The sequence below is a fragment of the Pseudomonas sp. F007 genome (assembly GCF_057814275.1).
On record NZ_JBVATA010000010.1, the window covers coordinates 171,039 to 226,237 of the forward strand.

The following is a 55,199-nucleotide window of genomic DNA, read 5'->3' on the forward strand; positions in this document are numbered from 1 at the left end:
TTGCCAACGGCATCATGTCCGGTATGGACTGGTTCCCGACCCTTGTCGCGGCGGCCGGTAACCCGAACATCACTCAGGAACTGCTCAAAGGCAAACAACTGGGCGACCGAACCTACAAGGTGCATCTTGACGGCTACGACCAGACACCGATGATCACGGGCAAGGGGCCGTCGACCCGTAACGAAATTTTCTATTTTGGCGAGAGTGCGCTGGGTGCGGTGCGAATAGGCGACTACAAATATCGCTTTATTGACCAGCCAGGCGGCTGGATGGGCGCCAAGGTGGCGGTCGACGTGCCGATCCTGACCAACCTGCGCCTCGATCCCTTCGAACGTATGGGTTGGCCGGAGAATCAGGCCGCGCAAGGTTCGCAGCAGTATTTCGACTGGTTCAAGTACCAGTTCTGGCGCTTCGTGTTCGTCCAGCAGCAAGTCGCCAAGCTGGCGGAAACCGCTATCGAGTTCCCGCCGATGCAAAAAGGCGCGAGCTTCAACCTCGATTCGGTTAAAGCCAAGATCGCTGCGGCCCGAGCGGAGATGGCAAAGTAAGCAGTCGGGTAAACGGGTGGTCGGTGTTCGCCACCCGTATTCATATCGCCATTGTCCAGTGGCGCAGGGTTGAGCGTTGAAACCGCCTAGGTGAATGCCTTGAGGAAGCGTGGTTCACCGCTCCAGAGGAATCTCGATTGAGGTTGACTGAATTCTGCAGGGCGTGAAGTTGCGGGTCAGCAATGGCTGAAATTGGCCGAAGTTTGCCAATGGTGAAGGGCAGCAAATGGACGATTTCTGCCCTTGCTCAACGTCAATGATGAAAGCAGCCGTGTCAAAACAGCCCTCCCAACGCTGCAGGCTCCCAGTTCATAATCACCAGTTCACCACTGACCTCGGCCTTACCCTGCCGTTGGTTGCTGGTGGTATAGCGAATATCCAGCGTTTCAAAATGAAAGCCCTCAAACACCCGACGGATGTCCGGGTGGTCGTTGATGCTGACCATGACCCTGCCCTTGCAGCGACGCATGAAATCGGCCATGCGCTCATAGTTCTCGAACGGAAAATCGACCCCATACCCTGCAGTCTGCCAATACGGCGGGTCCATATAGTGGAAGGTATGGGCTCGGTCGTAGCGTTCGGCGCAGTCCAGCCAGGGCAGGTTTTCGACATAGGTGCCAGACAGGCGCTGCCAGGCGGCTGAAAGGTTTTCCTCGATCCGCAACAGGTTGATCGCCGGGCCAGTGGTCGCGGTGCCGAACGTCTGCCCCGTCACCTTGCCGGCGAAGGCATGGTGCTGCAGGTAGAAAAATCGCGCGGCACGTTGGATGTCGGTGAGGGTTTCAGGGCGGGTCATCTTCTGCCACTCGAACACCTGGCGTGAGCTCAGCGCCCATTTGAACTGGCGCACGAACTCCTCGAGGTGGTTCTGCACCACGCGGTACAACGTCACCAGGTCGCCGTTGATGTCGTTGAGGACTTCGACGGGGGCAGCCTGAGGCCGCATGAAGTAGAGCGCGGCGCCGCCGGCAAAGACTTCGACATAGCATTCGTGAGGGGGAAACAGCGGGATGAGGCGATCGGCCAGGCGGCGTTTGCCGCCCATCCAAGGGATGATGGGTGTAGACATGGATAGCAAGACCTTTACTGTATAAATAAACAGGTGCTAGGCTCTCTCCGCTTTGTGCACAGAGCGGGAGCCTTGACTGGACTTGCAGGGACAATCTGCGGGGACTGTGGCTAGGTTGGGTGTTGACGCATCCAACCTGGCCGCTCCTTTTTACTTTGACTTATGAAATTTCCAACTCGGTCCGATTCGCTTGCTCGAGCAATCAATACGGCACTTCAAGCACGACCTTCTGCGGTTTGCCGGAAGCCTTCGCCTTTCCCTCCTTGCCACCATTGCACTCCACCGACACCGTCCACCCGGACGGGGTGAAAGTGTGATCGACCGACTCCACCAGGTATTCACCGTCGAGCCCACGCTTGAAGCCTTGCGCCGCAATCATGATCTCGGCAAACAAGTCGGTGCGTCCGGGCATATCCAGGCGTACCAAGGCAGTGGACCGATTGAATGCCGCCAGGCGGGCCTTCGCCGCTTCATCAGCGGCCGTCCGGTCCGGGTAAAGATGGCGGTCGGTGTGCACCGGTGGTAGGCCCTCCGGCACGTTCGGGTTGTCCAGATGCGAAACCAACAATTCCCCGCTGGCCGGATCCTGGTACTGGGTGCTGACTCCCTCATGGGCGTTTCGGTCGCTCAAGCGAAAGTGCCAGCGAGTTACTTCACTGCGCTGCAGGGTAATGACCGCCAACGCCCGACCACTGGCGCTCTGCCCGCCCTGCCGTGGCAGAACCAGCAACTTGCCATCGGCTACCTTGGCCGTGCAGTCGTGCTTCTTCGCGACACGGGTGATGAAGTTGAAATCCGACTCATTGAGTTGATCCATACGGGGTACCCGCGCGTCTACCGGGCACGACGGCTGCCAACCATTGCGCGCAGCCACATCGCCGACGATCTGCGCCAGGCTGACGTCCTCCCAACTGCCGCTGCGTGTGGCTTTGCCACTGCCCCGCATATCGCTGGCCTTGCCGCTGATCACCAGCGTGTCCGGCGGGCCTGACACTGCTACTTCGTCAACGGTGTAGCGGCCCATTCGCGTCAGGTCGGCGCCGGCATAGCCCAGGTATACCTCGATACTCGCGCCACGCTCAGGTAACGCCACCGCACCGTCACGGTCATCAATGCGCAGCTCAAACGAGTCCGAAGCCATTCCGGGCCGGTCGGAGAGCTGCAACGAGACGAGCCGATCATTGATCAGGGCGGTGATGTCGGCACCATTGGCGACGATGCGAAACAACGGTTGCATGTCGGTACTCCAGAAAAGAATAAACCCGCATCTGGCGGGTCTGATAATGGGATTAATCCCACAAAGAAATGACGCTGTCCGGCTCCACCACCAGGTCCGGTAGCGTGATCAGCAAGCCTGCGCGGAACGGTTGTGGCTCGTCGGCCAGGCCCTGATTGGCGGCCAGCACCGCTTCGACGCAGCGGTTGAGGTGGCCGTAATAGTGGTGGCACAGGGTGTCGAGTAGATCCCCTTCAGCTGTTCTGCAAGTCATCGCCATAACGGACAAACTCCAATGAAAAACCCTGCTTGCGCGGGATCGCCCCCGGCAGCAAGGCGCTTTGCTCTTCCTCGATATTGGTCAAACACCAATTGCCCAGTACCTCGCCATACCCCGTGGTCAAATTCAGGGGCAGCAACTTGGCGCCAATGCTGCGCAGCGTGTCCAGCTGCTCCAGCCCGCCCTTGAAGCTCGGATAAATTGCACCTTTGAGGGTAATTTTCTCATCACCCAAGCCTACCGCCTGCTGTGCCGGACGCCGGCTCAGCCGTTCCTGTGCAGCCCAGCGAAACGCCGTCTGCCGGCGAAGTTCGTCGAAGGCTGCCGTATCCAGGTTGAAGTAATACGGGCGCTCATTGGCTTTCAGCGGATAGAGAATCAGCAGGTGCGGGAACGGCTTCACCGCGTCGGGAATCGGCGACATGTCGCCGGCGAACCATTGCGTGGGGAAGATGTTGCCCAACGCGACATTGGCCTTGCCGGCGACCTTGTTAAAAGCCGCACCAAAACGGCCAATCTGTTCGGTCAGCGCAGAAAAGTGCTCATCAAACTGCGCCAACGCACGCTGGGTTTGGTTGTAAAGACTGGCCACCTTGCCGATCTTGGCCTGCGCCGAGTTGATCGCGTCCTGCAGGCGCCGTGTCTTGTCGCTCAGATCCTCGCTGATAAAGGGCAACCCCTCCAACGCGTCGGCTGCCCCACTGATTTCATTGAGCGCGCCATTCATGGGCCCCGTCATGGATTCAATGTCGGTGCGGCCGGCCTCCCCCGCGTCGACCAGGTATTTCAATCCGCCCTGCAGGTGCTGCAGGTAGGTTTTTTTCTCCGCCATATCATTTCCTCAGCTCACATGGGGCGCATCAAACAACTGGCGATCGCGGGCTTGCCGGGCGAAGTCCTCGAATTGGCGGCGCAGGTACGGCATCAATTCCTGAGCCAGCTGCGCCGGATCTTTTACATCGCCTTGCACGGTAATAACCGGCGCCGGGGCGAAGGTGAATTGCTGATCAACCTTCGACGAGGCCAGCGGTGTCGCGGGTCCGCTCTGGGCCATCAACGCAGCCATGATCGGTGCCGCGGGGGCACTGTCCATTGAGCGCATAACTGCACCCAGCCCTTGGCTCGCGAGCGGTGAATTGGCCGGCGTGTCCGCACCACCAAACAGTGCCTTCCCAAACGTCGCTCCGATCTCGCTCCCGCCCCACGCACCGAGCATGCTGCCGATAATCCCGCCGATGGCGGTACCCACCACAGGGATGATCGAACCGATGGCTGCGCCGGCCGCTGCGCCCGCTAAACCGCCAGCCAGGCTGCCTGTCGCCTCGCCGTAACCTTCGGCCTTCTCATCGCGAGTGGTCGCGTTCTGGTAGGTGTCCAACGCCAGAACACCAGCACCGACTGCCGCCAGTGCCCCGCCTACTTTCATCACGCCTGCGCCCTTGCTCCCACGACCTCTAGCGCTTTTGCCCGGCCCGTCTTTGCCCGGATCCAGCCCGTCATCATCGTCGTCATCCGTGTTGGTGACGAACACCCGCTGCACGATGTTGGACCGATCGCCGGCCGCGCCTCGAACGATATTCGCCAGCCCCCGGCCGATCTTCAGCGCGGCCCAGGCTTTACCCAGCACCAACGCTCCGGCAGTCAGCGCCGCCAGGCCCAACACCGCTTTGGGCGCTTCCTCCGACAGCGCGGTCAACCCACGCGCTGCCGCGCCGATCCCGGTAGCCAGCGCATCGGTCGCCGGACGCAAGGCATCGCCGATCGCGCGCAATGAATCGTTGAACGCCTGCCCGGTTTCGGCCCAGCGTTGGGACGAGGCCTCGCGCCGTTCACTGAGATTCTTGTCGAGAATGTCCTTTCGCTGACCGTCGGGGTTTGAGGCGTCTTTTTTGAGATCCGCATACAGCTTTTTATTCTGGGTGTAGGCCATCAGGGCAGTTTTGACCTGCATGTCGGCGAACAGATCGCCGGTACGCAAGGTCGCGGCCAGGGCGTCGGCCATCGCCTGCGCCTTGGCTGGGTCGGTCTCCTGGCCGATCTGACTCAGGCCCTGCTGCAGCTGTTGGGCCATTTTCGGGTCGGTCTTTTCCACGTACCGGCGCGCCAGCTCAAAGCTGGCTTCAACGGTCGACAGGCCCTTGGCAATGGCTGCGTTCATCGAGGCCTGATAATCGATGCCAGCATCGGCATAACCTTTGACCGTTTCCCCAGAGCCTATTTTTGCAATCCAGTTTTTCAGATTGTTCGCCGCTTCATCGGCGCTGCCGGCGCTTTTGATCTGCACCTGCAGCATGGCGCCCAACTGGCTGACCGCCTCCTGGCCGGTGATGCCGCTGCTGGCCATCTGCGCTAACAGTTCGGGAAACCACTTGGCCATGTCGGCAGCCTCAAAGCTGCCTTGCTGGCCCAGCAGCGCGACCGATGCCAAGGCCTGTTCCATTTTCTTGGGATCGGTGATCTTGGCGTTGTTCTGCATGGCCAAAATCATCTTCGCCGTATCGGTGCCTGAAGCGCCCTGCCCGACCGCAAACTTCGCAGCCACCGGCGCATACTTCAATGCGTCGGTCAGATCCATGCCGCCACCCACCAGTTGGTTCACCAACTCCGCTACCTGGGTGTTGGCCATACCGGTGTCTTTCGAGGTTTGCACGATGTCGCGGGCAGTGTTCACTTCCTGCTGGGTATTGGCGGTTCCCGACTTAATCGCGATGTCACGAATGATTGCCTGAAAATCCGCACTGATTTTGGTCGGTACCGCCGCCAGCGTGGTGCCGGCCACTGCCGTGCCAATGCCACTGCGCAGACTTTCGCGCCCCTCTTCCACCTGCCCCAGGCCTTTGGCCTTGAACTCGGCGCTGCGCACCACCTTACCGAGCGCCAGGTACTCCTGACGCAAGCGACCGACCTCGACGCCCTGCTTGCGCAGGCTGTTGGTGTTGGTCTCCAACTTACGCAGCAAGGCGTCGGCATTGGCCGCGCCGCTGTCGTGGGCTTTTTTCCATTCGTCGCGCAGACGCATGGTCTCGCCGATGACTTTCTGCAGGCCTTTGGCCCGCGTGGTTTGCGCCCCCAGCTTTTTCATTTCGCTGCTGACGTTCTTGAAAGCGGCGCCAAGCGACGAATCGACGGCACCGCCGATCACCAACCCGAGCGAGAGTTTGTTCGTCATGCAGGATACCTGTGCTCAATGGTGGATGGGCTCAGTCCGTGAGCCACCAGACCATCTCGGAAAACGACAGCCCCTGAATTTCGGCCGCGGAAAAATTCAACTCCACCGCCAATCGTTTGGCCAGGGTCTTTTGCAGGCGTGGATTAAACCCCGTCGTCTGCTCCCAGACGAAAATAGGCGGTCTGCAGACGACGATAATCGCGCATCAGCAGCCCCTCCAGATCCGCACGGCCGATGCTCGCCAGGCTGCAAAACAGCGTCATTTCCTGCTCTTCTTCATTGCTGCCGCCGTGCAGCGTGGCCGCGCGCATTTCACGCACCGTCGGCTCACGCAAGGTCAGTTTGTCGACCTTGATGCCATTGGCCTCGCTCGCCTTGGATAACATGACGGTGGCAATGCCATCGCCCAGTTGCAGCCATTTAGGCAATGCGGCTTCTGCTTGGCTGTTGATCTTGTTGCTCATAATGTTGCTCCTTACATGCCCAGGGCGGATCGCACCGCGGCCAGTTGGTCGGTGCCATCGATGACGCGAATCGAGTTGAGGGGATCGATTTCAAACATCACGCTGCCGTCGATCTCCAGCTTGTAATAGGTCACGGCGACGGCGTACTTGAACTCGCCTTTTTCTCCGGGCTTCCACTCCCCCGGGTCGACTTCCTTGAGGCCGCCACGCAAGGTAGCGACCACCGATTTCACCGCGCCTTTCTGCCCCTTGAAGGCACCACGAAACGATGCGTTGAACGCCGTCAGGTCGGCCTGACCAAAAAACTTAAGCACCTCACGGCGCACACCGTGGGTGGTAAAGCTGGCCTCGAGCTTCTCGGTACCCATGTCGATTTCCACCGCCGCATCCATGCCGCCGGCTCGGTAATCGTCGGTCTTGAGCGTCAACTTGGGCAGGGTCAGGCTCGGCACATCGCCCTGCAGGCTGATACCGTCGACAAACAGATTGGTGTTGTAGAGCACTTCCGGAATCATAAAACGGCCTCCTTAGGCGGCGGTGTCGAGCACTTCAGTGATCCACTGATCGGTCACCTCCACGCGGAAATTGGGGTTTTCGGCCGGCGGCACGTCGGTGAAACGGATGTTCCAGTACACCTTGCCTTGGCTCAGCTCGCTGGAGGTGTTCAGCTCTTCGTCGGCATAGACTTCGAAGTTGATGATCGCGCCCTGATTTTTCAGGTCACGCATGAACGCCTGCAGGCCTTCAGTCACATCCTTGACGTAGGTCGAGGTGATCGAACGGTCGACCGCCCACTTATGGCCGTAGAGGATTGCGTCCATGACGATATCCAGGGTGCGCACGCGGGTGACAAACGCCCATTTCGGATCGCTGGACAGCGTGCGGTTACCCCACAGGCGATAGCCGTCATCCCGAATGATGGTGGTGATGTTGGCGTTGTTCAGCACGTTAGCTCGGCAGGACGGGTCACCGTCGAGAAATTCAATCGCCCGCGTGGTGCCGGTGACGCCAACAAACTCCTTGTTCGACGGTGACGCCCAAAATCCGTAGGTGGCGTCGGTCCAGGCGAACAGGCCGGCGGCCCAGGCCGAGGCCGGCGCATTGACGGTGGCACTGCTCCCGGTATCCCAGAACTGCACGCCAGGATCGACCAGATAGGCGTGCTTGCTGCCGAAGTGGGCGGCATAGGCGATCGCGGCCTCGTCGGTGGTGTTTGGCCCATCAATGAGCGCCATGGCGCGTAACTTATCGGCCAGCGCGATCAGTTCGGTGGCCACCGGAAGCGATGACGAATAACCCGGGGTAATCAACAGCCGCGGCTGGGCGTTGAACTTGCTCTTGCCATCAAGCAGCGCCTGCATGCCGGTGCGAGTGCCATCGGCCCACACGCCGCCAATGATCGCGGAAAGCTGCTCATCGGCGTCCTCCAGCTCGGGCGCGCCGACCGCGACGATGACCGCCTTGGCGCGTTTGAAGATGGCCCTGCAGTCTTGGGTGATGGCCGCATCCGCGCCCCAGGCGGCAACCGCCTCGCTTTCGCGGGTGATCAACAGCAACTGGTTGTACTTGGCGGACACGTCCGGACCTTCGCTGAAGGTATTGCACAGGCCGATGATCGAGGCGGACGGAGTTGCGATATGCCGCGCGCCGGTATCCACCAACGTCACGGTAACGCCGTGAAAGAAACTCATAGAGTGCTGCTCCGGATACAAAAAAGCCCCGCAAATGCGAGGCTGTAGGGATGTTCTTTGGAGACGTTAGGGGGTCATTGGCATTACCGGCCATTCAATGCCGCTCGGCCACCCAGGTTGATGTGGCACTTCACTGAGCTCGATTCGGTAGAACTTCCAGGCACTCAACTGCTCGACCTGCTCTTCGGTGGCCACACCCAGATCGAGCGAGTCCTGTAGCGGCGCTATGACCAAGCCAGCGTCCTGCATCAACCGCTTCAGCAGGGAGCGCGCGGCGGGCAACAAGGCGGCGTCCGTGGGTGGTTCATAGGCGGCGATTTCACCAAAGTCACCCGCGACCGCGCGCTGATAGATCTCGGGACCGTAGTCGGTCGAGTCGTCAGGGGTGGCCGTAAACGGCATAGCCGCAAGCGTCTCGGTTACCAGCTGCACGTTTATCGCGGAGTGCTCGGCGTTGGCCCATTGCGGACTAAGTGCATCGGAGTAATTCATCAAGCGACCCTCATGCAAATAACGGCAGAATCATCATCGGTACCATCAGCGTTTTGCAGGCCGCCCATCAACATCCAGGTGCCTCCCGGATTGCCATGGGACGATTGGGCTCCCGCATCGGTAAAGATCAAATTGCCGCCGGCCACCAAGGTGCCAGGGGCGGTGCCTGCACCATTCTGCACACGAAACATGGCATAGCTCCCGACCTCACCCACAACAAAGGCGACGACACAATTGCGCACCTTGCTGATGCCATAGTTATCGCACCAGACGTCGCCGAAATCGGAGCTGTCGACCTGCAGCCCGATGGTGCTCGGCGTGGCCTTGAAGCCGATGTGAATCTTGTTGGCCGCTTGATTAACGCCACCACCCTGCTGCACCGGAGTAAAACCCAGCGCGGACTGTGACGAATTCCAGGCCCCCCAGCCGACCATGTCGGCAATCATCCCCCGTGTATAGATCGTGCCGCTCTGGCTAGTGATGATCATTTGCGTGACGACGTCCTGGGCGACCATCACTAGCATAGGCGAGTATTGGCCACCCTCAGGAACATTGGGTCCTGTGTTCACCCGATAAACCCCAGCACTGAGAATCGTGTCGAGGTCAGTGCCGTCGGCAACGACGATACCGCCCTGGCCCCAGCCATAGGCGCCGGTCATCAGGTGCTTGCCCGGCGCGTCATCCGAGGGAGAGGCTTGGCTGCCTTGCTGCAGCCCGAATGGGGTGATAGCAATGGAGCGGTTGTCGCTGATGGTTTCAGCCGGTGTCGCAAAACGGGTAATACCAGAAACAGACTCAGTGGCCGGCGGCACCTCAAAATCAGCTGGATCAAGGTTGCTGGAGTCCCACACGTGCTGCCATTCGCTCCAAGTGCCGTTTGCGAAATCACCGGTGCGATACCGGTAGTAGGTCGCGCTGTTCGCCGCATGCACCTCCTGGTACGCCAAGTTCCCGTAAGAGCGCTCCATGTGGATGACCAAGCCATGGCTGGTTCCGTTGGCAACGTTGGGCCGATTCAGCGTGTCAGCTTCATAGGTGTAAATCCCGCCCACATGCGCAGCGTTGAAATCATCGCCCGGCAAGTTTGGCGCCGCGCCGCCCAGGCCGAAGGCGCCATTGAGTAGCACCCGGCCTGCCGTGGCGTCTGTGGAGTTCCCTTGTTTGACCAGCGAGCCGCTGTCCCACTGGGTTTTCCAAGCGGACCAGGTTGAACCGGAACCACTGCCACCGCGTGTGAATAACACCCCAGTGTTGAATTGCACGACCATCTGCAATGCCACGTCGCGACCAACGCCGACAATCATTACTGAGTTGGTGCCACCCGAAGGCCCGTTTACCGGCGCGCCTTCGAGGCGATAGAAACCCGCAGTGAGAATGGTGTTGAGGTCGGTACCGGCTTCCAGGCTGATGCCGGCGCCGCCCAAGCCAAAGGCGCCGACCTTCATCAGCGCATCCACCGTGGCGTCATCCAGATCGGTCTGCACATCCGCCGTCGCCGCGCTGCCCAGCCCCAGGTTGCCGCGTGCCTCGGCCGCATCCGTCAGATCGGCGAGGTTTTCATCTACAGCCAAGGCATCAGTGATGCCGTAGCCGTCCAGAGTGGTCGGGTTGGTGCCGGCGATCACGCGCCCGAGGGCGTCCACGGTGACACTGCGAAATGTGCCCACGCCCGCCCCGCTGCCTCCGGCAATCAGCTCGAACTGCAAGCCAGTGGTGCCCAGAGTAATCGGCGCGTCGGTGATCAACTGCCAGAGGCTCTCGCCATTGACGGTGCCCTGCTCGACATGAATAAACAGTCCCGGGGTCACTTCCAGGCTGTTGTCGGCATCCGCCGCGCGGATCCAGGCATCAGCGCTGGCCACGTAAATACCGTTTTCCTCGGCCGATGCCTGGGCGGCCACCAACACCCGGTCACCGGCGACCACGGCCACACCGTCAAGGGTTTGTACGCCACTTAGCGTGATGCCGTCTGTGGTGGCGACCCGGGCCGACTGCTTGCTATCGAGCTTGTTCAGCTCTTCCTGAATCTTTGAATCGACGTACTCGCGGGTGGCCAGCACCACCGAGGGATCGATCTTCAGCACGATGTTCGCCGAGCTGCTGACGATGAAATTCATCCGCACGACTTGGGTCTTCCCACTGCCTTGGTCGAGCAATGGTTTATAGCTCGGCGCACAGTTGGCCACCGCCACCAAATCGCCGTCGACATCGTACAGGCCGATCTCGCGAATCCACTCGCCGCCGACTTCAGGCGGAATGATCTGTTCGGTGATCACCGTGTTGGGGTTGGCCGGATCGACGCGGATCTGGTTGATCGGCGCGCGGCGCCATTCGTTGATAAGCTGAGTTTGCAGGCGGTCGGGGATCGGATCGGTGCCGTTGGCATCGCCCAGGCCCATCTCGGTGAACATCCAGTCCAGGCCCATAGCAATGGCATTGGCGTGTTTGGCTTCACCGACCGCGGTGAGGATGGCAAAAAACTGACTGCTCTTATCAATCATAGGGATAAACATCCAAGGTATCGGTTTCATCAACGCAGAGCGCTGGACCAAAGGTGCCGGTCACGTCGATGTCTTTCGGCGCCGGGGGATACACGTCAATCTCTTCGCCTTCTTGCACACACACGGCTATGCCCAATTGCCCGCTCGTCTGCAGGCTGAGCGCGAGGTTCGTCATATGCCGGCTGACCGGCCGGGCGTCGTCGATCAGCCACGTCAGCTCCTCGTAGCGTTCTTCGGTGATTCCGGCGTCATTCAGTCCGACCTCCAGGGCAAAGGTCCCGGGCACACCCTCCGGCACGGTGTCGAACCATTCCACGATGGCAATCAGGTAGCCCAAAGGCTCGACCACCCGGCGCAGCGAACCGATGGTGCCTTTGCGCGCATGCACGTCATACGCCGCACGTATCGCCGCGCGCTTGGCGTCCGATGTCCAGGCGTTGTTCCAGCGGTCCACCGACCAAGACCAGGCCAGATACGGCAGCAAATGTTCGGGACAGGTGTCGGCGTTGTACAAACTGCGCAGAGGAATCAGCGTGTTTTCGTAGTTGGCCGCCTCCAGGCCCAATTCCAGCGGCGTGCTGTTGAGCGGCAGCTGCGTGCTCATATCAGGCCCCCAGCGTCACGGTGTAGCCGGTGCAGTACGCCGCTTCGGCCTTGCTCGGCCTGATATCGGTCCAGTCCAGCAGCTCAACCCGGGAAATCCCGGGGATGTGCAGCTGGGCATCGATCCCCGAGCGCGCCACCTCCAACCCCAAGCGCCGCCGCGGGTTGATCCACTCGCTCAGACGCTTCTGGGCTTCAGCCAAGTAGGCCTCGTTTTCCGGCCCCGGGCTCTGCGGGTACAACACGGCTTCAATGGCGTAATCGATCACCACGGCACTCTGCACGGTGAGGCGATCACCCACCGGCCGCACATCCTCGTCATTCAGACCCAGGCGAACCTGCTCGAGCAGCTCCGGCGAAGCGGCGCCACTGCCCTCCAGACTGAGCACACTCACCACCACTTCGGCCGGTGACGGGCTTTCAGCGGTGGCATCAGCCACCAAGCCAGAGGCATTACGCGCATGCAGAATGTAGCTGTTACGTGGCCCCGCGGTGGTCAGCCCCTCATACGACAGCTGAATGCGCTCGCGCAGGGCCTCGTCGTCTTCGAGCACCTGCGGCGTCGGTGGCACTGTGCTCGGATCCCCCACCTGAATCACCAGGCGCTGCAGGTTGACGTTGGCGGCCAAGTGATCGAGGTCCCCGCGCACCGCATGCGCCAACAGCAAGGCCTTACCCGCATCGTTGACTCGCGCTCGGTTCTGCACCGCCCCGTACGCGGCCTGTTCGATCAGCTTGAGCACCGGATCGCTCTCCAGCGCCGCGTTCCAGTTGTCACCCATGCTCAGGCGGAAGGCTTCGAGCTTCTCCTGGTACACCACTTCGAAGTCGAGATCCTCAAGCACTTGCGGTGGCGGCAGGGCCGCCAGTTCCATGGTCATGCGGTCACCTCCAGCAATACGTCGCCACCCAGATATTGTCCGGTCAGCTCGAACGTAATCCGCCCATCGAGAATGGCCACGGCGCGCACCCGGCCCAACTTCAGGCGAGGCTCCCAACGGCCCAGGGTGCTGGCCACCTCGGCCTGCACCGCACTTTTCCAGCCATCATTAACCGGCAGGTCGACGAAACGCCGTAACTTGCTGCCGTATTCCGGGCGCATGCGCCGGCTGCCCAGCGGGGTGGAGAGAATGTCCTCGATGGACTGGCGCAGGTGATCGAGGCCGGAAATGAGCTGGCCGGTTCGGCGGTCCAGCCCGATCATCCCGATCATCAGATCAGCCCTCGACCGCGACGAAGTCCGGGCGGCCTTCCAGGTAATCGACGGCAACGGAATCGTTGGACGCCACCTTGATCTGCCCCTTGGCCACGCGCAACGTGCCGCCGCCCTGAGGGAGGATCAGCACCCTTGAGGTATAGAGCGTGTCGCGAAATACCCGGACTGCGTCCGAGGTGGCCGGTTTCGGTGGGTTGGCGTCAGGCTCTTCGGGCGACACGGCGGTGCCGTTGATTTTGGTCGTCATGATTTGCTCCAGGCATAAAAAAGCCCGCACGCGGCGGGCTACAGTTGAGTGATCAATGTGTGTGGTGATTGCTATTGCCGCCGGCGTCCATGATCGTGCCGGCGCCGGTGATGTCACCGGAGACAGTCAATGCGCCGTCGATGCTCACGGCCCCCGTCAGCGCGATCTCGGCTGCGCTCACACGGACGTGATCCGGGGTCACCTCAACCAGCGATCCACCGACGGCGATCGTGGCACGGGTGCCGCTGGGCAAATCGATGGTGTAGCTACCGGCATCCCAGTCATAGACCAGCGAACCGCCATCCTCGAAGTGCCAGGCCTCGACATGATCACGGTTGTCCGGTGGCGTCCCGGCGTTGCCATACAGCCCCGGAATAAAGGTGCCCATTGCCGGCTCGCCGCTGGGACTGAACAACACGCCTTGCTCATTCATACTCGGCACCCGCCAGTGACGGGCCTTTCCGGCGGCGAGGCTGTGCCAGCGCACCCAGGCACTGACCCAAGTGCCGGCCTTGACTCGAACCCGCCCGGCCTCAAGATTGACGCCGACCACCACACACGGCAACAGCATGGCGGCAATCATCCGGTCATGCTCAGCGCTGGGGTACCCCATTCTCGAGATCCTCCGGCCGAAAGTAGTGGTCTTCGTTGCCGGTACCGGTGCAGCCATCGACGTTCAGGTACAGGCTACCCGGCGGCTCCACAGGCCACAGCCATTCGACCTCGCCGAGGTAAATTTGCTGTGTCCACTCCACCGTCCACACGGTGTAACCATCGAGTTCCGGTTTGGTCCAGTCCTGACGCGACGCCACAAACTGCGCCTGTTCGACGCTGTCCAGACCCCAGGTCTGCGCCCGTAAAAGCATGGCCAGTTGTGCGGCCAACTGGGCGCCGAGTTGCTGATGACGGGGCAATTCCGGTGCGACAATGATCCGCGCTTCAAAGCGCTGGACCAACACGGTTTCACCGGTACCGATGTCTTGCCCGGGTTCGAACTCAACCGGCTCGAGAAACACCGCCGGCAACGCTATGCGGTCTTGAATATCCGGACAGGTCGCGACAAATCGCACCGTCGGCAACGCCTGGCGAATGTGGTCCTCGATCGCGGCGTACAAGGTATCCAGCGAAAAGGCAGGATCAGCCACGGGCACTCCCCTTCAGGTATTTATGCAGTTCAAAATTCATCTCTTGCCTGAACACGACCAGCAGACGTTCGTCGGCCCTGTTGGCCCAGGTGTAAAACGGACCTTCAACGTCTTCGAGTGAGACCTTGGCCTTGGCCAATGGAAAACGGTTGTCGTGTTCCGCGATCCAGCCCGAACTCGTCCCACCGCCGGCGGACACGCTGCTGCCGGGATAGTCCTCCGGGTTGAAATGTTTACTCGACGTGCGGATCCAGATGTCGGCCTTGTTGCCATACACACGTTTGTAAAAGGCGCCCTGATACCGCCGCCCCGCCACCGAGACGCCCGCCTTCGTCTGGCGCGCCTGCCCGGTTCGGCTGGCCTCCAAAGGGTTGGTGCCAAACCAAAGTTTGCCCAACTGCCCCTGACCTTGGATGGGGTAGCTGCGCAGGCGCTGACGCACCGCGCGGACGGCGATGCGCTCCTGCTTGCTGACATCGCGCGCCATGTGGGTGGCCAGCCAGCCCAACGTCTTGTTGATCGCCCGCCGTTGCGCCGCAGCTGCAGCCTTGGGCACCACCTTGGCCAGCTGTTTAAAAGCCTGCATATCGTCGGCAGACAATTGCAGCGACACCGGCACGGCGCTCATGCTTTTAACCTCAGCGACAAGGCCACCAGTCCATCACCCGCAGGCTCCAGATGGATCAGGGTGTACTCACCACCTCCGTCCAGGGCGGGTAGCTCGATGAGCACCGTCTGCGTTTTCTCGACGCCTGCGGCATCGGCCACTCGGATGTGAAAGCACGGCTCGCGCAATCCGGTGTTCAAGCGCCCGATCTTGGGTTGCAACCAGGGTGCCGAGAACATACCCAGCACTCGACGGCCATCGATGTAGCCCACATCGGCCAGGGTGTCGAACACCACGCTGTCGATCTCCGCGACCAGGTCTCGAAAGGCCATGATCAGAGGGTCAGCAGGATCTGCGCCCGCGGCCGCGTGCACAGGTGCAACGGATTGGACTGGGCTTCGCCGGCCATGCCTTTATTGAAGGGCAACGGCTCCAGCTTGCTGTAGTACGGCAGGCCCTGGGTGTTGGCGGTCTCCATGTAGTCCGCCGGGGCAAAGCAGGAGATGTACAGGTCCGGAACGCCTTCAGGGATCAGCAACGCCTTGTCATCATGGATGAAGTTCACACCGGCAATACGCCCGCGGTAGCGTTCCCAGGTGATACCCCCCAGCTCAAAACTTTCCCGCGCATCACCGCGCAACGCCGCAGCCTGGATGGTATTGAGGTAGGTTTCCTCGACCGATTTGTGCGTCACCAACTTGTTCCAGAAGTTTTTGCCGCACAGGGCTCGCGCGCCTGAACTGGTGACGCTGCCCAGTTCATCGTCCTGCATGTCCAGCGCTTCGGCGCACTTGACCCGGATTTTGGTCGCGGAGTCGTTCAGGCCCATGGACAGGCTTTGTTGTTCCACGCCAAAAGCTTGATAAATATTCAACAGGACGGTCGAGCCGTCGGCGTCCAGAATCAGACCATTGAGCGCGCCCATGCGCTGGAATTCATGGGTGGCATCCAGCTGTCGCCGGGCTTTGCTCAGGCGGGCATTGACCACGCCTTGCACCGCCTGCAACTCAGAGGCCTGACCAAAGGCACGAATACCCTGGATCTCGTCGGCCTTGATGGTGAAACGCTGCGGCAGGTGCACGGTGTTGAATGGGATCATCTGGCGTTTGCTGGCACCCACCACCAGACCCGAGGTGCCACGCTCACCCGCGGGTACCAGGGCCAGGGTGTCGCCGTCCTTTTCGATCTGCACGGTCAGGGTGGTGATCCCCTCTTCCTGAAACAGACCCAGGCTGCTGATGCGCCCCGGCAGGTATTCCTGATCGTTGATCGCGGCGGTCAACGACGATACGGAGAAGGCTTCATCGTTAAAAATTTGAATGTCGGCCATTTGGGCGCTCCAGAAATGCAAAACCCCGCTCAGGACGGGGTCGGATAAATAGGGATGTATTGCGCGCGGGCTTAACGAACAATCACAAACTGCGCGGCCAACGCTTCCTCTGCTGCGGCATCGAGGCCAGTCAGGTGCACGGTGCTGACCTCGGCCAGGCGCACAAGGGCACTGGCTCGGCGCTCTTCGGTCGATTCGCCCAGTGGCCCGTAAAGGATGCACGCCGCCACCTCGGTACCGTCGGTGGCGACGGGGTCGTACGGAGCAAATTCATTGGTCGCCGTGACCAGCCCCAGCACCTGACCCGCATTGAGTGCGGCACCGGCGGCCACCAGGATGGCTTCGCGAGAGATTTTGCCGGCCCCTTCGGAGAGCAGAAACTCACCGGCGTGCAGCGTTTCGTACTTAACGGTCATGCGCGTGCTCCTTTTGCAATTTTGGCTTGGCGGCTTGCCCAGATCGACGGGGCATCCGGCTGCTTGGCCTGCACTTTCGGCGCAGGCTCGGGATTGAGAGGCAGGCTGTTGTCGATTTCGAAGCCGTTGCCGCTACTGACGAGTTTGTCGAACAGCCGTGCACGCACTGCGGACTCATCGAGGCCGGCGCTCACAAACTCGGCGCAAAGCTCCGGCAGTCGAGCGGCAACACAGAGATCGTTGACAGCCTTTACATGGGTCAACGCGTCCTGGACGCTGGCTTCATCCTTCAACCCGGAGGACTGAATCAATGGCTCGATCAAGTGGCTGATGCCCGCCTGGGTGCAACCCTGTGTGATCATCACCGCCAACTGAGCAGCGTTGACTACCTGCTCTGGCTCCGGATCGGCTTCGCGGAGATCTTCGATCAGCGCGAGCACGTCAGCCGGGGTATTTTGGTAGCGCTGCATCGCCCCACCTTGACCAATACAAGCCTTCACTTGGATGCCATCACCCACTTCATCAGCCAAACCCAGGGCTACCGCCTCATTCGCGGTCAACCAGGTCTCAGCGGCGACCATGTCACGCAGGTCCGCTTCATCGATGTCCGGCGCTTTGGCCTTGTAAGCGGCAATGATCGCTTCCATGGTCTGATCGAGGACATCAGCTACCTTGCGAAAACTCTCGGCGTCGCCGGCCGCATAGGTCCACGGGTTGTGAATCATCAACATGGCGTTGGACGCGATCACAACCTTGTGTGCACCGCATACCGCGACACTGGCCGCGCTCGCGGCCAAGGCATCGACTCGCGCCGTGCAACGCTCGCCTAGCCGGGCCAGAGTGTTGTGCATGGCTAACCCGTCGAACAGATCGCCGCCGATGCTGTTGAATGCTGCGATCACCGGCGACACGCCGTCATCCACGGCGCGCAGATCCTGCATGAATTGACTGGCGGTGATCCCCCAGGTGCCGATTTCGCCATACACAAAAACCTCAATCACCCGCTCACTGGCTTCGCCACTGGCGTGCATGGCGTACCACGTCTTGTCCGGCACCTGGACCTGCTGGCCGGCCTTGTTATAAATGCGCGGCAGCGCGTGTTTGCTCATGCTTGCTCCTTGTCGTCGAATGCCTGCAGCAGTTCGACGAGCGTGCTGTAATTTAGGCCCTTGCCCCGTGCCCGATCGGCATCGGCGGCGTTTTCTTCGTCCACCGTTTCGGCGTCGTAACCGGTGCGCAGAACCATCTCGCTGCGCGAGGCAAACCCGGCATTGACCTCCATGGTGCGGGACTGCACGTCCTGCACCGGATGGATGTAGGCCCAGCCCTGCGGCACCCAGCGCGTGCGCAAGTAGTCACGGCGGCGCTGGGCATACTCCGGCAATACCACCGCGCCACTGAGCACGGCCATGTCCATCCATGCGGCTCGCACCGGACGACACAGCTGATGCACGTACACGCCAAACTGCAGTTGCTCCAGGCGCCGGCGGAACTCGGTCAGCACCACGCGCAGCGCACGATCGTTCACTTCACGCATGTCGCCGGTCAGAATCTCGTAAGGCATTCCAGTCCCTGCGGCGGCAGCCATCAGTTGCTGACGCATAAAGTCCGGATACTGGTTGCCCGCGTCCGGCGGCGAGGAAAATTCGACTTCCTCCCCCGGCAGCAGCTCCTGCATGGTTCCCGGCTCCAGAGCGACCATGGGCGTGAAGCCATCCGAGGCCAGGTTCAACGGCGCGCCGGTCACCGGGTCTACCGGGGTCTGGATGTCATCGGGCGATGGCTTTTTGATGAAGCCGGCAAACAGGTTGGCCACCTCCTGGCGAAACAACACCGCGTCATCGAAGTTATCGAGACTGCGCAGACGTTTGAGTACCGGAGACAAGCGCGGCAGGCCGCGTAGCTGACCCGGCTCGACCGGTTCGAAAACATGCAGTACCTGGCTGGCCGGTACCCGCACCAACTGGTTGTAGCCACTGTTCAACGAGGAGGCATCCCCGGGGTGCATGCGATACATCCAGTAGGCGACGCGGCGATTGTCCGGGCTGAACTCGATACCGGCGCGGATGGTGTTGCCGTTGCGCGCCGCCTCGAACTTGTCATGCGGCACAAACTCCGGAGCCAACACCTGTATCTGCAGTGGCACCGCCAGGCCTTCGTTGCGACTGCGCGGACGCAGGCGGACAAAACACTCACCGGACGTTTCCACAGTACGGGCGATCAATGCCTGTTGGCCGTAGAAGTCGGTCAAGCCATCGGCGTCAGACTCTTCGGCCCAGTCGGCCCATAGTTCCTGCAGCAATCGGCGCAACTGGTCATCCTGAACTTTCGGCCGCGGCGTGATGCCGGTGCCAATCAGGTTGCTAACCCGCTTGTCGATGAGGTTGAAGGCATACGGATCATTGCGCACTGCCGCCCGCGATCGGGCCCGCAGGTTGTTAAGCGCCGGAATCGCCAGGCTGTTGAAGCCTGCGGCGGGCGCTTCCCAACTCGCTGACCTCCGCCCTTCGGCCGCCCCTTCGTAACTGGCCCTGATGTTCGACGGCAGCAGGAAACCACCGCGACCCAGGGTAGGAAATGGATGCGCCATTACAGGCCCTTGCCTCCATGGTAAAGCCGCACGATGCGCGAGCGTGGTCCCGCTGCCGCGATGAGCGACGTGCGAATTTCGTCGCGCGCACGGAGCAGCTCATCTATGTCGCGGTATTCCACGTTGCGGTCAGCGTACCGCACGATTTTTTCGCCGCGCGCGATGGCTTTCTCGACGGCAGCGAGTTGCTCTTGGGTGAAGGCCATGGGATCGCTCTAAAAAATAAAACTGAGTGTTGTGAACTGTGACGTGCGCGGTGAGTCAGCGTCGTTTCTTGAGGTAACCACTGCTGGAGCTTCGGCGTTGCGGGAGAACTGCAGGTGCTGATGTGGGGCGTTGAGCTACCGCTGCAACAGGTAGTGAGGACATTGTCGGCTGGACCGGCTGTTGCTCAGGCACCGTGGCCACACGAACACGCTCGGCCGAAACGGACTTGTCACCGGGCGCGGCCTGCAGCAGCGCGTTCTTCACCTGCTCCCACTCATGCGCCTTGTAGCGATTAAGACCCAGGTAATGGGCCATGGCCAGGCTGTACACCATCAAGTCCAGAACCTCGTTGCGCTCGGCCTTGCCCTTGACCCATTCGATCTTTTTGAAGCCTTTGAGGTAGCGGGTGACCTTGCGCTCGGCGACGCACTGTTCGAAAAAATCGTCTGGCAGGTCGTTGGCAAAGTGCAAAGCACCAGGACCGTCTTCCACTGTGTAGCGGTTGTAGATCCAGTCCTTGGCGGTGTCGGTACCAATCATCCACAGCCCCACCCCTTTGCGTTCCGTGGTGCCTTTCCAAGTGACATCCACCATCGATGGCCGCTGGGCGATCACCGGTCGGCCGGGTTTGCTCGCCCCCTTGACTGCAAAGATATTGCGCCACCGGCGCAGCCGGCAGAACTGGTACACCTCATCAGTGTGGTGCCCGCCGGAGTCGATGCCGGCCGCTCGGATGGTGAGCTGCGCACCACACGGATGGGGATAACGCCCCTTGAGTTTGTCATCCAGCATCGCCCAAGTCCGCTCATCGGACGGGTCACCCCAGATCACCTGGTAGTCGATGATCCAACGCTCCATACCTGGGCCCCAGCCGACCACCAGAAACTCCAGGCGATTGTTTTGCACGTCCACCGACGCCGTGAGCATCAGCACGCCGAACGGCATCTCTCCCAAGCCATAAGTCTCCAACCGCGCACGCGCCATCAGGACATCGGCTTTGGTTTGCTCCTGGGCACTGTCCCAGACCTTGGCCAAACGGGTGTTGTAAAACACCTGCATAGGCTCCAGATCGCCGCGGGACATGGCCTTTTTAGCCTTCTCGAACTGCTTGGCCAGTGCGCCCCATCCGGTCCAGCCGGGTGGCGAGTACAGGGCATTGAGGTTGAACCCCACGGTTTCACCATCACCCTGGGCATGGGCGCGCCATTCGCCCTTGGTCAGCATTTCGCCCTTGTGGTGTTCCTCGATCAGCACGTCGCACTCAGGCCCGACGCATTGATAATGCACCAGCGTGTAATCCGCCGAGTAATGCAGGCGTTCCCACTCCAAAACCTGCATGTGCCCACAGTGCGGGCATGGCACGTAGTAAAAACGCTGGTCACTGGTCTCGAACAAATCAGCGATGCGCGACGCGCCGCGGATCGTCGGCGAGCTGGAGAAGTAGAATTTGGCGTTACGGCCAAAGGTACTGCCGCGGGTTTCCGCCAGCTCGATCGGATCACCCTCCTCGCCCACGTCCACCACCCAGCGATCTACTTCGTCACCATAGATGTAGCGTGCCGACAGCTCCGACAGGTTCGCCGCTGAGCCGGCGGTGGTGATGTATAGCGAGCCACCCTCGAACTCTTTGGTGTCCATGGTGTTGCGAGCATCACGCGAACGGTTGGCGGCCACCCGCTCGCGCAACTCCGGGGTCGCCTTGATGGTCTTGCCGATACGCGACGAGACCCGCTTGGCCAAGCCGAGGCTGGGCAGCAGGGTCAAGATGTTCGACGGCGCCATATGAATCAGACCGCCGATCCAGTTCAAGGCAATCTGGGTTTTCATCAACTGCGAGGCAACCATGGTCACCACGCGCTTACACGGGTGCGCCGGTGACAGGCAGCGCATCGGTTCACGTGCATATGGAGTCCGCGCCGTGCGGTATTTGCCAGGTTCGGCAGCGCCGGCATCGCGCGGAATGCGCATGTACTCATCAGCCCAGACATCGATCCACACGTCGGGTTCGGGCTTCAAGCCGCGGTAGAAATCCTGACAGTACACCTGTTCACCGTCAGGCATTTCCATTGACATGGTTTAACTCGCTGGTGTCAAAGCTTGTGTAAGGTCAGCCGAGGACATCCGCTCAGCATCTTCAAGGACGCGGCGCAATGCCGCCGTCAGATGGCGTTCAATTTCCCAGTGATCGCTCATGGCGGCCAGCTCGGGGGCCAACTGCGGGGGCATGCCCAGCAGCAAATCTCTCAAGGTGCGCCCGGTGGAATAGGCGGCCCTTTTCACTGCGGCCAGCTCCACGTGGGCACCGCGATCCTTGTAATACTCGCTTTCGGCGAGGCGGGAGTCGAAGTACTCGCGAAACGCCCGCGACTGCTGAAAGTCCGGAATGTCCTCACCCGATGGGTGATCCAGCGGTACTGCCGGGGTGGGCAGTTCAGAGCCGCGCTCAGCCCGCTCGCGCTCATGCCGCGCGGCGACATTGGTCTTGCTGGGATCCGCCGTGTCGAGCAGGCGCCGATCGGTCGCCTCGACTTCGACCATGCCGTCGGTGTCCAACACTAGCCGACCATTCTTGGCCAGCTTGGACACGTAGGCCTTGGACCAGCCTTGGCGTTGGGCGTATTCCGCCTTGGTAACTGTGGTCATTGTCTGGCCTTCGAAAGGTAAGCAGGCAGAAGCGTAGGCCGAGCTCAACCGTCGTCGTTCGGATGATCTGTCCTAGCCTGCTTATTCGTTTTGCCTCATAGCAGAAGCGAAAAACCCCGGCAGATGCCGAGGTTGGTTGAACTGAAAAAAAGCAAAAAAGCGCACGCGCGGGGAGTCGAATTTTGCGTTCAACGGCTCGAGTTTTTCGCAAAAGTGCTCGAGTTTTTCTCCAAAAGGCTCGAGTTTTTCATGGAAAGGCGCGACTTTTACCCGGAAATGCGCGAGTTTTTGCTCAATGAGTTAACCGAGTGATTTAGTCGGTTAACTAATCAGAGAGCCGCTCAATGCCCCGGCCCGTGCGGTCTGTAGGCCAATTTCGGGTGACGTAGGGAGTTAACCGAGTAAAACCGTCGGTTAACTCCTGAGTTAACTAAGCGCAAAGCCCCGGCCTGTCTGGCTTTGAGGCCAACTGGCAGTTAACCGAGCTAACCTGGTTAACTCCTCAGTTAACCGGGCTACAGGCCACGGACTGCAAAGGCTTCAGCCAAGTTACCCCCCGAGTTAACCAGTTAACTAACTTGTGAGCGCTGCCGCTAACATTTTCTCGCGAGTCTTATGCCCCGTGTTCGTTGGAAGCTGCCAGGGTCCCCGCCGTGTTGGGAAATCTCAGCGCGGACTGAATCAAGGCGTCACAGTCAACTGGCGGACGATCTCGTCATGGATGGTCTTGGCCGACCAGGTGCGGGCGACAAGGTCCGTGCCGGCTTCGAGGATACCGGCATCCCCCACGAGCGGAGCCGCAGGAATGACCGGCGTATCGGTCAGGTCGCTGTATCTGCCTGAGAAGTTTGAAGTCCCGCAGCCTGTTGCCGACCGAGCCGCGGCGGCGTCAACACTGACCAGCACTGCCTTGCCGACGTCCGACGCGTCGGTGATATCGTCCGAGGTAACTTCGCATGGTGCACTGCCGACATTACTCGATCCCTTCACCACCGCCTGAAGCACCTGAAAGCCTTCCGTGATAGAGACTGGGCTGCCGTAGGGCTGCCAGCCCTCGGTCATGGCTTGCGTCAGTTTGGCCACCAGCTCCGCGGGAGAATTGGCAACAACAGTGTCGTAATGGGTGTAGGCCATTTTCTGAATCTCAACATTGATTAGTGGGCGGCGAGTAGCTCCCAAGGGGGAGACTCAGCACAGGAATTCACTCGTCCCGCAGATCTTTTCGAAGTTCAGCCACGTCCTGGATGAGCTGACCGAGATCCTTGTCGCGCCGGGTCTCTGTCCATTTGAACCATGCACGAACCAATACCCAGGCCGGCAGGCCGCACAAAAAGACCACACCGCCGAGGGCGATCATACCCAGGTCGTCGTTGGCCCAATGCCCAATCTCAAGCCAACGGATAACAAACGCACCGCCGCAGAGGCTGGAGATGACGGTGCTGATCAAGGCCACGCTGAACTCACGAATGGTTTTTGGCAAGGTCATCGCCATCACAACCACAGCAGCGAGCGCGGAAACGCAGCCGAGCGCGCCTAGCTTATAAAGCGCGATGCCGCCCGCAGCGGTGAGTGGACCTGGCTCCGACATGGTGGTAACTCGCATGGGCACTCCCCGGCTCTCGCTGGCGGTGTCATTGATAGGTCGGCCCCAACAGCACTCCCAGCTTGGCGCGATGGGTGTGGCGGGGCCAAAAACGAAAAAGCCCCGCACGAGGCGAGGCTAGAAATTTGGTTCGTTCCAAGATGCGCGGAATCGGCGCCGATCCCGGATTTGCTGGCATCGGACACAAAAAAGCCCGACAGCATGGCCGGGCTTCAAATGGCGTCACGCTGCATTCACAGCAATTCACGCTGCTATAAAAACAGATCTATTCCGCGCGGAAAAGCTCTATTCGTAAGCACCGTCAAAAATTGAGAGTCGAAGCCCGTAATGGAATAGACCTAATCCTTGCACCATCAGCGGACGGTCTGCTGCAGTCGATTTTGGTCGACGACGCGGTCGTGGCAACGGGCAGCAAACGGCCAAAAGCGGACACTGAAGATCTTTAAAACAAAAGGTAGGTCAGAGCCCCACTCACATCCCTCCCATTGCACAGGGCCAGCTCAACTGCCTAAGTAGTAGAATGCTGTCCAATTAATAGTTGAAGCCACGTTTTCACCACCCCCACTTGAGGCGATCATATAAAGAAACTAACTTCTTAAAATAAGAGGCATAGGGGTGATTTTCAAATTTGTCTTCGTTAGCGACCAGAAATTCTCTGAGTTGATCAAGTTGGATCTGATCTTCAGGGAGAAATGGGATCAATGTTGCAGCACTTTCAGGTGGGCAAGTCTTGATTATTTCTTCCATTGTCTGACCCTGACGCTTAGTGAAGGCGGACTTGAAGGTTTTTAGGCGCAAATTGTCACGGTTATACTTCCCCCATTTATCCAGCTTAAACCCGCTGGCTTTGTAGCTTTCTTCATTAGTGATCCCTATTTCTCTCAGATATTTGTAGACAGGGACATAGGGGGTATTTCGCCCGGCCCGCGGAATTGTTGAGCTGAGAATCTGCGCGGGGTCGTAGTTACGATCTTCGAAAAGTGCATCATGGATCAAATCCCGAACTTCAAATGCATCATAGCCAACTTTGGCAATTTCGCTGGATTCGCCTGCCACTAGACCAACACCAACGATAAACTCTACGTCCTCTTTGTTCTCAATTTCATCTATGCCTACAACGCATAGCTTTTTTTCTGGCTCAAGAGATCGCACCAGCTCGTAGAGTTGCTCTTTACAGTAGCGGAGAACTCGTGCGGGGATCTTTCGCCGAGTTGCTGAAAGTGCTTTATAAACTTCCGAAAAATCGTCTGTCTTAACAAGGATCAGGGGTATTTGAACCTTATCTATCGTGAGGTATGTATCCGATATACCAGGGCTCTCGCTGCCTTTAGGACGCTGGACGAAAATGAGATTACTACGTAATTGCTCAATCTGATCCTCACCGATGCAAAGCGAAATAGCACGTAGCAAGCCTGTTATATTAGGATCTGACAGTGAATACCCCAAGAAAATTACAGGATGTTCAACGAATACAGTGATCAGTTTAGCGGCAAGGTAGGCATTGCGTTCGTTAAAGGTGGTGTAATCATCAGACGTAAGTACTAAGGATTGTGGCTCGGTGGCACACCCATGAATTTTATAGATCTCGCATATCTCTTGAGGATTGGAGAATAGCAACTCATTTTGCCCAATAAAGACTTTGTAGTCTGGAAAAAGCTCCTCTAAAAAAAGATCCCAGTTCGTAGTTATGATTCCGTCGACATTTAGGCTTGATAATAGCTCTACTTCTTCCCTGTAACCGTCATTGATAGCTGCACCCGGATCCAATCTGGCTAGATAGTTGCAGATTTCAATTCGCAATGCAGAGCTGCTATCTTTTATCTTGTCTTTATTTAGACTGACACTTTCGGAGTAGGTCGGCGAACCCCACCAATGATTATGGAAATCATATGCTAGAAGTTTGGCCGCGACAGGCGTATTGCCATCGGCACTTCCTCGGTAAAATTCATATGGCTTCCCCATTTCACAAAATCGGGATAGTAGGCCCTCCCAGCTTTCCAGTCCGATATACCGACGAGAAAAACCTGAGCCGATGAAAAGGAATGCTCCGGCTGCTCGGTCTTTTAGAATTTGGGTAAGGTGCTGCTCGATTGTCATGTGAGGTTAGCCTCGTATCCTTTAACGGACGTAGTCCATTTCTACCGAAAGAGTAGTCAAGAGGAGAATAGCCGTTGGGTCACAACTCCTCGACTCACTGCAATGTGAAACCATCTGAGATTGGTGAAGGGATTCTTTCCCTATGGGATCAGGGATATCGCGAGTTTCCGGTAATAATTTTCGAGCAATCTACGCTAGCATTCGAACGTTTCATGAGGAAAAACAATCGCTTACTCGACATCAACCAGTCAACCAGTCAACCAGTCAGCGAGAAGCTTGGCTGCTGCTTCGGCGCTATGCTCCTCAAGATTCACGACTCGATCAGCGATTTGCTCAAGGCTGCGTGAGGATCGCTCATTCGGATGATTGATAGCGTCCTCATATGACACGGCATCATCCGCTCGAGCGCGAGATTGGTAGCGCTGCTTCAAAAGAGGCTCGGAGCAAGTGAAGTGGACGTGCCTGATCGATTCCCCAAACTGATTTCGAAAAAGGACGACCTGCTCTGGTTTTCTGACCGCATCAAATACCCAGAGTGTCTGCTCTGGCACCGCATGGATTTGAGGCAGCGCTACTCTCGAAACTACCCAGCTGAACTGACTTTCCATATCTAGCCAATCTCCAAGCATTTGAAGATTGACCCTCTCTAAGGCGATTTCTTTCATCACAGCAAGCTCCTTGAGATAAGAGCTAGACTGTATCGCGACGTAACCGTGCTGTGCCGTTAGATTCTCGCGAACTGAGGTTTTTCCAACGGCCAGCGGCCCGCTTATGAGAAGAATGGTCAGCTCGGATTTCATAGGGCTAAATTCCCAAGCACATCTTGACCACGGATAGAGCGTACCTCCACGACGTAATCCCTGATATTGGGAATACTGTAGTCGGCAACCACTTCCACAACAGTTTTTGCCGGCGCTCCCGTACTCGGCTTTACTGGGTAATCTTCGATTCTCATGAAATCGCCGAGCCCGCGTGGGTGAGGCATGGGAAAAGTATTCCCAGAGTTCATACGACAAAGCATTATCTTAGCCGCGTAATCTCGAACCAGGGCCTCCGTATCAATTGTGAGTACATCGTGAGTAAGCTTCCTGTAGGCGCGCGCGTTAAGCAATGTGAATAGACGGTGCTCCTGTGCCCACATAAAAACTTTGGTATTAATGAGCTTGTACCATTGAGCTGGGACTGTGCCGTCGATTAGAGCTTCTTCCAGCCGTTTTGGCGGCATCGGGATCTGATCCCTCAGCACAATCGAATCGCCAGCTGCACCCACTGTCACTTTGCTGGGACGGTGCCCCTCCTCCAGCGCCATGCGTTCAGGTCCAATGACGCCGTATCGATCGAGCACTGCAAGCGTGCTTAGCAATCCGTGCGTTTTTATAGAGGGCCAAGTTCCCTCTTCGGCCATGTGATACAAACGCGGATAATGAGCAATGAACGTTGTTAGCTGCATGCTGGTCCTTAATTACCACATTCTTCGATCGATGATATTTCTTTCGTTGAAAGCGGTTGAGATCATTGATACCGGTATTCCACTCACTTTTTCAATCTCCTCGATGAAACGAAGAGTCTTATCTGAAAGCTGCTCATACCTGAACGCGCTTCTGTTGTTGATATCAATGTAGTCAGCGAACGTCAACGCGATATCTGTCGGGCCGTTCAAAAGTAATGATCTCCTTAGCTGAGCCCAGTCAAACTCTGCCACACGACGGGGCCGATGAGATACTGAACCAACCTCAGTGAGCAAAAACTCAGAGGCTGGAATCCCAGATCTTTTTGCGATTTCACTAAACTCTATCTGCTGACTCATGAAGCCTGAAGAATTTCCAGTTACTGAGTTCCCGACTCGAATTGGATAAGTTCTGCATACCATCATGACCTTACGTACATGCCGAGGCGAAAGGCCTGCTTCTGATAAACATGCAGCTGCGGTCGTAGCCCGGGAGGTCACGTGAGGATAAAAGCCGTGGTGAAGGCTAAGAGAAGTGCCTTGCGTCCCTTCAAGCATTATCTTTTTCCCGCCTGAAAGACAGTTTGCGAAGAATTCGACAGTGTCTCTAATGTAATGCTTAAGGCTAGGGATATTCTTCGCAAGACGGACCTTGCTCTCAGGAATTCTGTCGAGAATTTTTCTCGCGGTTGCTCTTCCGATACCTTGGGCGGTCGAGCCGATTGCCGCTTTGAGTGTATGCTCTTCCCAGTCTATGTCTTCTTGATCGATAATCATCGCTTGAGGATCGATAATTACCTTTTCGAACGTCAAGGCGAGCTCCGTGATTTCCCGAAGTAAGACTTCTAGACTAATCACAGCTCCTGCGCCTATCACCAAAGTGGCGTCTTTGTTTCCAAGTGCGCCAGACGGCAGCTGCCTAAAAGTGTACGGGTTATCATTAACCCTGAACACTTTATGACCCGCATTAGGTCCACCCACACGAACAAGTACGTCGTATTCATCAGCGAGATAATGAGCGATATTCCCTTTTCCTTCGCTCCCATACTGCCCCCCCACCAGCACATCAACTACAGGTAAAGCGATGATTGGTCGATTTTCCAGCCGTGCAATAACTCGCGCGTATACATCATCTTGATTGCAGCGATCGCTATCTATTACCACGTCAGCGATCTTGGCCAGCACGTTCGAATGACGCTCTGTAGAAAAGCCTGAAACCTCGCCATAGGCTACAGCGTCAGCGGTATTGTCACGGTCCTCGTAACGCTTGGTGAGCACTGGTTCAGTAGCTTGAAGATGGACGTGAGTCACCAGCCATCCACTGTTGCGCAGGGATTTGATCTGGTCAGCCGATCTGACAGCGTCGATCACGACTAAAGAAAGGTCCTTGTCGTTCATAAGACGCGCGTTGAGAGTCTGCGCGATCCATGTCCCTTGAGTTTCTCGATCAAGCCTGAGGCCGGCGTTGTGGAGTGCTCTCCGTGATGCGCCCGTACCAGGGAGAGCCAGCTTTATCAGCTCCTTGGTCTTGATCAGTTCTGCGCACGCATTCTTGACCAAAAGCATCGCCAACGTCGTTTTCCCCGCACAAACACGGCCCGATAACACGATAGCTTTAGGTTTCATCCGACTTCCTTGGCGGCAATTTCGAAGTGGTTAAGCTTAAGAGGGCAGTTGGTATACGGTTGTACGCACGCCCTTATCCACCAGCTCTTCGGATATAAGCTCTTTGATCACGTCCCAATTTGCTCCACCGTGTCCCGTGCCAACTCGTGGCATGTGGACGGATGCACCTATCTCGAGCGCCTTATCGCGAACTTGAGAAAGGCAGGTCGCGAAGGCTGCATAGCTGAGGCGCTGCCCTTTCGACGGGCCGTAACCTTTCTGAGCCACCATGTGGGCAAAGCTAATTCCGTTTCCGGGCGACCCGATATAAACCTGGCCCAAGGCCGGAACCCGATCAACCGCAGTCGTTTCTGATCGGTACTGATCCCATACGCCAGGGAAATTCTTTTTGACCTGGTGGGCAAATCCGCGACCGCCCCACTGAGCTGGGGTGTTAGGGACGATATGAGCTATTAGCTTCGGCCCTGTGCCTTGAGGTTTTAGCACATCACCGATGACTTCCGTCAGTAACGGCTGATTGAATTCAGTAGCTTGATTGGGACGTAGTATTCCCACTACCCGCGGCACAAGGTTTCCAGGATATGGCGCCAAACCCATACACTCGATCCAATAGCTGCTTCCTTGTACCTGCTCGTCACCGATGGAGGTGAAGCCGATGGCGCTTGCTTCCGAGACAACACCTTCGTTTCCAAACGATTGGCCAGGCCTGATTGGACAAGTCCAGCCGGGGGCCGAAATAATGTAGTCAACCCTGTAAACACCATCATCCTGATGGAAAGATGCGCAGAAGGCAGCGCTGGCTGAGGTTGCGAGCTTGATACTCCTGATAAGGCATGCTTCAACTGATACATCGAACGTTTTACGGATCTCCGCTACTTGCTGAATAGTTGGAACGCTACCAGCAAGCTGAGGAAAGCTGCCCAGTGGCATTAGCAGCTCCGCCGCACCAATATTGCAAAGAACTTCCAGCTGCCAGTTGTCAGATCGGCTCGCGGCTTCCCCATTTCGGTGCCGAACTTCCTCGTCGCAATCCGCAAACAATGAATGCGCTACTTCGTGCGCAATGGAGAAGCGCAGCCGCCCCCTAGGGCGCATGGGGTTGTACTCCAACACGAGTTGCCCTTCGCTAGACGGCCGCAGTCGAGCGTCAGGGATATCGCTGCGTGCTTCTGTATGTATCTTCAGCAGTGCGGCAAGGGCCAAAGGATCAAAGGGTGGACCACCCCACCCGTTATCCATTGCTTCAAGGACAAGTTGTCGCGCTCGATTCTCCATCGCTGTAACAGGATTTCCGCCCGCAGCAAAGCTTAGAACCGAGGGGTTGGTCCAATTGAATTTTTGGCTCATGAAGAATGACTTCCTAAGGCGGACTGCAGGAGTATCGACGTATCCATTGTCGCTTGCCTCCATGGCTGGGAGAAGGGCCTAAATGTACTGCTTGTCGCCTGATTGGTAGTAACGATTCCCATTTTCTGCGGAGACACCCATACGGTGTGGGCTGTCGAGCAAAAAAGATCGGCCGACTGACAATGCCAGATATTGCCACGTGCCGACAAGCGGTGACGTATGTCATATCCACTTAATCATCTGGAACGTGTGCGGTTCCTTGGTTCTGAAATTACTGCGGAATATACGTAGGGTGGAGCGGCCTATGCATGACGTTAATCGCCGTGTGTTGTGCCATAGCCCTGCATTCTTGCCGCCGTTGGCAGCACATAGGCTATTCCGCCCAGTCAAGTGTCGGGGCTGGAGCGAAAGTACTTCCACAATAAAGGGCTCGCGCGGATTAATTACTGGGTGCTGCGAGTTTAGCATCCATTTCTGACCGGAACCGTTCGCTTGCCAACGCCCGCTTGTGGCCGATTCCTGCCCGTTTCCACGGGCAGCTCAAGCTCATCATCGGCCGTGTGCCTAGGCAGTTATGAGGTGATCGGTGTGGGGACTAGAGGAGCGTCATGCAGCCTCCCTCATGCCTCCAACAGCGCAATCAATCCAGGCAACTCCGGCCCTGACCAGCTCCCTCGTTTTGCCCTCGCTGATCCCATATTCCTTTCCCACACGGACCATTGGCCACTTGGCGCCGTAGTAGAGCCAAATGATGTCGCCCATTTGCTGATCACGAAGAGAGAGCCTGGCCATAGCCTCATCGATAGCCAGCGCCCAGTCATCAGTAATGCAATAGCTGTTACTCGAAGCAGGCTGCGGCAGTGCCTGACGCATCAGTGCAAGCGTTGGAGAAACGTATCCAGGCACGCCTGTCCCATCCAGGCGCCACCACCCCCACTGCTCCAACAGATATTCCGTATCGCCCAAAGGTCGGCCTGCCGGCTTGCGAATCATCATGTGCTCAATCCCCAGTAAAATTTGTTCCGCCAGCGCCGCGGCGGTTGTTTGTTTGGTACTGCGTAGCCACGCCAGAAACCGGCGGCACACGTGTCAATGCGTCGATCTGCTGTTGGGCCTGCTGCAGCTTCAGGCTCAACTGAAAGACCAGATCCTCGAGCGGCAATGCTTCTCCAGTGTCGACCGACACCCAGCCGGAGACTCGGCACGTCATGCAAGGTCGTGGGCCGTAAAGCCCGCTCACCGTGGCCGCCCCTCGGCACTCGCTGCAGACCGCCATCGGAATTGGTCGGCGGGAGAACTCAGGGCGGAGAGTCTTTTTCATGCTTTTAAATCCTCTCCTATGGTTGTTTCTTGAAGGGACTCGCAGCCCCCGTTTTGTGCGGCCTCCAGAGGATTCTCGGAAACTCCGGATCTAACACCGGTCAACCCGTGAATCAGGGCAAAACCCTTCTGGTCTAGATGGCCGTGCCACTGCTCCAGAGCATCGAGCTTGCGGCTCATCACATCCGACTGGATGTACACCTTCACGTTGTGCCCCATGGCGTGGTTGATCAGCAGCTCGCCGATCAGGTGGTCAACGCCGATATCGGCCCAGCCGGTGCGGGCCACCTTGCGCAGGTCATGACTGGTCCACTCGCCCTGCCCTAACCGGGTGAAAACAGCACTCGCCTGCCCTTCACTGAGCGCCCTGCCATTGCGCGCCGGAAACAGAAACTGACCGTCGTACCTTTTGGCCTGCTGAATCTCGCGGTAGCGGATCAGAATCTCGCGCACCTGGTTAGTCAGCGGCAGGTGATGCTCGACGCCAGTCTTGGTGTGCTCGGCCGGGATGTACCACTCGCGCTCAGCCAAGCTGATATGCGACCAGCGTGTCTGCCGGGTTTCGCCGATGCGCGTGCCGTGACAGAGCATCATCAGCGCCAACATGGCGTCAGCCGGAGCCGTCAACATGACGAGTGACAGTTGCCCCAGCAGCTCCGGTAGCTGAACGCCGCGCAGCCGTGAAGGCTTGGCGCCGAGCTTAGACTGGGAGAAGTCGCTGAACTTGATCCCCGCCATTGAGTTGGCCGTGATCAGACCGAGTTTGAACGCTTGACGCATCGCCTGGACGAGAAGTTTGAACACCAGCTGCACAAAGCCATTGGAATAGCGCTCCTGCAACGGCCACATCAGTTGGCTGTCGAGAGTGGCCTTGTTGATATCCCTGAGCGGCAGATCACCCAGACGCGGCACCAAGTGACGTTTGATCGCGGATGCGGCGGTGCTCTTGCGCTTGATGGAAAGGCTGCGATCGCGAGCCATGCGCTCGGCGTACCACTCCAACAGTTCGCGGGTCGCAACCCATTTAGACAGCACTGAACCTTCGTTGGCAGCCACCCGTAGACGCACTGCGGGCAGTGCAGTGACTACCTGCCTGGTGCTCAGATCGGGAAAGCCACCGATACGGTGCCAGGTGCGCTTATTGAGCAAGTACCAGGAGCCGCGGCAACGATTCTTCGCAAAGCGAAAGTGCAATGCCGGGTGGCTGGCGTCGCGCAGGTCGCGCACGTGCAGCTTACTGGCATGGCGTGCGATCTCGGCATCCGACAGTTTGACCGTCAGGGTTTTCACCAGGGCGTTCATGTTCGAGCACCGGTGGGATTGTCGAGGTCAACAACCTGGAACGTGGTCGGCCACATCCAGGCGCCATATCGCATGGCCATAGCCTGGTCGACGAATAGGGCCAATGCATGATCGGGAGTGCTGCCCAGGTCCATCTTGAACGAGCAGCAGAACACAGCAAACCGATAGTTCGCAGGGTTCGGTACAGCCAAGAGGCGATCGAGCATCCCCATGCGATTACCCATCAGCCCCCCTTTAGCAGCGATTGCAGCAGCTTGAATTTTTCGAGTGATTCAGCGGTGACCTCGCGCTCAGCCTCCACCGAAAGAGCTACTTCTTCTATGCGGGCAGCAAGCCTTTTCATACGCTGAACGAACTCTTCGGCCAGACCAGTAACATCGCTGGACAGGCCGGCGAGCACATCCAACGCGCCTTCAGACTTTTGGATCGATACCACGGCCTGCTTGGGTGCCTGGGTCATGACTTGCTCCTTTTTGGGTTTCTGGGTGACTACTTCGCGCTGAAATTTACCGCCGACCGGCTCCCGGATCAGGCCGGCATCCTTGAGCTCGCCCAAGGCGCGACGGATTGCATAGGGTGATGCGTTGGTTGCTTTGGCTGCGACGGCAGCGCCATGGATATCGTGCGCACTCCAATTCGCCCGGATTGGCACATGGCCGAAAACCTTCTGGGCGATTGAGGATTGTCCTGCGAGAATTTGTTGTTGCCGTGCTTCGTTCATTGGAGACTCTCCTTGCGACGCGCGTCCGCAATGGCCTGGCGGGCTATGCGTTTGCGCAGGTACGTGTTGATCCGGTCAGCTTGGGCTTTCTTGAGTCGCTGTCGGTCCAGACGGGCTTTGGCTGCATCGACAATCAGGCGGACTTCGGCGAGCTTTGCGCGAATGTGCGGAGACGCTTCGACGGTGGCTCCAGTGAGCAGGCCGGCGATGGCTTGACCGTCAGTGGTGATGGGTGCAATACGCAGGTCGGCCAAATACTGGCCACCGGCTTGCTGGGTGATGAACTGCATCCGCACAGCGGATTCGATTGCTGCCACGCGTCGCACCGGGTCGAACCCAAGGGAAACGCTCCAGGTCGTCGGTCTCGCTTCAGACCGGGCCCGGGACACCAACCGCTCGTAGGCGCTCATAAACGCCATCCGAGCGCCAACTTTATCGCCCAGTACCAGTACCGGTTGCGCGGCGGCCATGGCCTGCTGGATCTCGGAGGTCAGCACCACGGTCTCGCTCTCATCACTGGCAGTCAGCGCAATGGACCATGCTTCGTCCTTGCCCGGGCGACCGTCAGCAGCCTGCACTCGCTGCAGGATCTCAGCCATCGCGAGCTTGCCCTTCACTTCGAGGCGGCAGGACTTCAGTGCGGCGCGGACGGCTGCGACCGGATAAGCGCAAAGGTCTTCGGCCATCATCGCCGCAGTACCCGGGTTCATTTCCTGGCCCATGGCCTCGGCGGTGGCGCAGATCGCGGCGGCAAGCCCGGCTACCTGCTGATCATTCATTTCACAGGTATTCATTGCGCTCTCCAGCTTGGCGCTTAGCGAGAACCAACTGGGCGGCCTGCTCGGCTGCCGACAGATTTGCCTCCGTGCGCTCCATCTGGCGGGCGGTTGTCCCGTTGATGCGTTGACCGGTCACCCACTGGGTGTGGTAGCTCTCGGCGCTGGCCAGCAGCTCGTTGAGGCTGTGGCACTTGCGCAGGACGGCAGCATCGCTGGTTTTCAGGAAGTGGGCAGCGACGTGGTGAGCGACATCGGCGCCGAGGCGATCAACGAGTTGGCCGAGCTGGCCACCGACCTTGGCGTTCCAGACCGGCCAGGTGTTGTAGCGCTTGCGGTAGGCCATGGCGTAGTTCGCCCAGACCTTGAAGGTTTTGCAGGAATGGTCTTTGGGGCCTGGCATGTCGCCTGGGATTTCCACCCGCGGTGCGTCGATGCGATCAACCACCAGCACCTCGTTGCGGGCCGGCTCGTCCGGGCCGCCCTGCAAGTCCTGACTGGTATCCTGATGGGTACCCTGATAATTAGTATCCTGATTTGTCGGAGATTTTTCCGACCCTTGCTCGGATTTTTTTCCGACCTTGCTCGGAGATTTTTCCGAGGTGGATCGGATTTTTGTCCGACCCTTGGCTGCTGGTGAGGTCGGATATTTTTCCGACCCATCCTGTTTTTTGTTCCACTGCGATGCCTTTTCGGTCAAGCGGAACAGCGTGATGTTCGAGGTACTGGACAGCTCAATCAAACCAGCCTCTTCCAGAGCCTTCAGCATGCGGTAGGCCGTGTCTGGTTTATCAGTGAGCAGTGGCAACTCCTCAATGACCTTGGCCTTGCTCAACGCGAAGAAGATTCCGCCATCAGTTTTGATTGGTTTGGTCCAGCTCGGGCAGCCGTAGACAAAGGCGAATAGCAAGGCCTGCTGAGAGTTCAACCCCCACTCCAGCGCCTTCACCTGGTTAATCGTGACAGTAAATTGCATGTTAGATCTCGCCCAGGTCGTACTGAGCCCACAGGGTGGCAACCCAATTCACACCTTTCGGGGTAAATTTGGATTGGTTGTAGGCATGACCTCTGTCGCTGGTGCCGGTCTTGACCTCGAATCGACCGGCATTGATGTGTTGTGCGTGCGCCTGCCACTCGCCACCCATGCGGTACATAATTTTTTTGTCGATCAAGAACTCGCGAAAGCGCGCCTCATTGGCGCCCAGTAGCTTCGCGGTTTGGCGGAAGCCCTTGAGGCCGGTGCACTGAACGTAACGGTCCACGAACTCGGCTTTGGGCGCGGCAACAGCCAGTGCCTGGTTGGCAGCCTGTTGGAGTTCGAATTGTTCAGCCCATGCCCGGGCTGCAGCGGCAGGATTGGAGAAGTCGGGTAGCGTGGCGATGACGCGAGGCTTCAGGCGCTCTTCCAGCTCATGAAGGCGATGAACAACTTTCCGGCGCAGTGGGATGCTATAGCCAGTCAAGAGCGTCTCAGTCAGCTCTTTGTCCAGGTGAAAGTTTGTCGTGTAGCCGCGTAAATCCTTGTCTTCGCGGACATGGCTCAAATCTGAGCCATGTCCCTTGAGCTCAGCGAGCATCTCACGGATATCCCGGATGACGTTCTTGTGCTGCTTCCCGGTTAGCTCCGAAATTTCAGCGCTGCTCATTAAAACGGTGCGCGACACATCTTCGGAATTCGCAAAACGTTTCGCGACACTGACGGGGGTATTGCCGATTAATAATTGGGTATGCATAATCGAGTCTCTCTAGTTTTGCGAATCAGCCACCAAGCCCGGTGGCTTTTTTGTGCCTGCGATTCAGGCAGCCTTGAGCGACTCGCGCAGAACATGCAGCGCATCAATCGCTTCAAGGATTGCTTTCTCGCCCTGCGCTTTTTCGTGCTGGCTGATGTGGTTGTCCTCAGCGGCATCAAAGATCAACCGACCAACATCTCCGCACTCAGCAGAAAGATGCCCAAGTGCAATCATCAGAGGCTTGGCCGGCGGCTTCTCACGAGGCACCAAGTCAAAGCAGAACTCCTCGGCCAGCGCGGCAAGTGGGCGCATGTCGTTCGAATGCAGCAACAGCGCATAGAGATGTTTCACATTCATCCAATGCCCATCGTTGTCTGGATTCGCTCGCTGAAGCAGGCTTACGGGTGGCATATTCATCAGGGTTGCAAGCTTCTTGGTGTCAGCGTCCTTAACTACGTCGTGACAGGCCCTCAGAAAATCTTCCATTCGTAAAATCTCGATCTTGTTTCCGTAGCGCTCTGCGGGTGCAGTGGCGATCATTTGCTCGGTAGATGGCAACTAGGGGACGTCAGGTAGCTTGCGACCTACGCTCTGCCTTGAATTTCCCCTTCGAAAGCACCTGAATCTGATACTGCCGAGACTCAGGAATGGTCTCTCCCCACATAGTTACGGCGCTTGGACGTATACCCAGTGCAGCTGCCAGCTTCGTCTTACTGCCGAAAAATTCGGCAACCTCATGCGTGTTCATTGCGTAACCTCATTCAAGCTCGCCTCAATTTCAGCATGCTTAATTTAAAGCGTCAACGAAGATTTTCACCTACTGCATGCTTAAATTCAGTTAACTTAATATTGAGTCCATGGAAAGACATGAACGCATTGCCCGAGCCATCGCGCTCAGCGGGAAAAAGAAAGGCGAAATTGCTGCCTTATGCGGCGTTGCAAATTCAGCCGTTACTCAGTGGATCTCTGGCGAAAGCAAAAGCCTGAGGCCCGAAAATCTCTACGCTCTCGCAAAAGCGACCGGCTTTAGGGCTGAGTGGCTCGCTATCGGCGAGGGGAGTGAAACTGAGGCGTACGAATCCAACCTCGCCTCAACTCGCCAGCCCCTCGAATCGTTCCGTTACCCTGTGATCAGCTGGGTTGCCGCAGGTGCATGGGCCGAAGCCGTAGAGCCCTTTCCTCCTGGTTTCTCCGATCGGTATGAACTCTCGGATTACAACTCAAAAGGACCGGCGTTTTGGCTTGAGGTCAAAGGCGATTCAATGACATCACCAGTCGGGACAAGCATCACTGAAGGAACCCTGATCCTGGTTGATACCGAGGCTGATATTCAGTCCGGGAAGTTGGTGGTTGCCAAACTGGCTGACAGTGATCAGGCCACATTCAAAAAGCTCGTAGATGATGGTGGTCGACGCTACTTGAAGCCTTTGAACCCTGCATACCCCACCGAGATGTGCGCCGAAAACTGTCGGATCGTCGGTGTCGTTGTGAGAGCACTACAAAAATTATAGTCATCGGGACTCACAACAACCTGTCACACGTCTATCACATCTGATCCGTAATATGCACTCAGCCAAAGGGATTTGGCCCCGCCTATAAAGAGCCCGCCATACGCGGGCTTTTTCGTATCTACGTCACCCTTTCGAAAATCGTTGAAGGATGAACCACCCTCCCCACTCCTTTCACAATTTTCATAAGCCCGCCTTTCATGGGCTTTCTTAAAAAAATACCTGAGAGCTTTTCCTGGTCTTGTGAGAAAAATCAATGTCACCTGTCAGTTTATTGACATTCTAAGACTTTGATTTAAAACGCTAAAAACAAGGAAAACAACATGCGGTGCCCGCCTCTTCCAAGCCTTCCCGCGACCTCATATGAGCTTATACGTCGACGAATCCAACGCCTGACCTCTGCTCCGGATGCGCAGAAAACTCAATCCATAGTCATCACCAGACTAGAGATTGAGTCTGCTGAGGCATGGCTGCGAGTTATGCAAGAGATCGAAGAGACTGATGGGATCTGCGTCGATCGCCTTGAGAGCGGCGCCATCCGGATTGGGTGGCGAAAATACTGCGAAGCGTAAATAGAGCCCGCCATAGAGCGGGCTTTTTTCATCCCAAAAATTCAGCAAGCTGAAATATAAATTCAGCATGCTTGACACTTACATTTCAGCTTGCTTAAACTCACCCCAAGCCATCACGACAACGGCCCAGCAGCGAAAGCCGCGTCGCTCTTTAACAGCCAGCGCAACAAACAACAGACCGCATTGCCTCTGCCGGCGACCGGCGAGCAGACAGGCCCGAAAACCTGCCAACGACAGGAACAATCTGGACGGTTGCTCGATGGTGAAACGCCAGAACCGTGTGAATGACCCGGCATGCAATGCGCCCCGCCCCTTCCGGCGGCAATAGGACGGACAGCATCACTTCTGCACCTTGGCGACAGGGTGCAGCGGGATGTCCCCTCCATAGAGAACACCCCATGTTTGGAATGAAAAAACTCTTCGGTAAGCAAGTTGGCAACGCTCAAGCCGAGATGAAAAAAGTCGTCAACCGGGATCTGATGCAGGCAATTGTAGGTGGCGGCCTATTGGTGGCTGCGGCTGATGGCGAGATTGAGGCCAGCGAGGTTGCCAAGCTGGACGAACTGATCCGTTCCAACCCGAATCTGACGCACTTCGGCAGTGAGATCACCGAGACGATCAACCGCTTCACGGGTCAGCTCAATGCGAACTATCAAGTAGGTCGACTGGCGATTAAGCGCGAGCTGGCCGACATAAAAAATGTTCCTGCGGATGCAGAGGAAGCCTTCGTGAACATTCTGGCGGTTGCCCAGGCTGACGGTCAGATCGAGCCAGCAGAGCTGATGGTGCTGAAGGAAATCGGCATGCACTTCGGTCTGCGTCTGGCTGACTACGGTATCGACACTTGAAGTACGTGACAAAGGCTCTGCTGGTGACCGCAGGTTGCATGTTGCTCAGCAGTTTGGCCTCACGAGCTACCTAATCCTATTACGGTTTCCAGACTGGTCGAGAAACCCGCTACGCGGCCTTTGTCAGTTGCATGGTGAGGTTCGACAGTACGTGGTTCCCGCGCAATGAAATCCGCGTAATGCAGTGACGTATCACTGATGCCGCTTCTCGCAAGGCTGCATTGGGAATCCAACTAACGCAAGGAAATGGACAATGCTCGTACTGACCCGCAAGAAAGCTGAATCAATAAATATTGGCGATGAAATCACAGTCACTGTGCTGAGCGTTAATGGCCAACAGGTACGCATCGGGGTCAGTGCACCCAAGGATGTCATCGTGCATCGAGATGAGATCACCCAGCGCATTCAAGCAGCCCTATCCAAGCCGCAAGAACGCACTACGTCAGCCTGACGATAACTGCCCGATGCCCTGGTACTCCCCAGCACCAGGCCGCATCGGGGTGAACGTTGTGACAGTGCCAGCCCCGTGATTACAAAGCGGAGTGCTTCAGTGCCCACCCCCATGCGGATGATTCTGCACCGCGCAACGCGGCCCCCTGCAGGCAGCAACAGAGATCGGCGAGTGCCCGCCAAGATGCCAACGGCGCGCATTAGAGGATGACCATCATGAAATAGCACACACCTAAGACCGCCCATCAGCGGCACCAGCTTCACATAGGGAGGTCTGTGTGACGCACAACGAAAGCCCGGGAATCCTCGGGCTTTTTTTCGCCCGCCTTTATCCGTCAGCACTCCCTCTGCGCCCAATGGCTAACAGCAGCTGGCCAGAGTGCTGACGGATAAACGCAACCCACTAAAAGGTATCGTCATGAACCAGACTATTCGCCAAAAATACTCGGTCCTGCAGGTCTTGCGGGAGCGCGTTTCAATGTCCACCGCGGAGATATACCAAAAGATCGGCCGAGAAGAACCCGCTCGGACGCTGCGCTTCACAGTTGTGCCACTCGGCAGCAACACCTTTGAGATTGTCGAGCGCTCAACCGGTGCAGCCAAGGGTGAGCGGTTCGGTCATGACAACGCCTGCCAGCTCGCCAAGCAGCTTGAGCGCAACGCTGACTTTTTCGCCGCCAATCGCAAGGCTGCGAAAGCCTTTGCCCGCACACTACTACGCTGGACCGCCGGCGGCGCGCTGATGCTGACCCTGTTCGCCTACTACGGTGCAGGTCATTGAGTCGGGTCAACAAGCAGATACGCCAGCGCCTTCGCCAGTCGCAATTCAACCTCCCGCCCAGCGGACTCAAGGCCAACCCGGAGCAAAAGCCATGTCCACACCAACCGATACTGCCGAGTTCCTCGAGGAACTGAACGGCGGAGCGTTCGCTAGCCAGATCGATTACGCCCTTTCTCAAGTAGCGGCCGATGTCGTAGATCATTGCAAGGCCGGCAAGCTAGTGATCACCTTGGGTTTTAGCCAGATAGCCGTGCTCAGCCAGGTGAAGAACAAACACAAACCCGACTGCAGGGTGCGGGCCTGGCGCGGCACGCAGCGAGAATTCAAAATGGTGCCTCAGTAGAACATCGGCAGTAACGCATCGTTTTCGCTCGGCGCGCTCGATCCGAAGAAAGCAGCATTCGGGCAACGTGCCTGACCCGCCTCACCTATCTCCGTAGTAGCTCATGTGAGCTCTCCGGTTCTACAGCCTCAAGATTATATTTCTGCAGTTCCCGCATAACCCGGAAAGAAAAAAAGCTGAGCTCGGCGTCGCACTTCGTCTGAAAGACCTCTGCTTGATTAGGGCTTTGGCAGCGATATCGCGCCCCCTCATGGTCCATCGCCTCTCCGTAGAAAACGTCTCCATCGGGGCTCGTGAGCTTCACAATCCAAGGCATATCAAACGTCCCAACCATCTAGCGCAAATACTTCGTGCACCACCAATACCCCACTTAAACGAATCACGCCAGCCGGCGAGGATTTAGAATGCTTACAGCAATCGATTTGTTCGCCGGCCTCGGCGGGTGGAGCACCGGCGCGCGCGCAGCGGGCGTCCAGGTTCTCTGGGCGGCAAACCATTGGCCGGTAGCCGTCGAGTGGCACAGCGCCAACCACCCATATACTCAGCACGTTTGTCAGGATCTGCACCAGGCGCAATGGGAGAATGTTCCGGCACATGACCTGCTGCTGGCCTCACCATGCTGCCAGGGACATTCGAAAGCCCGCGGCAAAAAGTCCGGCAACCCACAACACGATTCATCGCGTTCGACTGCTTGGGCCGTGGTGTCGGCCCTAGAGTTTCACCGGCCCGAGGCTGGGCTGGTCGAGAACGTCGAAGAATTCACCGACTGGGCGCTGTACCCCGCTTGGGTAGCAGCAGTCCAGGCGCTGGGCTACCAAGTCGCACCGCACGTCGTAGACTGCGCCGACTTGGGTGTTCCGCAACATCGGGTGCGACTGTTCTTGGTCCTGACCCGCAGCAAGGCGCCGCTGATGCTCGAGCTGCACCGGCGCCAACATGTTCCCGCCGCAAGCTTCCTCGAGTTCGACGCCGGGCGCTGGTCTTCGATCGAGAAGCCGGGCCGGGCCCAGGCCACCCTCGATAGGGTGCGCAATGGCCGCGAGCGCTTTGGCGATCAGTTCATCATGCCCTACTATGGAAAAGGCTCTGGGCTGACTGGGCGGGACACCAACCGGCCGATCGGGACCATTACCACCCTCGACCGCTGGGCCTTGGTCCGCGGCGACGAGATGCGGATGCTCTCGGCGAATGAGGCACTGGCCGCCATGTCGTTCCCGTCCAACACCCTGCGCCCGGACAATCACCGGCTAACCATGCACATGGCCGGCAACGCGGTACCGCCGTTGGCCGGGCAGCGAATCATCGAAGCTCTGAAAGCCGCCGCATAACCCACCCTACACCGCCCAGGCGAGCCCGGCAAGGAACTACCTGTGCCCCAAGTCGAAAGGTTTGGTGCCATGAAGCATCCAGCGTCCTGTGCGTGCGCGCAGCTGACTGCGATCGCGTATCCGCCGAGCGAGACGCCTACAGCTGCGCCTTGGGCCTTAATTAGCCGCCGGCGTTGATCCTTCCGGCGGCCGGCCATCGAGCACAGGCATAGGATCTAGCTGAACATCGGACACAATCGAAGCTCAAGCCTCATAGGCCATCCTTTGACGGCATACAGCTTCACTCCAGCGTGCACCCGAAACCTCTGATGCAATAACGAGCATCATCAGCTGGTTCGTGGTCGCATCTAAATCGAGAAGGTGTTGATAGGCCTTGAATCGGAAACTATCGGTCGCGAACATTTGGGCATACGTCCTGGCAGGACTGCCTCGGAGCTACGAGACGCTATTCCTATTTGACGAGTATGTCACCAATACTGGCTATTAGATATGCAATGCCCCCATGCACAGTCAGTCGCTACTTCGACGTGCAGATCGGCGGGGATTCGCGCCTTCATCAGTAGCCAGCTTACGAGCTCGGCCGACACCCCAAGCCAGCACAAGAGCCTGCCGGTGTATGTAGGGAGATGAGGTGTTCACCCTGCACACGCAACCTCGCCATCTATGGACTGGTAAAGAGTTGCCAGCAGGGGAACAGCAGAAACGTTACATCAACCAAACCTAAAATGAAATTTTATGATGAGCCTTCCGGTGTACGGCGGGCAAGGAGTTCCTATGCCTGCAATTCAGCGTTTCCACGAAGCTGCCAATGATGCCTTGATCAAGCTCAGTGAGCACTGTCTCCCCGGTGCGAAGTTGGCCCTGGTGATTTACACACCGGGCGAGCCGGAGCGCGAAATCGTCATTGAAGATCAGGGTCTGGATCGTGACGAGGTAGTCAGCGCACTGCGCCGACGCGGTCTAAACATTGACGGCGACAACGCCTACAAGCGCGACTTGCTCGACTCCGCCGTTGGCGCTATGACCTTCGGCTCGCAGAACATCAACCCGCCACCGACCGGGCACTGGGGCCAGCGATTCTGGGAAATCGGCCGTGGTGAGGCCGAGGCGCGCGAAGAGCTGACCTCAGCACTGAAGCTCAACCGCGAGAACCTGCGAGCATGCCAGGCAATCATCCAACTGTGCGGCGGGTCTGACCCGGCCTATCTGATCGATGCTCAAGCTGCGATGAAGGTAGCAGACGTAGCCCTCACCAAGTTCGCCCGATAACCATCACCTTATGCCGGCACGCGCGGCATGGAGCATAGTCATGAACACCGCACGCACTCACGATCAGCAGGAAGCGCCGATTGAGTTCATCCGACTGCCAGAGGTCAGGAAGCTGGTAGGCCTTGGCACCACCAAGATCTACATCATGGTCAGCGAAGGCCTGTTCCCGAAACAGGTACCGCTGGGCGGCCGGGCCGTAGCCTGGATCAAGTCCGAGGTTCTGCAATGGAACATCGATCGTGTGAACGCCGCCCGGGGTCAGCCCTCTGACTCGAGCTTGTCCAAGTAATCCGCCCACTCCTGCATCATCACCCTTCTCTGCTCCACGTACTCCGCGTGGTTGTAGGTCTTCCTGACCTTGCTTGAACCCGCATGAGAAAGTTGCGCCTCGATCCAGTCCTCGTTGTACCCCATCTCGTTCAAGGCAGTTGAAATCGTGGCACGGATCCCGTGCCCGGTCAGTCTGCCTTCATATCCCATGCGTTTAAGCGCCATGTTGACTGTGCCGTCGCTGATTGGCTTGGTCGGCTCATGCCGGCCGGCGATCAACAGCTTGTAGCTGCCAGTCATCTGGTGCACCTTGCGCACTTCCTCGACCGCCTGCCGCGACAGTGGCACCAGATACGGCGGTACTACTCCCTCTCCCTTTACCCTGATGACCTTTTGCAACTGCTTCACGCGGTCTGCTGGAATCGTCCACAAAGCGGCGTCAAGGTCGAACTGCTCCCACTTCGCTTGCCGCAATTCGCCCGTTCGCACAGCCGTCAGCAACAGAATCCGTATCGCACTCTTGGTGTAATCCTTGATGTCGGCCTCATGTAGCTTCGCCAGAAACGCTTTCAGCTCCCGCTGCCTGAGCATGGGGTTGTGCTTTTCCGGTGGTTCTTTGACCGCCACGATGTCCAGGTCAGACGCCGGATTGACTTCCAGGTAGTCGGATGCAATGCCGAAACGGAAAATCTCGTTCAACCAGGTGCGACACTTGCGCGCCACGTTGAGCGCCCCTCGCTTCTCAATCACCCGCAAACACGCCAGTACATCGGCGCGCTTCACGTCGGCAATGGGGATGCGACCAAGCGCTGGCACCAAGTCTTTGTCCAGATAGAGCCGAGCCTGTACGGCGGCGCCCTTCTTGGCTGTCGCCCAGCGGGGAAGCTTGAAGGCGTGCCATTCGTTGGCCACGACCTCGAACGTTTTGACCGCGCCGGAACTGGCTACTCGCTTCTCTTCCCTACGAGCGGACCGAGGATCAATGCCCTTGGCGACAAGCTTACGGGCCTGATCCCGCAGTTCGCGGGCATCCTTAAGGCTGATCTCGGGATAGGTGCCCAGCGACATGCGCGGCTGCTTGTCGTGCCAGTAAAAACGGAAGTGCCACGACTTGGTGCCATTGGGGGCGACGAACAGGGACAGGCCGCTGGCATCCGTGAGAGTGAAGCTCTTATCGACCGGCTTGGCCTGTCGCACAGCAGTGTCTGTCAGAGGCATAAGTACATCGGCAAGTCACTCGAACTGAGGGTGTGCTTAATGATGTACTTAAAAGGCAAGGCTGTCAGTGAAAGAGTGTGAAGCTCGGCGCATAAAAAAAGCCGCTCTAGGCGGCTATTTATAAGGGTTTCGTGAAGCTTGGTGAAACCCGGTAAAACTGAAAATGGTGCCCCGAGCCGGAATCGAACCGGCACGCCCTTCGGCGGCAGATTTTAAGTCTGATGTGTCTACCAATTTCACCATCGGGGCATGGGAAATGCGCAAGCAGGGGCAGATTTAACCCTAAAACAAATCCAGAATCAATCACTTAGGTTCGTGAGTCATGACCGACAGTGACGATTACTCGGCAGAGACGTTCATCCGCCGGACTTCAGGCCAAGGCGATCAACACAAACAGGCGGTGCCGGGGTTTCCAGCCACTGTCGTCGATACTGCAACGGCGTCGTGTCCTGCCACCGACGGAAAGCCCGCACCAGGCTGCTGGCGCTGCTGAAACCGAGCTTGCTGGCCACCTGATCCAGGCTCAGGTTCGGGTTGGCCAACAGCACCAACGCATGGGCTTCCCGGGCTTGGTCCAGCAATTGACTGAACGTCAGGCCTTGCTCGCTCAGGTTGTGGCGCAATACCTGCGCACTGATGTCGAGTGCCTGCGCCAGGTCTTCAACGTTGGGCGCATTCGTCAGCAACTCAGCCAGGCGCGCATGCAGGGCCGTGAGCGGCAAGGCCAGGCCCAGGTGCGCCAGGTGCTTGAGGATGGGTTGTTCCAGTTGTGCCAGCAGATGGGGATTGGCCCCCGGCAGCGGCAGGGTCCAACTCGATGATTTGAAAACCATGGCGCTGCAAGGGCAACCGAACGCCACCGGCACGCCCAGCGACTGCCACGGGCCAGGGTCTGCCGGAGGCTGTCGGGTCAGTTCCAGACGCTGCAGCAGGTGTCGCGCCTGCAGGCCGGTCTGGCGCTCGAACAAGCGGATGTAAACGCCCAGATAGAAGCAATCGAGCGCAGCATCGGTCGGCTGTGCCGAACCCTCGCGGCGGACTTCCAGGCGAATGTCGCCCTGCTCGTCCGTAGTGAGTCGCGATAACGCCGTCGTGGTCAGCACGCGGACAATCTGCACATGCCGTTGCAAGGCCTCACCAAAGGTGGCGCTTGAGCACAACGCCAGGTCGATGCCATAAAACTGCGCGGGCTGCAGGTGGCGGGCCGCTCGCAAGCCAAAGGCTTCATCACCGCTCAACTCGACGCAGCGCAACCAGAGCGGGCTGAGGGTGGTCATCTTCAGTCGCAACTCCGGGTCCTGCATCACTGCCGGGTCGATTCCAACACTGCGCAATACCGGCTCCGGCTCAATGCCGTATTCAAGTCGCAGGGTATTGGCGATGGCACCGACGACCGTCGCCAGGGTGGTTTGGGCCAACGCTGATTGCGCGGAGGTCAGAGGGTTCATGGCAATAGATCGATCAAGGCTGATGCCACAGAATGGCCGCAGGTCCTGGGTTGCGCAAGCCTGAAAAAAACGCCCCGGAGGGTTAGTCCGGGGCGGTTCGAGGGGGCATGGCCCCAAGGGTCGATGAAGGCGTGGAGCGTTGATGGTCAGACGCGGCTGACGTTCGGTCCGGGCCAGGTCAGGGCGGCAAAATCGCCGGCTGGTTCATAGCCCCGCAGGATCATCAGAAACGGCTTGCCAGACTCGGTCGGCAACCAGTTGGCGGTTTTCTCGCCGCCCGGATCAGTGGCTTGCAGGTACAGGGAAATCGAGCCGTCCGGGTCGACTTCCAGGTGCGAGCGGTTGCCCACCGAATAACGGTTCAGGGCATTGGGGATGACCGAGTAACCGTCGTAGCGGTAAAGATGAATCGACCAGAATGCCTTGGCTTGCGGTAACTCGCCCGAGGGGAATGTCACCCGATAACGCACGCTGCCATCGAGCAGTTGGCCGGTGGCGTCTTTTTGGTAGATCAGGTAGATGGTTTCGCTGATGGGCAACGCCACGGTGCCGAGCAAGGCCGCACTGGCGCGGTAGGCGAAATCATCACCGTAGATACCCAGGTTTTTCTGCGGATACAGCCAGCCATTGCTGGATAAATTGCCGGGCATGCTGCGGGTGCTGGCCGTGACCCTGGCACGAGCGTCAGCCTCGGCACGTATCAACCCACGACGTGTCGGCTCATCCAGCTGGGAAAAGTCCGCTGGCAACGTCGCGCCCAGCCCGACAGCCGCAAAGCTCGCCAGCAGTTGTGCATCAAGCTCCGGTGGCGGGCATTCGCGCAGCATCAGTTGCAGGGTCTTGAAGTCGGCCAAGGGATCTGCCTGGACGCTAGCCGGCTGGAACACCTGAGCCTGCGGCGCCTGCCAATTGGCTGCGCCATACCGGCTCAGCGGGAATAACTGCAAACGCTCCTGAAGCGCAATCACTTGCTGGCGGTCGAGGTCATCGGCGAAATACAGGCGCACCACGCCGTACAACAAAGGCGCCGGCGCACGATAAACCCTGGCGACTTCGTCGGGCAGCGTGCCCTGCCAATTCGGGCCGACCAGCGCGATCAACGCACCCTCCTTGAACTCGCGATGATTGGGTACGCCGAAGGTCACGCCGAACAGGTCGCAGAGCTGAATGCTCCAGTAGCGCGAGGCAATGGGCGGAATACGCAACAGCAATGGCTCTTCGCCCAAGTCGCCCCAGAAATTGGAGTAGAGGGTATCGGTCTGGGGCATGCCCGGCACCGCTGGCGTCACCGTTTGCCGGCGGTGGGTGAAGGCGCCATAGCGGTGCTTTTCGCCCGTCATCGGGTCGCCTTGCATCATCCTCGTGTAGCGCATCCGGGCGAAGTAGATCAGCGGATACCCGTACACGTAGGCCGCGATACCTAATTGATAGGCCTGTTCTTCGCTGTTGTCCGCCGCCAGCAATCGAGTGCCCGGCAGCACCGCCGCCAAGCCTCCGATCAGCCCGGCAGCGGCAAATCCCTTGAGCAGACGTCGGCGTTGCTCGAAAAGTTCGTTCACATCATTCAACGGGTGCATGTGCGTTTCCCTGAAACCGAAGAGGCGACGGAGCCCGCCGTGCAAGCTCCGCCAGCGGCTTACTTGCCCAGGCGCTTGAGTTGCGCCGGAGTGAATTCGTCTTTCTGGGCGATGAAGCCGACATCCATCTTCTTCGGCACTTCGTTGGTCATGTAGTTGGTCGCATAACCACCGGAGATCAGGTCGTAGGTCGCCTCCAGTGCGGTGAACGGCAACTCGATGTCGTGCTGCTGGGTCAGGTAGGACTCATAGTTGCGCCACAACTCGCCGCGACTGTCGTAGATGTCGGAGGCCATGACCTGCCAGGTGTCTTCGTCGATGTAAAAGCGTCGCTTGGCATACACGTGGCGGGCAGTGGGTTTGAGCTTCCCTTCGATGACCCACACACGGTGTTTCTCATAACGCACCAGGTCGGGGTTGAGGTGGCCGGGCTTGAGGATATCGGCGTACTTGATGTCCTTGTTGGCCAACTGGAAGGCGTTGTAGCCCACCAGCATTTCCTGCTTGCCGATCAGCTTCCAGTCATAGCGATCCGGGGCGCCGTTGTAGCCGTCGACGCTGTCGGAAATCACCTGGCCAAAGCTGTAGCGGGCACTGTTGTCATAGGCCACTGTCGGCGCGCGACGCACCCGACGCTGCCCCGGAATGTACTGCCAGGCCGCGCGCGACTCGGCCATCTGGTTCAGCGGCTCCTGGATCAACGTCACTTCACCGGAATAGCGCGATGGGGTCAGGGTCAATATCCGGGTGAAGTACAGCAGGTTGGCGTCCGGTTCCACGCCCTTGACGTTCTCGCGAAAGGCGCTCAGCGCATCGTAAGTCACCACCGTGTTATCGCCACGGGCCTGCACCACCGCCGAAGCAAACTCGCGGCGCACCGCACCACCGCGATAGCGGGTCAGGTGGTTCCACAGGACCTCCAAGGCCTCCGTCGGTTGCGGGAAAGGCACACCAAACTGGTAACCCTTGAGGGCATAGCCACTCTGATCCAGCGTCACCGCGGTGAGGTTGGTGCGCGATTGATCCTGATATTTCTGCGGCATGCGTGCCGTGCGATGGGTGGGGAATACCCGCATGCGGTAATCGGGGTAGCGGGCAAACATTGCTTGCTGCCCTGGGCTCAGTTGCGCCTTGTATTGCGCCAGGTTGTTTTTATCGACCACGTACAGCGGCTTTTCTGCGGCAAACGGATCGGCATAGTTACCGCTCGGGCTCACAGGGGCCGCGCCGGGTTTCAGGCCACCGTTCCAGGCCGGGATGCTGCCATCGCCGTTGGCCGCGGATTCAGCGCCGATTGGCGTCAGCGTGCTGCCCAGCTTGGCGGCATCGGTTTGCTTGGCAAATGCCGGATTCAGGCAGCAAGCCACCAACAGCGAAAGGACAAAAGGCAATCGAGTCATGGGTAAGGTCTTCATCAGAAACTGGCCTTGAGGGTGACCGAGGCAAAATCGCGGTCATCGATGGTCGAAAATTTGTTGGTGCCGAAGAAATCGTTGTAAGCCAGCTCCAACGAATAGTTGTTGCGGTAGTCGAACGTCAGCGCGGCACCGGCGGCCATCTGCCCTTCCTGGAAGTTCGGTCCGTAGCCCTCGACGTCATGCCGGAAGTTCAACGAAGGCGTGACCACGGTGGCGGGAATCAGGCTTTCGTACGCCAGCGCCGCCCGCAATCGATAGCCCCAGGAGAAGCCCGTGGTGTAGCCATGGGTGTTGCAAAAGTCGGCGTTCTTTTTCGCCGCCTCGGCTGGCGTCAAACCGCCCGCCGACGGCGAGAAACAGGCCGCGCCGCTGTTCTGCACGCGACCGAATGCACTGGCCCGGCCCAGGCGTTCTTCGTCGAGGTGGATGTCATCGATCCAGTTGGCCCCCGCCTCCGCCGCCCAGGTCAGCTTTTGTGCACCGAGCACGTTGCTGAAGTTGTCAGTGGCGCCGAGGCTGTACTGCCAGACTTTCTTCCGTGTGTAGCCCTGCACCTCGCTGCCCAACGGAGGTGCGACCCCGTCGTAGATCGGCGTGCTCGCACCGGAACCGGCAATCGCCGCGACCACGTCGGAGGCGTTGAACGACAGCGGTTGGTTCGGCCGATAACTCAACTCGCTGAACACCGCCGTGGTCCCCACCACGCCGTTGAGGCTGACCCCAAACAGACGAATGTTCTCCGGGTAGACCGTGTTGTAGGTGCCGCTCGGCAAGGTCCCCGGGCCCAGGGTGGTGCGCACGGTACCGTTCGCCAGGGGCGTGCGGCTGTGGTAGTTGGCGTAGTAGATCCCCAGTTCGGCGTCGTTGAGCGACTCCAAAGTCTTGCGCAGGGCCAGGCCGTACTGCCCGTCATCACTCGGCCAATCCGTAGCGCCTCGCGTTTCATAGGCCCGGGCCCGAATCGCCTGGTCGGTGGTCAGGTTGCCGGCCGGATTGACGATGATCTTGTTGTTGCCGCAGCCTTCCTGGGTGTTGTCACTGACCGAGAAAAAGGTCCCGCAGCCATCCAGCACCGAAGGCCGGAAGTTGTACTGATAGAAACCTTCAAGGCTCAGGGTGTCGGCCAGGTCGTAGCTGAAACTGAGCATCTCAACCGGCAACTGCCCCTCTTTCAGCTCGACGCCGGGACGGTTGAAGGCCGAGGCATCCAAGGGGTTGATGGCGTTGATACCGTTCTGCAGGAACAGCGCCTCGCCCCATGAGAGCACCTGCTTGCCCAACTTCACATTGAGCTGCCGGTCGTTGACCTCGAAGTTTTTCCAGCCATACAGGTCCAGCACTTCAAAGCCTTGAAACTTGGCCAGGTCCTGCCAGCCGCTGTCATCAAACCGAGTGAAGTCGCCATTGCCGGTTTCGTAGGCGTGGTCGTACCAATACTTGAAGCGCACGAACGCGCCTTGTTGGCCGTCGTTCAGATCAAACTCTGTCAGCCCCTTGAAGATCTGCGAAATCGTATCGCCCTTATCAAAGTTGAGCTTACCGTCGTCGGCGCTATAGTTGACGCCCTCGCCGCGCTTGCCAATCGAGCGCGCATCGGCGACGGTCAGTTGACCGGGATCGGCGTTGCGCAGCGCCCAACTGCTGCCCAGGGTGAATGTGGAGTTGGTGGTCAGGCTCCAGTCGTCGTTGACTTGCCAACTGGTGGCCTCGGCCAGCGGGCAGGCCAGGGTCGCAAAGGCAATACTGGCGACCGAGAGGCCGGGAGGCAGGCGCTTGGGGCGCGCCACGGAGCTACGTGAAGGGGCAAGCTGATTCATGCTCAGGTTCACCTGTTTTTGTTTTAGTGGTGAGGGTGTAAAGGCGGCTGGCTTGATTTCAGCCGTATCCTGTTCCGCCGCCGATGACGCAAGGGCACGTCACCGGCCCGGACACGATGAGAGGGATTGCATGAGCAGCGTTAATCATTGGCCGACAAATCGTTTTCCCAGCCATCGAAATAGACCGTCGTTATGTGTCTGCATCATCAATTCGGGGGTGCAGGAACTGGAGGCGCGGGGCGTCGACATGCTGCGCCTGCAGAGCGAATGGGGCGTCAGCCTGGCCAGCCTGCGCCAGCCTAACTTGCGCCTGCCGGCCTTTCTTGCGCGACGCTTCTGGGAGTTGGCGCGCACCCTCAGCGACGACCCGGCAATCGGCCTGGCCGCCGCGCGGCAAAACGATCCCGGACAAATGCTCGGGCTGGCCTACCTGATGCAACTGATGCCCAGTCGCCTGGAGTCGCTGAACATGATGGCGCGCTATTGGCCGCTCTGGACCGGGCACCTGAGTTTGCTGGGTGAAGAACTGAACGGCCTGATGCACCTCGCGCTCACGGCAGAGCCCCCCATGCAGCCCGCCGTCGAGGAGCTGGATTTTTGGGCCGCCCTGCTGATCCAGCACCTCAAAGGCTTTGTCGGCAGCCCCAACCCACTGCGCGAAATCCACTTGCGCCGCCCCCGCCCGGCAAACCCCGAACCCTGGCTGAAACTGGCTGCCGGCGCAGTAACCTTCAGCGCCCCACGGGACGAAGTGGTGCTGGACATCAACGCACTCCACGAACCCCGCCCGGCCGGCAGCCCGGCCATCTGCAACGCCCTGATGGCGTCCCTGAAGAACTACGCGGCACAAACCACCCGCGAATCGCTGCTGGAGTCAGTGGCCAACCGGTTACTGGACAATCTCGCCCACGCACCGGGCCTCGAACAAATGGCCGAAACCCTGCACGTCAATGCCCGCACGTTACATCGCGCGTTGCAACGCGAAGGCTGGAGTTTCAATGCAATGGTTGAAGAACAACGCCGCTACGTCGCCCATGATTTGCTGACGGTCGGGGGGGTGTCTGTGAGCGAAGTGGCGGAGCGGTTGGGGTATAGCGAAGTGTCGAACTTTAGTCGGGCGTTTCGGCGTTGGTATGGGGTGAGTCCGGGGAGGTATGTGGTGCCTGAGATCCCGGCCCATCAATCCTGTGATGAAAGCTCCGACAATGGCCGCTCGTGACGAGAAGCGTCAGAGCCAGTCAGCCGTATCACACAGGGAATTCGTACATGTTGAGCAAACAGTAACGGACGAGTGCATCCGGAACGCTCTGTTTGCCTCTCAAAACCAGACTGACGGCGACGACCTTACCTGATTCGTAGACTTCGTAGAAAACGCGATAACTGTTTGTGTTGAGTTCACGATACTGCATCACACCCAACTCACTTAGTTGAGGGCTTACAGGGTAACCATAAGGTGTGGCCGAGAGCATTTGCTCGATGCCATCGATGATGGAGAAAACCCGTGCTTCGGCAGTTGAATGCCCGTGATAGGCAGCCAGATGTTCAATCTGGTCTTCGATGCTGAACTATGCGATTGCAGTAAAGCGCACTGTGAACTTACTAATGGCCCCATGTTTATTTGTGGGCTGATCTCCTGCTCAAACGTGCTTTGAGGTCATCAGTCGAATAATGCTTACCTTGGGCGTACTCGCGTGAGCCGATAGCGAGCATTTTCACCAATGCGATTACTTCATCGCGGCGTTTACGTTCAGCGTAAGACTGCACATCAGAGGCAGGCACATCGTTTTGCGTGACGACCATCAGCTCATCCAAAGGCAGGTCAGATGCGTGTTTTTTCGAAAAGCTGATCGTTTTTACTCGCATGAGTGAAACCTCCATCCTGGGGTGCGCCTGACGTGTAACCAGGCACTTGGTAACGGGAGGACTCTGATCGGAGCACGAACAGCTTCCTTTATTGATAGCCGCAATATGTCGACCACCTGGGGGCCATAAAACACCATACTCGGACCTAATAAAGACCGATTATTGACATCACTCACATCGCTTTAACAATAAATTCTTCACGATTTCGAAGCCGCCCCGCCAGAACTTACCCAGACCTCACTTTCCCACAGCCATAAAAAAACCCCGTAACTCATTGAGCTACGGGGTTTTCAATAGTGGAGGCCGAGGTCGGAATCGAACCGGCGTAGGTGGATTTGCAATCCACTGCATAACCATTTTGCTACTCGGCCTCAAACGTCGGATGCTTTAACAACCACACCAAACGCAAACAACTTGAGAAGGAAACTGAATTTCTATCCAGTTTCAACTCTTTGATTTCTAAAGAGTTTTTCTCTTTCCCTAAGCAGGAATGGACGCAATTCTGGACTGCTTCCGAAGTCCTGTCAAGGACGAAAAGTAAAAAATCTCAAGGTTTTCAATTCACTGGCCCACTTTGCGGGTGGGCCGGTGCTTTACAGGTACCAGCGGTATTCCCGGGCATGGATTTCCTGGAGGAAGGCCTGGTGGTCCTGGCGTTTGTTTTCGCAGTAGACGTCGACGAACTCGGCGCCCAGCCCTTCGCGCAGGCGCGGCTGGTGTTGCATCTGGCGCACCGCTTCGAGGATGTCGAGGGGGAAGTCGATGCCGCTGTTGCGGTCGTCGTTGAGGGGTGGGATGGGTTCGCGGGCGGCTTCCAGGCCTTGTTCCAGACCCACGAGGATCGCCGCGAGGACCAGATACGGGTTGGCGTCGGCGCCGGCCAGGCGGTGTTCGATGCGCAGGTTTTTCGCGTCGGACTCGGGGATGCGCACGCAGGCGTCGCGGTCTTCGAAGCCCCAGCTGGCGCGGGTGGCGGCGTTGACCGTGCCGCCCAGGCGGCGGTAGGCGTTCTGGTTCGGGGCGAAGATCGGCATGCAGTGCGGCAGCAGTTCCAGGCAGCCGGCGACCGCATGGCGCAGCGCCTGTTGCTCGTTGGCCGCCAGCAGGTTCTGGCCTTTGGCGTCGTAGAGGCTGACGTGCACGTGCATGCCGCTGCCCGGATGTTGCAGGTACGGCTTGGCCATGAAGCTGGCGCGGTAACCGTGCTTGAGGGCGACGCCACGGGTGCTGCGGCAGAACAGTGCGGCCCAGTCGGCGGCTTGCAGGCCGTCGTCGAGGTGGCCGAAGTTGATTTCGAACTGGCCGGGGCCGAGTTCGGCGGTGATCACCGTGGTGTCGATACCCTGCAGCCGCGCGGTCTCGACCATGTCATCGAGCACCGGGGAGAACCGCGACAGGCGCTCGATGTGCATGTTCGGCTGGTCGTCGCCGTCGCCCGTCAGTTCATCGCGAGGGAACTGCGGCAGGCCGTCGCGCAGTTGCTTGTCGAACAGGTAGAACTCCAGTTCAAAGGCCACCACTGGGTGAATGCCCTTGCCGCGCAGGCGCTGCAGCACCTGGGCCAGCACTTCCCGGGGTTCGAATTCGATCGGGCTGGCGGTGCCGTCGGAGGTGATCAGCATCTGCCCCAGCGGCTGGGATTCCCAGGTCACCGGCTTGAGGGTGCCCGGGACCAGCCGGCGCAAGGCGTCCGGGTCGCCGTCGTGGAAGCAGTAGTCGCCGATCTTGAACAGCCCGCCCTGCACGCCCAGCAACACGCAGTTCTGCGGCAGTTTGAGGGCGCTGCCGGCGGCGACCTTTTCGAGCATGTCGATCGGGTAGCGCTTGCCATAAAAGTGCCCCGGGATGTCCAGGGAGATGAGGTCGACGTAACGCACCTCGGGGTAGCGTTGGCGAAAAGCCCGTACTTCGGCCAACAGATCAGAGCAGACAGCGTCCATCATCAAGGTTCCCGTTGTTGTTATCAGGTGTAGACCCACAGCACGCGCGTGAGTTGGTCGGTCAGGTTGCCGTAGCGGCAGCGGGTGTGGCTGTCGAGCTGAAAGCTGTCGCCGGCCAGCAGGGTCACCGGTTCGTCGTCGCC

General features: G+C 58.4%; 60 protein-coding genes, 2 tRNA genes and 2 pseudogenes (2 of these 64 cut by a window edge). 11 read left to right on the forward strand and 53 right to left on the reverse strand.

Going from position 1 to position 55,199, the window contains the following annotated elements; genetic code table 11:
• Positions 1–548 carry the end of an arylsulfatase gene (locus ACZYR5_RS24775; protein WP_489092042.1) on the forward strand. Its footprint begins 1,069 nt before the window's first position, so only the last 548 of its 1,617 coding nucleotides appear in the window; its start codon lies beyond the left edge, outside the window; it ends in the stop codon at positions 546–548.
• Between the two features lie 274 nt (positions 549–822).
• On the opposite strand, the gene ACZYR5_RS24780 is transcribed toward ACZYR5_RS24775, so the two are convergent.
• The 42 genes and pseudogenes from ACZYR5_RS24780 to ACZYR5_RS24985 form a co-directional block, all read right to left on the reverse strand.
• On the reverse strand, positions 823–1,617 hold the full coding sequence (locus ACZYR5_RS24780; protein WP_489092043.1) for a DNA adenine methylase: 795 nt from the start codon (positions 1,615–1,617) through the stop codon (positions 823–825).
• A 202-nt stretch (positions 1,618–1,819) separates the two neighbouring features.
• Positions 1,820–2,854, reverse strand: coding sequence for a phage late control D family protein (locus ACZYR5_RS24785; RefSeq protein ID WP_489092044.1), 1,035 nt, complete (start codon positions 2,852–2,854; stop codon positions 1,820–1,822).
• Between the two features lie 52 nt (positions 2,855–2,906).
• Complete coding sequence (locus ACZYR5_RS24790) at positions 2,907–3,113, reverse strand: tail protein X (protein ID WP_489092045.1); 207 nt, start codon at positions 3,111–3,113, stop codon at positions 2,907–2,909.
• Complete coding sequence (locus tag ACZYR5_RS24795; RefSeq protein WP_489092046.1) at positions 3,088–3,945, reverse strand: phage tail protein; 858 nt, start codon at positions 3,943–3,945, stop codon at positions 3,088–3,090. The genes ACZYR5_RS24790 and ACZYR5_RS24795 overlap by 26 nt, the downstream gene beginning before the upstream one ends.
• A 9-nt stretch (positions 3,946–3,954) precedes the next feature.
• Entirely contained in the window at positions 3,955–6,282 is a 2,328-nt protein-coding gene (locus ACZYR5_RS24800; RefSeq protein ID WP_489092047.1) for a phage tail tape measure protein, read from the reverse strand.
• Between the two features lie 143 nt (positions 6,283–6,425).
• Entirely contained in the window at positions 6,426–6,746 is a 321-nt protein-coding gene (locus ACZYR5_RS24805) for a phage tail assembly protein (RefSeq protein ID WP_489092048.1), read from the reverse strand.
• Positions 6,747–6,757: 11 nt separating this feature from the next.
• Positions 6,758–7,261: a phage major tail tube protein gene (locus tag ACZYR5_RS24810; RefSeq protein ID WP_489092049.1), complete on the reverse strand. Its 504-nt coding sequence runs from the start codon at positions 7,259–7,261 to the stop codon at positions 6,758–6,760.
• A 12-nt stretch (positions 7,262–7,273) separates the two neighbouring features.
• On the reverse strand, positions 7,274–8,437 hold the full coding sequence (locus ACZYR5_RS24815; protein ID WP_489092050.1) for a phage tail sheath subtilisin-like domain-containing protein: 1,164 nt from the start codon (positions 8,435–8,437) through the stop codon (positions 7,274–7,276).
• A gap of 66 nt (positions 8,438–8,503) precedes the next feature.
• Positions 8,504–8,929: a tail fiber assembly protein gene (locus ACZYR5_RS24820; protein WP_489092051.1), complete on the reverse strand. Its 426-nt coding sequence runs from the start codon at positions 8,927–8,929 to the stop codon at positions 8,504–8,506.
• A 1,679-nt stretch (positions 8,930–10,608) separates the two neighbouring features.
• Positions 10,609–11,430 (reverse strand): annotated as a pseudogene (locus ACZYR5_RS24825) (phage tail protein); the annotation flags it as partial.
• Positions 11,423–12,034, reverse strand: a complete 612-nt coding sequence (locus ACZYR5_RS24830; RefSeq protein ID WP_489092052.1) for a phage tail protein I — start codon at positions 12,032–12,034, stop codon at positions 11,423–11,425. The pseudogene ACZYR5_RS24825 and the gene ACZYR5_RS24830, both read right to left, overlap by 8 nt.
• A 1-nt stretch (position 12,035) precedes the next feature.
• Entirely contained in the window at positions 12,036–12,914 is an 879-nt protein-coding gene (locus ACZYR5_RS24835) for a baseplate assembly protein (protein WP_489092053.1), read from the reverse strand.
• Positions 12,911–13,237 carry a GPW/gp25 family protein gene (locus tag ACZYR5_RS24840; protein ID WP_489092186.1) on the reverse strand — a complete coding sequence of 109 codons (327 nt, stop codon included), beginning with the start codon at positions 13,235–13,237 and terminating at the stop codon, positions 12,911–12,913. Before ACZYR5_RS24840 ends, ACZYR5_RS24835 begins: the two co-directional genes overlap by 4 nt.
• Before the next feature lie 13 nt (positions 13,238–13,250).
• Positions 13,251–13,496 carry a hypothetical protein gene (locus ACZYR5_RS24845; RefSeq protein ID WP_442105202.1) on the reverse strand — a complete coding sequence of 82 codons (246 nt, stop codon included), beginning with the start codon at positions 13,494–13,496 and terminating at the stop codon, positions 13,251–13,253.
• Positions 13,497–13,548: 52 nt separating this feature from the next.
• Complete coding sequence (locus ACZYR5_RS24850) at positions 13,549–14,109, reverse strand: phage baseplate assembly protein V (RefSeq protein ID WP_489092054.1); 561 nt, start codon at positions 14,107–14,109, stop codon at positions 13,549–13,551.
• Entirely contained in the window at positions 14,090–14,641 is a 552-nt protein-coding gene (locus ACZYR5_RS24855; protein WP_489092055.1) for a hypothetical protein, read from the reverse strand. The genes ACZYR5_RS24850 and ACZYR5_RS24855 overlap by 20 nt, the downstream gene beginning before the upstream one ends.
• The gene (locus ACZYR5_RS24860) at positions 14,634–15,269 is read right to left on the reverse strand and encodes a hypothetical protein (protein WP_489092056.1); all 636 of its coding nucleotides are present in this window, start codon (positions 15,267–15,269) and stop codon (positions 14,634–14,636) included. The genes ACZYR5_RS24855 and ACZYR5_RS24860 overlap by 8 nt, the downstream gene beginning before the upstream one ends.
• Positions 15,266–15,580 (reverse strand): head-tail joining protein, encoded by a 315-nt coding sequence (locus tag ACZYR5_RS24865; protein WP_489092057.1) that lies wholly within the window; start codon positions 15,578–15,580, stop codon positions 15,266–15,268. Before ACZYR5_RS24865 ends, ACZYR5_RS24860 begins: the two co-directional genes overlap by 4 nt.
• A 2-nt stretch (positions 15,581–15,582) precedes the next feature.
• A complete protein-coding gene (locus tag ACZYR5_RS24870; RefSeq protein ID WP_489092058.1) occupies positions 15,583–16,578 on the reverse strand; it encodes a major capsid protein in 996 nt (331 codons plus the stop codon).
• Positions 16,579–16,649: 71 nt separating this feature from the next.
• Positions 16,650–16,994 carry a head decoration protein gene (locus ACZYR5_RS24875; protein WP_489092059.1) on the reverse strand — a complete coding sequence of 115 codons (345 nt, stop codon included), beginning with the start codon at positions 16,992–16,994 and terminating at the stop codon, positions 16,650–16,652.
• Entirely contained in the window at positions 16,991–18,103 is a 1,113-nt protein-coding gene (locus tag ACZYR5_RS24880; RefSeq protein ID WP_489092060.1) for a head maturation protease, ClpP-related, read from the reverse strand. Before ACZYR5_RS24880 ends, ACZYR5_RS24875 begins: the two co-directional genes overlap by 4 nt.
• On the reverse strand, positions 18,100–19,584 hold the full coding sequence (locus tag ACZYR5_RS24885; protein WP_489092061.1) for a phage portal protein: 1,485 nt from the start codon (positions 19,582–19,584) through the stop codon (positions 18,100–18,102). Before ACZYR5_RS24885 ends, ACZYR5_RS24880 begins: the two co-directional genes overlap by 4 nt.
• Positions 19,584–19,790: a phage head-tail joining protein gene (locus ACZYR5_RS24890; protein WP_489092062.1), complete on the reverse strand. Its 207-nt coding sequence runs from the start codon at positions 19,788–19,790 to the stop codon at positions 19,584–19,586. Before ACZYR5_RS24890 ends, ACZYR5_RS24885 begins: the two co-directional genes overlap by 1 nt.
• A gap of 55 nt (positions 19,791–19,845) precedes the next feature.
• Positions 19,846–21,864 (reverse strand): phage terminase large subunit family protein, encoded by a 2,019-nt coding sequence (locus ACZYR5_RS24895; protein WP_489092063.1) that lies wholly within the window; start codon positions 21,862–21,864, stop codon positions 19,846–19,848.
• A gap of 3 nt (positions 21,865–21,867) precedes the next feature.
• Positions 21,868–22,434, reverse strand: a complete 567-nt coding sequence (locus tag ACZYR5_RS24900; protein WP_489092064.1) for a terminase small subunit — start codon at positions 22,432–22,434, stop codon at positions 21,868–21,870.
• 681 nt (positions 22,435–23,115) lie between these two features.
• Positions 23,116–23,568 carry a DUF1737 domain-containing protein gene (locus tag ACZYR5_RS24905; RefSeq protein WP_489092065.1) on the reverse strand — a complete coding sequence of 151 codons (453 nt, stop codon included), beginning with the start codon at positions 23,566–23,568 and terminating at the stop codon, positions 23,116–23,118.
• Positions 23,569–23,635: 67 nt separating this feature from the next.
• Positions 23,636–24,037 (reverse strand): hypothetical protein, encoded by a 402-nt coding sequence (locus tag ACZYR5_RS24910; RefSeq protein WP_489092066.1) that lies wholly within the window; start codon positions 24,035–24,037, stop codon positions 23,636–23,638.
• Positions 24,038–24,589: 552 nt separating this feature from the next.
• Complete coding sequence (locus ACZYR5_RS24915) at positions 24,590–26,134, reverse strand: SIR2 family protein (protein ID WP_489092067.1); 1,545 nt, start codon at positions 26,132–26,134, stop codon at positions 24,590–24,592.
• Positions 26,135–26,382: 248 nt separating this feature from the next.
• Positions 26,383–26,934, reverse strand: a complete 552-nt coding sequence (locus ACZYR5_RS24920) for an AAA family ATPase (RefSeq protein WP_489092068.1) — start codon at positions 26,932–26,934, stop codon at positions 26,383–26,385.
• Positions 26,931–27,584, reverse strand: coding sequence for a DUF7002 family protein (locus ACZYR5_RS24925; protein WP_489092069.1), 654 nt, complete (start codon positions 27,582–27,584; stop codon positions 26,931–26,933). Before ACZYR5_RS24925 ends, ACZYR5_RS24920 begins: the two co-directional genes overlap by 4 nt.
• A gap of 12 nt (positions 27,585–27,596) precedes the next feature.
• On the reverse strand, positions 27,597–29,207 hold the full coding sequence (locus ACZYR5_RS24930; RefSeq protein ID WP_489092070.1) for an adenylosuccinate synthetase: 1,611 nt from the start codon (positions 29,205–29,207) through the stop codon (positions 27,597–27,599).
• Between the two features lie 36 nt (positions 29,208–29,243).
• Positions 29,244–30,554, reverse strand: a complete 1,311-nt coding sequence (locus tag ACZYR5_RS24935; RefSeq protein ID WP_489092071.1) for an ImmA/IrrE family metallo-endopeptidase — start codon at positions 30,552–30,554, stop codon at positions 29,244–29,246.
• 606 nt (positions 30,555–31,160) lie between these two features.
• A complete protein-coding gene (locus tag ACZYR5_RS24940) occupies positions 31,161–31,550 on the reverse strand; it encodes an antiterminator Q family protein (protein ID WP_489092072.1) in 390 nt (129 codons plus the stop codon).
• 4 nt (positions 31,551–31,554) lie between these two features.
• Positions 31,555–31,875, reverse strand: a complete 321-nt coding sequence (locus ACZYR5_RS24945) for a hypothetical protein (RefSeq protein WP_489092073.1) — start codon at positions 31,873–31,875, stop codon at positions 31,555–31,557.
• Positions 31,872–33,176, reverse strand: coding sequence for a tyrosine-type recombinase/integrase (locus tag ACZYR5_RS24950; protein ID WP_489092074.1), 1,305 nt, complete (start codon positions 33,174–33,176; stop codon positions 31,872–31,874). Before ACZYR5_RS24950 ends, ACZYR5_RS24945 begins: the two co-directional genes overlap by 4 nt.
• Positions 33,173–33,382, reverse strand: a complete 210-nt coding sequence (locus tag ACZYR5_RS24955; protein ID WP_489092187.1) for a hypothetical protein — start codon at positions 33,380–33,382, stop codon at positions 33,173–33,175. Before ACZYR5_RS24955 ends, ACZYR5_RS24950 begins: the two co-directional genes overlap by 4 nt.
• Before the next feature lie 17 nt (positions 33,383–33,399).
• Positions 33,400–33,897: a hypothetical protein gene (locus tag ACZYR5_RS24960; RefSeq protein WP_489092075.1), complete on the reverse strand. Its 498-nt coding sequence runs from the start codon at positions 33,895–33,897 to the stop codon at positions 33,400–33,402.
• The gene (locus tag ACZYR5_RS24965; protein ID WP_489092076.1) at positions 33,894–34,691 is read right to left on the reverse strand and encodes a hypothetical protein; all 798 of its coding nucleotides are present in this window, start codon (positions 34,689–34,691) and stop codon (positions 33,894–33,896) included. The genes ACZYR5_RS24960 and ACZYR5_RS24965 overlap by 4 nt, the downstream gene beginning before the upstream one ends.
• Complete coding sequence (locus ACZYR5_RS24970) at positions 34,678–35,649, reverse strand: phage replication protein (RefSeq protein WP_489092077.1); 972 nt, start codon at positions 35,647–35,649, stop codon at positions 34,678–34,680. The genes ACZYR5_RS24965 and ACZYR5_RS24970 overlap by 14 nt, the downstream gene beginning before the upstream one ends.
• 1 nt (position 35,650) lies before the next feature.
• Positions 35,651–36,406, reverse strand: coding sequence for a phage antirepressor KilAC domain-containing protein (locus tag ACZYR5_RS24975; protein WP_489092078.1), 756 nt, complete (start codon positions 36,404–36,406; stop codon positions 35,651–35,653).
• Positions 36,407–36,469: 63 nt separating this feature from the next.
• Positions 36,470–36,946 (reverse strand): phage regulatory CII family protein, encoded by a 477-nt coding sequence (locus tag ACZYR5_RS24980; RefSeq protein WP_489092079.1) that lies wholly within the window; start codon positions 36,944–36,946, stop codon positions 36,470–36,472.
• A 28-nt stretch (positions 36,947–36,974) separates the two neighbouring features.
• Positions 36,975–37,154, reverse strand: coding sequence for a Cro/CI family transcriptional regulator (locus tag ACZYR5_RS24985; RefSeq protein ID WP_489092080.1), 180 nt, complete (start codon positions 37,152–37,154; stop codon positions 36,975–36,977).
• A 109-nt stretch (positions 37,155–37,263) separates the two neighbouring features.
• Here ACZYR5_RS24985 and ACZYR5_RS24990 point away from each other — a divergent pair, with 109 nt between their 5' ends.
• From ACZYR5_RS24990 to ACZYR5_RS25030, 9 genes and pseudogenes are all read left to right on the forward strand, one after another.
• Complete coding sequence (locus ACZYR5_RS24990) at positions 37,264–37,917, forward strand: LexA family protein (protein ID WP_489092081.1); 654 nt, start codon at positions 37,264–37,266, stop codon at positions 37,915–37,917.
• 320 nt (positions 37,918–38,237) lie between these two features.
• On the forward strand, positions 38,238–38,486 hold the full coding sequence (locus tag ACZYR5_RS24995; protein ID WP_489092082.1) for a DUF1654 domain-containing protein: 249 nt from the start codon (positions 38,238–38,240) through the stop codon (positions 38,484–38,486).
• Between the two features lie 398 nt (positions 38,487–38,884).
• Positions 38,885–39,334: a tellurite resistance TerB family protein gene (locus ACZYR5_RS25000; protein WP_489092083.1), complete on the forward strand. Its 450-nt coding sequence runs from the start codon at positions 38,885–38,887 to the stop codon at positions 39,332–39,334.
• Between the two features lie 253 nt (positions 39,335–39,587).
• On the forward strand, positions 39,588–39,785 hold the full coding sequence (gene csrA, locus ACZYR5_RS25005; protein ID WP_489092084.1) for a carbon storage regulator CsrA: 198 nt from the start codon (positions 39,588–39,590) through the stop codon (positions 39,783–39,785).
• A 417-nt stretch (positions 39,786–40,202) separates the two neighbouring features.
• Positions 40,203–40,565: a hypothetical protein gene (locus tag ACZYR5_RS25010; RefSeq protein WP_489092085.1), complete on the forward strand. Its 363-nt coding sequence runs from the start codon at positions 40,203–40,205 to the stop codon at positions 40,563–40,565.
• Positions 40,566–40,656: 91 nt separating this feature from the next.
• Positions 40,657–40,887: pseudogene (locus ACZYR5_RS25015) on the forward strand (hypothetical protein); the annotation flags it as partial.
• A gap of 425 nt (positions 40,888–41,312) precedes the next feature.
• On the forward strand, positions 41,313–42,236 hold the full coding sequence (locus ACZYR5_RS25020; RefSeq protein ID WP_489092086.1) for a DNA cytosine methyltransferase: 924 nt from the start codon (positions 41,313–41,315) through the stop codon (positions 42,234–42,236).
• 774 nt (positions 42,237–43,010) lie between these two features.
• The gene (locus ACZYR5_RS25025; RefSeq protein WP_489092087.1) at positions 43,011–43,505 is read left to right on the forward strand and encodes a hypothetical protein; all 495 of its coding nucleotides are present in this window, start codon (positions 43,011–43,013) and stop codon (positions 43,503–43,505) included.
• Positions 43,506–43,545: 40 nt separating this feature from the next.
• The gene (locus ACZYR5_RS25030; RefSeq protein ID WP_489092088.1) at positions 43,546–43,794 is read left to right on the forward strand and encodes a helix-turn-helix transcriptional regulator; all 249 of its coding nucleotides are present in this window, start codon (positions 43,546–43,548) and stop codon (positions 43,792–43,794) included.
• Here ACZYR5_RS25030 and ACZYR5_RS25035 read toward each other — a convergent pair.
• The 6 genes from ACZYR5_RS25035 to ACZYR5_RS25060 all read right to left on the reverse strand — a co-directional run bounded on the left by ACZYR5_RS25035 (position 43,764) and on the right by ACZYR5_RS25060 (position 51,253).
• Entirely contained in the window at positions 43,764–44,993 is a 1,230-nt protein-coding gene (locus ACZYR5_RS25035; RefSeq protein WP_489092089.1) for a tyrosine-type recombinase/integrase, read from the reverse strand. The genes ACZYR5_RS25030 and ACZYR5_RS25035 overlap by 31 nt on opposite strands.
• 164 nt (positions 44,994–45,157) lie before the next feature.
• A tRNA-Leu gene (locus ACZYR5_RS25040) sits at positions 45,158–45,242 on the reverse strand.
• A gap of 107 nt (positions 45,243–45,349) precedes the next feature.
• The gene (locus tag ACZYR5_RS25045; RefSeq protein WP_489092090.1) at positions 45,350–46,441 is read right to left on the reverse strand and encodes an AraC family transcriptional regulator; all 1,092 of its coding nucleotides are present in this window, start codon (positions 46,439–46,441) and stop codon (positions 45,350–45,352) included.
• A 146-nt stretch (positions 46,442–46,587) separates the two neighbouring features.
• The gene (locus ACZYR5_RS25050) at positions 46,588–48,018 is read right to left on the reverse strand and encodes a DUF1254 domain-containing protein (protein ID WP_489092091.1); all 1,431 of its coding nucleotides are present in this window, start codon (positions 48,016–48,018) and stop codon (positions 46,588–46,590) included.
• A gap of 59 nt (positions 48,019–48,077) precedes the next feature.
• Positions 48,078–49,418 (reverse strand): DUF1329 domain-containing protein, encoded by a 1,341-nt coding sequence (locus ACZYR5_RS25055; protein ID WP_489092092.1) that lies wholly within the window; start codon positions 49,416–49,418, stop codon positions 48,078–48,080.
• A gap of 14 nt (positions 49,419–49,432) precedes the next feature.
• Positions 49,433–51,253, reverse strand: a complete 1,821-nt coding sequence (locus ACZYR5_RS25060) for a DUF1302 domain-containing protein (RefSeq protein ID WP_489092093.1) — start codon at positions 51,251–51,253, stop codon at positions 49,433–49,435.
• Between the two features lie 130 nt (positions 51,254–51,383).
• Between ACZYR5_RS25060 and ACZYR5_RS25065 the strand changes: the two genes are divergently transcribed.
• Positions 51,384–52,472 (forward strand): helix-turn-helix transcriptional regulator, encoded by a 1,089-nt coding sequence (locus tag ACZYR5_RS25065; protein ID WP_489092094.1) that lies wholly within the window; start codon positions 51,384–51,386, stop codon positions 52,470–52,472.
• 28 nt (positions 52,473–52,500) lie between these two features.
• On the opposite strand, the gene ACZYR5_RS25070 is transcribed toward ACZYR5_RS25065, so the two are convergent.
• The 5 genes from ACZYR5_RS25070 to ACZYR5_RS25090 all read right to left on the reverse strand — a co-directional run.
• Complete coding sequence (locus ACZYR5_RS25070) at positions 52,501–52,812, reverse strand: type II toxin-antitoxin system RelE/ParE family toxin (RefSeq protein WP_489092188.1); 312 nt, start codon at positions 52,810–52,812, stop codon at positions 52,501–52,503.
• Between the two features lie 55 nt (positions 52,813–52,867).
• Complete coding sequence (locus ACZYR5_RS25075) at positions 52,868–53,116, reverse strand: type II toxin-antitoxin system prevent-host-death family antitoxin (RefSeq protein ID WP_489092095.1); 249 nt, start codon at positions 53,114–53,116, stop codon at positions 52,868–52,870.
• A 297-nt stretch (positions 53,117–53,413) separates the two neighbouring features.
• A tRNA-Cys gene (locus ACZYR5_RS25080) sits at positions 53,414–53,487 on the reverse strand.
• 222 nt (positions 53,488–53,709) lie between these two features.
• Positions 53,710–55,056 (reverse strand): glutamine synthetase family protein, encoded by a 1,347-nt coding sequence (locus tag ACZYR5_RS25085; protein WP_489092189.1) that lies wholly within the window; start codon positions 55,054–55,056, stop codon positions 53,710–53,712.
• A gap of 23 nt (positions 55,057–55,079) precedes the next feature.
• On the reverse strand, positions 55,080–55,199 hold the end of the coding sequence (locus ACZYR5_RS25090) for a helix-turn-helix domain-containing protein (RefSeq protein WP_489092096.1). It continues 438 nt past the right edge of the window; only the last 120 of its 558 coding nucleotides appear in the window; its start codon lies beyond the right edge, outside the window; its stop codon occupies positions 55,080–55,082.

Coding starts and splice junctions, on each gene's coding strand:
- ACZYR5_RS24780 (WP_489092043.1), bottom strand. CDS start 1,617: ATGTCTACACCCATCATCCCTTGGATGGGCGGCAAACGCCGCCTGGCC.
- ACZYR5_RS24785 (WP_489092044.1), bottom strand. CDS start 2,854: ATGCAACCGTTGTTTCGCATCGTCGCCAATGGTGCCGACATCACCGCC.
- ACZYR5_RS24790 (WP_489092045.1), bottom strand. CDS start 3,113: ATGGCGATGACTTGCAGAACAGCTGAAGGGGATCTACTCGACACCCTG.
- ACZYR5_RS24795 (WP_489092046.1), bottom strand. CDS start 3,945: ATGGCGGAGAAAAAAACCTACCTGCAGCACCTGCAGGGCGGATTGAAA.
- ACZYR5_RS24800 (WP_489092047.1), bottom strand. CDS start 6,282: ATGACGAACAAACTCTCGCTCGGGTTGGTGATCGGCGGTGCCGTCGAT.
- ACZYR5_RS24805 (WP_489092048.1), bottom strand. CDS start 6,746: ATGAGCAACAAGATCAACAGCCAAGCAGAAGCCGCATTGCCTAAATGG.
- ACZYR5_RS24810 (WP_489092049.1), bottom strand. CDS start 7,261: ATGATTCCGGAAGTGCTCTACAACACCAATCTGTTTGTCGACGGTATC.
- ACZYR5_RS24815 (WP_489092050.1), bottom strand. CDS start 8,437: ATGAGTTTCTTTCACGGCGTTACCGTGACGTTGGTGGATACCGGCGCG.
- ACZYR5_RS24820 (WP_489092051.1), bottom strand. CDS start 8,929: ATGAATTACTCCGATGCACTTAGTCCGCAATGGGCCAACGCCGAGCAC.
- ACZYR5_RS24830 (WP_489092052.1), bottom strand. CDS start 12,034: ATGAGCACGCAGCTGCCGCTCAACAGCACGCCGCTGGAATTGGGCCTG.
- ACZYR5_RS24835 (WP_489092053.1), bottom strand. CDS start 12,914: ATGACCATGGAACTGGCGGCCCTGCCGCCACCGCAAGTGCTTGAGGAT.
- ACZYR5_RS24840 (WP_489092186.1), bottom strand. CDS start 13,237: ATGATCGGGCTGGACCGCCGAACCGGCCAGCTCATTTCCGGCCTCGAT.
- ACZYR5_RS24845 (WP_442105202.1), bottom strand. CDS start 13,496: ATGACGACCAAAATCAACGGCACCGCCGTGTCGCCCGAAGAGCCTGAC.
- ACZYR5_RS24850 (WP_489092054.1), bottom strand. CDS start 14,109: ATGGGGTACCCCAGCGCTGAGCATGACCGGATGATTGCCGCCATGCTG.
- ACZYR5_RS24860 (WP_489092056.1), bottom strand. CDS start 15,269: ATGAGCGCCGTGCCGGTGTCGCTGCAATTGTCTGCCGACGATATGCAG.
- ACZYR5_RS24865 (WP_489092057.1), bottom strand. CDS start 15,580: ATGGCCTTTCGAGACCTGGTCGCGGAGATCGACAGCGTGGTGTTCGAC.
- ACZYR5_RS24870 (WP_489092058.1), bottom strand. CDS start 16,578: ATGGCCGACATTCAAATTTTTAACGATGAAGCCTTCTCCGTATCGTCG.
- ACZYR5_RS24875 (WP_489092059.1), bottom strand. CDS start 16,994: ATGACCGTTAAGTACGAAACGCTGCACGCCGGTGAGTTTCTGCTCTCC.
- ACZYR5_RS24880 (WP_489092060.1), bottom strand. CDS start 18,103: ATGAGCAAACACGCGCTGCCGCGCATTTATAACAAGGCCGGCCAGCAG.
- ACZYR5_RS24885 (WP_489092061.1), bottom strand. CDS start 19,584: ATGGCGCATCCATTTCCTACCCTGGGTCGCGGTGGTTTCCTGCTGCCG.
- ACZYR5_RS24890 (WP_489092062.1), bottom strand. CDS start 19,790: ATGGCCTTCACCCAAGAGCAACTCGCTGCCGTCGAGAAAGCCATCGCG.
- ACZYR5_RS24895 (WP_489092063.1), bottom strand. CDS start 21,864: ATGTCAATGGAAATGCCTGACGGTGAACAGGTGTACTGTCAGGATTTC.
- ACZYR5_RS24900 (WP_489092064.1), bottom strand. CDS start 22,434: ATGACCACAGTTACCAAGGCGGAATACGCCCAACGCCAAGGCTGGTCC.
- ACZYR5_RS24905 (WP_489092065.1), bottom strand. CDS start 23,568: ATGGCCTACACCCATTACGACACTGTTGTTGCCAATTCTCCCGCGGAG.
- ACZYR5_RS24910 (WP_489092066.1), bottom strand. CDS start 24,037: ATGCGAGTTACCACCATGTCGGAGCCAGGTCCACTCACCGCTGCGGGC.
- ACZYR5_RS24915 (WP_489092067.1), bottom strand. CDS start 26,134: ATGACAATCGAGCAGCACCTTACCCAAATTCTAAAAGACCGAGCAGCC.
- ACZYR5_RS24920 (WP_489092068.1), bottom strand. CDS start 26,934: ATGAAATCCGAGCTGACCATTCTTCTCATAAGCGGGCCGCTGGCCGTT.
- ACZYR5_RS24925 (WP_489092069.1), bottom strand. CDS start 27,584: ATGCAGCTAACAACGTTCATTGCTCATTATCCGCGTTTGTATCACATG.
- ACZYR5_RS24930 (WP_489092070.1), bottom strand. CDS start 29,207: ATGAAACCTAAAGCTATCGTGTTATCGGGCCGTGTTTGTGCGGGGAAA.
- ACZYR5_RS24935 (WP_489092071.1), bottom strand. CDS start 30,554: ATGAGCCAAAAATTCAATTGGACCAACCCCTCGGTTCTAAGCTTTGCT.
- ACZYR5_RS24940 (WP_489092072.1), bottom strand. CDS start 31,550: ATGATGATTCGCAAGCCGGCAGGCCGACCTTTGGGCGATACGGAATAT.
- ACZYR5_RS24945 (WP_489092073.1), bottom strand. CDS start 31,875: ATGAAAAAGACTCTCCGCCCTGAGTTCTCCCGCCGACCAATTCCGATG.
- ACZYR5_RS24950 (WP_489092074.1), bottom strand. CDS start 33,176: ATGAACGCCCTGGTGAAAACCCTGACGGTCAAACTGTCGGATGCCGAG.
- ACZYR5_RS24955 (WP_489092187.1), bottom strand. CDS start 33,382: ATGCTCGATCGCCTCTTGGCTGTACCGAACCCTGCGAACTATCGGTTT.
- ACZYR5_RS24960 (WP_489092075.1), bottom strand. CDS start 33,897: ATGAACGAAGCACGGCAACAACAAATTCTCGCAGGACAATCCTCAATC.
- ACZYR5_RS24965 (WP_489092076.1), bottom strand. CDS start 34,691: ATGAATACCTGTGAAATGAATGATCAGCAGGTAGCCGGGCTTGCCGCC.
- ACZYR5_RS24970 (WP_489092077.1), bottom strand. CDS start 35,649: ATGCAATTTACTGTCACGATTAACCAGGTGAAGGCGCTGGAGTGGGGG.
- ACZYR5_RS24975 (WP_489092078.1), bottom strand. CDS start 36,406: ATGCATACCCAATTATTAATCGGCAATACCCCCGTCAGTGTCGCGAAA.
- ACZYR5_RS24980 (WP_489092079.1), bottom strand. CDS start 36,946: ATGATCGCCACTGCACCCGCAGAGCGCTACGGAAACAAGATCGAGATT.
- ACZYR5_RS24985 (WP_489092080.1), bottom strand. CDS start 37,154: ATGAACACGCATGAGGTTGCCGAATTTTTCGGCAGTAAGACGAAGCTG.
- ACZYR5_RS24990 (WP_489092081.1), top strand. CDS start 37,264: ATGGAAAGACATGAACGCATTGCCCGAGCCATCGCGCTCAGCGGGAAA.
- ACZYR5_RS24995 (WP_489092082.1), top strand. CDS start 38,238: ATGCGGTGCCCGCCTCTTCCAAGCCTTCCCGCGACCTCATATGAGCTT.
- ACZYR5_RS25000 (WP_489092083.1), top strand. CDS start 38,885: ATGTTTGGAATGAAAAAACTCTTCGGTAAGCAAGTTGGCAACGCTCAA.
- csrA (WP_489092084.1), top strand. CDS start 39,588: ATGCTCGTACTGACCCGCAAGAAAGCTGAATCAATAAATATTGGCGAT.
- ACZYR5_RS25010 (WP_489092085.1), top strand. CDS start 40,203: ATGAACCAGACTATTCGCCAAAAATACTCGGTCCTGCAGGTCTTGCGG.
- ACZYR5_RS25020 (WP_489092086.1), top strand. CDS start 41,313: ATGCTTACAGCAATCGATTTGTTCGCCGGCCTCGGCGGGTGGAGCACC.
- ACZYR5_RS25025 (WP_489092087.1), top strand. CDS start 43,011: ATGCCTGCAATTCAGCGTTTCCACGAAGCTGCCAATGATGCCTTGATC.
- ACZYR5_RS25030 (WP_489092088.1), top strand. CDS start 43,546: ATGAACACCGCACGCACTCACGATCAGCAGGAAGCGCCGATTGAGTTC.
- ACZYR5_RS25035 (WP_489092089.1), bottom strand. CDS start 44,993: ATGCCTCTGACAGACACTGCTGTGCGACAGGCCAAGCCGGTCGATAAG.
- ACZYR5_RS25045 (WP_489092090.1), bottom strand. CDS start 46,441: ATGAACCCTCTGACCTCCGCGCAATCAGCGTTGGCCCAAACCACCCTG.
- ACZYR5_RS25050 (WP_489092091.1), bottom strand. CDS start 48,018: ATGCACCCGTTGAATGATGTGAACGAACTTTTCGAGCAACGCCGACGT.
- ACZYR5_RS25055 (WP_489092092.1), bottom strand. CDS start 49,418: ATGACTCGATTGCCTTTTGTCCTTTCGCTGTTGGTGGCTTGCTGCCTG.
- ACZYR5_RS25060 (WP_489092093.1), bottom strand. CDS start 51,253: ATGAATCAGCTTGCCCCTTCACGTAGCTCCGTGGCGCGCCCCAAGCGC.
- ACZYR5_RS25065 (WP_489092094.1), top strand. CDS start 51,384: ATGAGCAGCGTTAATCATTGGCCGACAAATCGTTTTCCCAGCCATCGA.
- ACZYR5_RS25075 (WP_489092095.1), bottom strand. CDS start 53,116: ATGCGAGTAAAAACGATCAGCTTTTCGAAAAAACACGCATCTGACCTG.
- ACZYR5_RS25085 (WP_489092189.1), bottom strand. CDS start 55,056: ATGGACGCTGTCTGCTCTGATCTGTTGGCCGAAGTACGGGCTTTTCGC.